Genomic DNA, 57,671 nt, shown 5'->3' with positions numbered 1-57,671 from the left:
AGCGGGAAACTCAAGAATCATGAGAAGCTTTCTAGTGGGTTCTGAATATTTCATTATAATAAATATTTTCTTAGGTTTTTTGTCAAACTTTTATCTATTAGTCTATTCATTAGTAATGATGGAAGGACGAAAGCACGTCGTATTCTCACGCTAAGCCCATATATGGTAAATAAACTTTAACCGAAGTAAATTGCTAAGAACAAAATGCTGCCACTCCCCTACTTAACTATATGGATTTAAGCCATTTTTACAGTATTAAAAAAGGATACCATCGTATCCTTTTTTTGTTTTCGTAATAATTAAGAATAAACCTATCTTAGTGATGCTCACCAGGGAGAATTCTGGCAAAGGCACGCTGAGCAAAGTTAGGCTTGCTATCAGTCGTTTGCGCTGCCGTCGAACTTGGGAAGATACGATAACCAATTGATTGAATACCGACGTTAAATGCTGGCACCAACGAATAAGTGGCTGAGGCGAATTTGCCCATATTACTGGCAATACTGTTTGGCTTATGGACAATCGCTTTTGCGACCATTAATGCAGCTTCATCAGGCATCAAAGCTGGCATATAACGGTATAGCTTGGTGGGGGCGATCATAGGGGTACGTACCAAAGGCATAAAGATATTGGTGACCTTGATATTATCGCCTTTGACTTCCGCGGCTAAGCAACGACTAAACGCATCTAGTGCAGATTTTGACGCCACATACGCGGCAAAACGAGGGCTGTTGGCCAATACCCCAATCGAAGAGATATTGACGACTTGACCTGTTTGGCGGCTAATCATCGTCGGCAAGAAACCCAAAATAATTTTGACCGCGCCAAAATAATTGATTTCCATGGTGCGCTCAAAGTCATGAAAACGGTTGACCGACTCATGGACTGAACGGCGAATCGAACGACCAGCATTATTGACCAATACATCCACATGTTTAAAATCAGCAAGAATTTGTTCGCTGATTTTCTCAATCTCATCCATATTGGTGAGGTCACATGGATAATAACTGGCCCTGCCACCCAATATTTCAATATTTTCTTTGACGGTTTTTAGTTTGTCTTCAGTACGCGCCAACAAAATAACATGCGCCCCGCACTCACTTAATAAAAAAGCCGTACGCTCGCCAATACCACTTGATGCACCCGTAATGATAATATTCTTGCCTTTTACTGCTTTTGTTATTGCTTTTTTCGAGGGATTAGCCATAAAAAGTCCTTTTTGTCTGTCCTATGCCAATGAATATTCGTTTACAGCATAGCAAAAAAATATCGCATACAGTGAACAAAACACCAATAGCTGATAGTTAACTTGACGGTTTTAGAGGTTTATAGTGATATATCATCATATAATAGTGACGATATTTAGCACCATACTTTTTGCTGACTGATACAGAGGAGACATTATTTTGATCGGAAACCTAACCCATTATATTGACTTGATTGCCAAGATAGTCGAAGTCATTGGTGTCTTGATTATGTTCTTTGGACTCCTCTTTGCCTTTTACAAAGCATTTCGGATATCGGGCGGCCTGAACCATAATACCTATGTAGAGAGCAGGCAGACCGTTGGCAAATCCATTCTTTTGGGACTTGAGGTACTGATTGCCGCAGACATTATGGCAACGGTGGTGACAGAGCCGACATTACGCAGAGTCTTAGTATTGGGTATTATCGTGCTTATTCGTACGTTTTTGAGTTTATCACTACAAGTTGAGCTAGAAGGCCGATTCCCTTGGCAAAAAGAAAAGCCAACATCTGAGAAAAACCCTGATGCTATGCCTTTTAACGAAGCCGCTCCTGTTGATAAAATATAGCTTTAATCAATAGAGCTGAAAGAGGTATCAGTGATTTATGCTTATGATAAGCGTGATGAAACTGTACAGATCATTACTACTCATGCGTCTGCAAAAAACGCTCAACCACGCGGAACTGCCCTGCTGTACTCTCCTCGCCATACATCGCTTGACGGAAAGCGTTGGAGTTGGGGATGCCTGTCGTATACCACGCAATATGCTTGCGGGCGATACGGCAGCCGGAGTACTCGCCGTAAAAGTCATACAGCTCTTGCAAATGCGCCAGTACAACTTCCTTAATCTCGCTCACACTTGGGGCATCAAGCACGTCACCTGTGCGTAAAAAATGCTCAATATCACGAAATATCCACGGCTGCCCTTGCGCGGCTCGCCCAATCATCACCGCATCACAGCCTGTCATCTCATAAACATGCTGCGCTTTTTGCGCGCTATCGATATCGCCATTCGCAATGACAGGAATGCTAATGCTGTCTTTGACTTCGCGTATTAACTCATAACGCGCCTCGCCCGTATACATATCCTCGCGCGTACGCCCATGAATCGCAATCGCGGCAATACCTGCTTGCTCTGCCCGCTTAGCGACTCGCAGGATGTTTTCACGACCGTTTTCAAACCCCAATCGTGTTTTTAATGTCACAGGCGCATCAACGGCATTGACTGCAGCGTCAAGCAATTTTGCTACTAAATCTTCATCTTGCAGCAGCGCTGAGCCTGCCAGCTTACGGCAGACTTTTTTGGCCGGACAGCCCATATTGATATCGATAATCTGCGCGCCATTATAGATTTGATAACGAGCCGCTTCAGCCAATTTGTCTGGCTCTGCGCCTGCTATCTGTGCAGAAATAGGCGCAATCTCATTGTCGAAATTGGCACGATACAGGGATTTTTTGCGTGCATAAAGTGCCGTATCAGCGATGATCATCTCGCTGACCGCATGACCTGCGCCAAATGACTTACACAATCGGCGAAAAGGATTGTCCGTCACGCCCGCCATCGGCGCAACCATCAAACGGTTTTCAATCGTCAGACCACCTATATTTAAGGGTTGCAACAATGGATGGTCGGACGAAGTCGAGGATGAAGGTAACACAGGAGAATCAATAGACATAAAAAAACGGCTTGATTTGTAAGGAAAACAAGCCGTTATTCTAAGGATTCTTACATTTATTGCAAGCGATTAACGTGAATAGCTTGCATAAGCATTACTCATTTTTGATACATTCTATTCATTATTTATCAAGCACACTGCCCTGCTCTAGCGTGATAGCATCATCATGCGCTTGCATACGCCACGGTAGGCTATCAGGTGACACATTCAAGAAGTGCAAATACTTCTCAAACTGATCGATGATATCATTGATCACCGATTCAGACTTATAACCGTATAAGTCATAGGTCTGACCACCACGGCGCAGATACACCTCAGCGCGATGATAGTGTTCTTGCGGCAAGGTGTCGGCGCTGCTTTCAGTATAATAATCAGGCGCTTCATGTTCAGACAAGCGCACTTCATACCAAAACTCGACATCGTCACCACGTTGCAACTCAAGCACGGCACGGTTATTGGCTGCATCATAATTCACCTCAGTCGTCCAACCTGTTTCTGCAAATTTAGACGACACTTCCATCATCGAGGGCATCACCACTTCTTTGATGTAGTTTAGCACCTTGTCACGTGTGGGCTTATCAGCCATATAGTCGATGCGCTCACGCCATGCAGACGGTTTAAGCAAGTGCGGCGGTAGTTTGTTATTTTGATCGAGACTTTGATTACGATGTCCCTCGATACGCAATGCGCGCCACATACCGAACATGGAGATCAGAATGATAATCGCAAATGGTAGTGCACTAACGATTGCCGCCGTTTGTAGCGCTGTGAGACCGCCAGCAATCAAAAGCACCGCGGCAACGGCCCCTTCAGTCACTACCCAAAAGCTGCGCTGCCACCATGGCGTATCACTACGCCCGCCAGCCGCTAGCGAATCGATCACCAATGAGCCAGAATCTGATGACGTCACAAAAAACGTAATAATCAACAAAATAGTCAATGACGACACAAATTCGGTAAACGGTAACCGCTCTAATAATTTAAATAAAGCAATCGCTTGGTTGTTTTGTACCTCGCTGATGAGTGAGTTATAGCCATCGACCATAATCATATGTAGGGCAGTATCACCAAACACCGAAAACCAAAAGAACGTAAAGAACGTTGGCACCAACATCACACCGAGTACAAACTCACGGATGGTACGGCCACGGCTAATCTTGGCGATAAACAGACCGACAAAAGGCGCCCATGCAATCGTCCATGCAAAGATAAATAAGGTCCAGCTACCGATCCAATCGCTATTCTCGTACGCTTGTAAGCTAAAGGTACGCTCAATGATATTACCCAAATAACTACCCGTATTTTCCATAAAGGCATTTAGGATAAAGATCGTCGGCCCTACTACAAATACAAACACCATCAACGCGGTTGCCAATACCATATTTAGAATAGACAAGCGTTTTACCCCTTTGTCCATCCCTGCCAATACGGACACCAGTGCTGCCGATGTCACTAATGCAATCGCCACGACCTGTATGGTAGTATTCACGGGGATAATATCAGGTAATAAGTAGTTTAGACCTGCATTGATTTGCGATACTGACAGACCAAGACTGGTGGCAATACCAAACATCGTACCCAATATCGCAAACACATCGACCGTATGACCGATAGGGCCATGAATCCTGTCACCAATAATCGGATACAGTGTCGAACGTATTGATAATGGTAGACCATGACGAAAGGCAAAATATGCCAGTGATAAACCAACGACACCATAAATCGCCCAAATATGAAAACCCCAGTGAAAATAAGCAATCTGCATCGCCTCTTTTGCCGCCGCAATGGTCTGCGGATCAGACATTGGCGGACTAGAAAAATGCATCACTGGTTCCGCTACTCCATAAAATAGTAGCGCAATCCCGTAGCCTGCCGAAAACAGCATGGCAAACCATTCAAGGAATCCGTATTCCGCCTCCCCATGATCAGGGCCCAGCTTGATACTGCCATAAGACGAAAACGCCAACACAATGATGAATAACAAAAATAGCGCCACTGCCAGCATATAAAACCAGCCGAAGGTCTCGGTCGTAAAGCTAAGCACATCGCTAAACAGCGCCCCCGCTGCATCAGGATTGATGGCGGTACCGATGACCAACAGCAGCATAATCACAGCTGCGGGTATAAAGACTGGTAGTAAAATGGTAGAGCGTGAACCGTTACTCATAAGCAGTGGTATCCTCAAATCCGTAAAAATAAGTGATAAAGAATCCTATCCCTGATACTCATCAACATAGTAGATATCAATTTACAAACAATAGATGTCATCAATATTAAAACAGCACGTTAGCAATAATACCGACGCATTCTGTGTAGATGGGAATACTATGTAACATAAACTTTAGCCAAATCCCAAGATAAACGCGTGTTTACAACAATAACTTAACGTTTATTACACAATGATTACTGGGCAATAAAAAAGGCAACTTGTTAGTTGCCCTTCAATCTTATATACCTATCATCCTAGCAATTTATGCCTCGATATCAGGCAGCACTAATAGCTGTAGCAAGTCGCTTGGCAATATCCGCAAGCTCACCTTGATCAGCCTGCGTTACTGCATGACGTCCTAACTCATGAATACTCGATGGAATCAAATGCACATGATAATGAAAAACCGTTTGACCGGCTTGTGAGCCATTCAACTGCATCTGAATAACACCTTCACGATCAAACACTTGACGCTGTGCTTGCATGACTTTTTTAGCCGTCATTAATACCGCAGCGGCATACTCTGGCTCAAGATCTACCAAGTCCACTGCCTTTTGCTTAGGTATCACCAATACATGACCTTTGGCTTGCGGCATGATATCCATAAAAGCAAGGGTTTTGTCGTCTTCATAGACTTTATGACAAGGAATATCACCATCTAACATTTTGGCAAAGATATTATTGTCGTCATAAGCAGTCTTTTGATTTACTTCAGTCATTATTTTTTCCTTTGATTATTTGATTGTTGGATGCTTAACAGCTTTTAAAATGGTTTAGAGCGCTTGTCATATAGTGGACGAAATATAAGTTTAGTACAAGTTGCTATCATTTCCGTCGTTGATAAAATCAAGCTGTACACTCCCTAGCTTATCCTACTAATTTATTGGCGGGCCATGCCTTTTAAATGTTATATTAACCCTCTATTTTAATAACGCTATGTTTATGGATTCGTCTACTTTGCCAACTCAAACAGATATGGATAATACTGCTATAACCCTTGATAATAAGGAAGAACACTCTGATATTGAGAGTGAAAGCGGTACTAAAACTATCGATCCAAACGCTATCATCTTAGCAGAAGCTTTGACTGACAAGGCGATTGGCTGGCAGATACACAACTGTAAAATCATCAAAAAGACCGTCACGCAAGACTTGCCACTGCCTTTTCTATATCATTATGATAGCTTAGACGATGCCGTCAAGCAGTCGTATCCGCTTACACCTGAATTACTGCTTCAATTCAATACACCTATGTCAGCTCGTGAAGCGGCTCAGTTAATTGGCATTGACGAGGAGCTGCTGACCAGTCCTTGGCATGTAAAAATTATGGGCTCATTGGTGGTATTTAGTGAGGCATTGCAGTTAGCCGTTCGTCTGCATTGGACCAATACAGGCAAAAAGACGCAGCAAATCTATACTAAGGATGCCGCCGACGCTATTATTGCCGCTTTTGAAGACTGGCAGTTTTTTGGTCGTGTAGACGTCCTTTATAAAAATAATAAGCAGATATTAATCAGTATTGACGAGCAAAACTCTAATACGCAAGAGCTACCTGCCGAATCGCTATTGACGATTGAGGCAAGTGGTGACTATCAACAACTACTGGCCACCCATGCGCTGGCAGTTATTATGAAGCTAGAAGCCGATAAAGCTGAACTACCTTGGTTTGAAAAAGCCATCTTAGCGCGTCTTGAATAGTCCATTTTTACCCATCTTTTATGGTTATAACTTCATTATTATTGGCACATGATTTTTTATTATTCATATCTAATGGTATGGTAACGAATTAGTATTATTCACTAGTCCTCACCCTCTATAAAAAGCACACTATCCTTATCAGAACTGAGGGTGCAGATTTTAACAACCCCGCCTATTTGTAAGGAATATCACATGGATTATCGCTCAAAAACCTCTACCGGCGGTCGTAATATGGCAGGCGCGCGCGCATTATGGCGTGCCACTGGCATGACTGACGGCGACTTTGACAAGCCAATCATTGCGATTGCCAACTCTTTTACCCAGTTTGTACCCGGCCATGTGCATCTAAAAGATCTTGGGCAGCTGGTCGCACGCGAGATTGAGCAAGCTGGCGGCGTTGCAAAAGAGTTCAACACCATTGCGGTCGATGATGGTATCGCCATGGGTCATAGCGGTATGCTGTATTCTCTGCCAAGTCGTGATTTGATCGCTGATTCGGTCGAGTACATGGTCAATGCGCATTGTGCAGATGCGCTAGTGTGTATCTCTAACTGCGATAAGATCACACCGGGTATGCTAATGGCGGCAATGCGTCTTAATATACCTGTGGTATTTATTTCAGGTGGCCCAATGGAAGCGGGCAAAATCCTAGCCAGCACCGTTGGTAAGAGCCACAATACCGATAGTAATGACAGCAGTGCCATTCGTAAACTTGACCTCGTCGATGCAATGATGGACGCGGCTGATGACAGCATCAGTGATGAAGATGTCGCTGCTATCGAAGCCTCAGCTTGCCCGACTTGCGGCTCGTGCTCTGGGATGTTCACTGCCAACTCGATGAACTGCTTGACCGAAGCGTTAGGCTTGGCCCTACCGGGTAATGGCTCGCTACTCGCTACTCATTCACTACGCCGTGAGCTGTTTTTGGAAGCGGGACGCACTATTGTCTCGCTTGCGAAACGTCGCTACGAGCAAGATGATGATTCAGTATTACCACGCTCAATCGCGACCAAAGCCGCTTTTGAGAACGCGATGAGCTTAGATATTGCCATGGGGGGTTCAACCAATACGATCTTGCATCTACTTGCTGCGGCCAATGAAGCTGAGATTGATTTTAAAATGGCTGATATTGACCGTCTAAGCCGCGGTGTGCCATGCCTAGCAAAAGTAGCCCCTGCCTCACAAAAATTCCATATGGAAGACGTGCATCGTGCGGGCGGTGTCTTTGCCTTGTTGGCTGAACTTGATCGTGCGGGATTGTTGAAAACTGACGTACCGACTATCCATAGTACGACAATGAAAGAAGCGATTGATAAATGGGATATCATGAATCGTGATAACCATGAGGCACGCGCGCGCTTCCTTGCTGCACCGGGTGGCGTTCGCACCACCGAGGCGTTTTCACAATCAAAAGAGTGGTCAAACCTTGACGTCAACCGTGAGTCAGGTTGTATCCGTAGTGCCGAACACGCCTACTCTGCAGATGGTGGATTGGCTGTACTGTATGGCAATATTGCCGAGCGTGGCTGCGTGGTCAAAACCGCTGGTGTCGATGAGAGTATCTTAACCTTTACCGGTCGCGCACGTATTTTTGAATCACAAGATGCAGCTGTCGCGGCAGTTTTAGACGACAAAATCGTTGCAGGCGATGTGGTCATCATCCGCTATGAAGGCCCTAAAGGTGGCCCTGGTATGCAAGAGATGCTCTATCCAACGACGTATCTGAAGTCAAAAGGTTTGGGTAAAGAATGCGCCCTACTCACTGATGGTCGTTTTTCTGGTGGCACATCCGGTCTATCAATCGGTCATGCTAGCCCAGAAGCTGCTGAAGGCGGTGCCATTGGTCTGGTTGAAGAAGGTGATAGCATTCACATCGACATTCCAAATCGTACTATCAACATGCAAGTCAGTGATGCAGACTTGGCCGCACGCCGAGAAGCTATGGAAGCACGCGGTCGCGACGCATGGAAACCCGTCAGTCGTGATCGTCATGTCTCGCCGGCATTACGTGCTTATGCTGCAATGACGACCAGTGCGGACACTGGCGCTGTGCGCGACGTAAGCCAAGTTGAGCGCTAAGAACTCTATCTAAACCCTTCGTTTTCATAACTTATTTATAAAAATCTATCAAGCCTGCGCCATGCAGGCTTTTTTTTCACCAAAAAACAACGCATCTGTCGTTCTGATAACTATTTCTTTCGGTAATAATTCTTTTTTATCGTTATGATAAGTCATATTGCAGGCTAGATATTAAACATCTATACCAACCATTATCAATATCGAAAGCAAACCTCTCAAAACAATTCCTTAAAATATAACAACGTGCGAAAACCTTATGATTGAGAACTACAATTTATTTTTATTAATCTGCGGTATCGCCTTTTTATTAGGGGCATTGTTTCCTGTTATCTTTAAACGCACCTCGATATCATTGCCTATGCTACAAGTGAGTTTTGGCTTGATGATGGGTTACTGGTGGACGTCTCTATCGTTTTTGGACCCTATCAATAATGGAATAATCATCGAAAAACTGACTGAAATTGTCATTTTAGTCTCATTGGTTGGTGCGGGTATCAAAATTGATACTGATTTCTCTTGGCAGCTGTGGCGACCGACGGTTAGGCTCTTACTCATTACGATGCCCATCGGTATTTTTGCGATGGCAGGGTTAGGCTATTATGCCTTTGGCTTGAGCCTTGGCGCTGCTATTTTGCTGGGTGCGGTATTAGCACCTACCGATCCTGTTCTGGCATCTAGTATTCAGGTGGGCCCCCCTAATACAGGAAGAGAAGACACACCTCGCTTTACGTTGACTTCAGAAGCAGGGTTAAACGACGGATTGGCTTTTCCTTTTGTTTACTTGGCGATTAAAATTGCGGAAGCTTTTAGTGAAGGAAACGCTTTTACCAGTGAGATGCTGTGGTCATGGTTCACCCATGATGTTTTGTGGAAGATTGGCGCAGGGGTATTGGTTGGTGTGCTGGTTGGTAAGGCGATGGCCAAAGTAGTATTTTCTAAACACACCCGTGAGACCACGATATCGCAAGGATATGTAGTTATTGCTCTGACTTTGGTGGCATATGGTGTCGCAGAGTATGTGCACAGCTATGGTTTTATCGCTGTCTTCGTCGCTGCATTTGCATTTAGGCGTTCAGAATGTGAGCACTCCTACCATCAAAAACTACACGATTTTGCTGAGCAATCAGAAGGTTTGTTGATGTCGTTAGTACTGGTTATTTTTGGTATGTTCTTGGGTCAAGGTTTGCAAGCTGGTGTTGAGCTAACATGGCGTGTGTATATCGTCAGTTTTACTTTCCTACTACTCATACGCCCAATTGGCGGATTTATCGCGTTATCAGGACTTCATTTACCCCGTACTGAAAAATACGCAATTTCAGCACTAGGTATACGCGGTATTGGTACTTTGTACTATCTGTCTTATGCGCTCAACACAGATTTCTTTGCTGAGGATGATGCGCTCAAACTATGGATTGTCTGCTCGATTGTGATTCTGACCTCCATCTTCATCCATGGTCTGAGCGCAACAAGGCTACTTAAAATGACACCAAAAGAGCATCATTAACCACTCATGCTGTTATTATCATTGATAAAGTGGATTCATTTATAGAATTGCCTTTATCAGCGTACTTCATCAACCCAGCCCAGAACCGCTTCTGTCAATGCAAACTGACGAATATCGTTGAGCATGGTGGTATCAAAATTATGGATAAAGGCAAATGACAGTTGACGCGTAGGATCACACCAAGCGACTGAGCCGTTATATCCCATGTGCCCAAACCCTGATAGTGCTGGATCAATGCTATTATCGATAGTGTCGTTACCACTGCATATACTGAATAATCTGTGGTAGCCCAGTCGCCACTGCATAGGCGCTGGCATGACAGCATCTAGGCCTGTGACTTGTATTGCGGAGAGCTGCTTAAACGTAGCACTATCAATTAGCGTCTGCCCTTGCCAAACCCCACCATTGGCCAACATAGCATAGATAGTGGCTAGCGCATCCGCTGAAGCGACGCCATTAGCAGCGGGAATGATTGCCTGTAGTGTCTTGCGATTGTGATAATCAAGTGCTTGTTTTCCGGCAGGAATGAGCGCTGCTTTATAGTTTTTAAGATTGAGCTGACTGGTATTAAAATATAGGCTATTAATACGCGCAGTATTTAATACAGGTTGTATGTTATCAATATTTTTATCGTCCAGATCGTCGTTAAGGCTACTTTGCGTTTCAGCTGTACGCTCATCATTGAGCATTTTCTGTTGCCAGCAATAATAGCTAGGCAGACTTGCATAAGTATGTAAGGTGCTTGGTGAGTCGGATTTTAGGGTTGGTTTTTGGCGCTTGTTACGCAGTTGTACGCTATCCTCATTTGATGACTCAAAGTCTTTGGCAAGCTTTGCTACTTGATCTACTTTGCTATCTGGTACACCAAAATAGCAACTGTCTGCAATACCTAAAGGCTCGGTTAGATACTGACGTAAAGCTTCGGCTAATGACATATGCGTTACGGCTTCTATCACACCGCCAAGTACCCAACCATAGACCAACGCGCTATAAGCGCTGTCATATACAGCGGCGTCCTCAGGTGCTGTGATAGGCATTTCTTCAATATGATTCAGCATAACGCGCCAATCGAGCATCGTGTCACTATCGACATCGATACTGGTGATCGAAAACAAATCCGCCTGATGTGACATCACCTGTCGCAAGGTAATTTTGTCTTTACCTGTTGCGGCAAACTCTGGCCAATAGTGAGCAATAGGCACATCATAACCAAGCAGCTGCTGCGAAACCAATACATGCAGTAGCGTCGCTAAGATGCCTTTACCGGTAGAAAAATTGATGGCAAGCGTATCAGACTGCCATGATGCATCCAAACGCGCCATACCTGTACTTGCCTGTGCAATACACTCGCCTGCCTGATACACAACCACAGCACCACCAGCTGGCGCGTCATCTAGCTGTAAGTCTGTAAATAACTGCTGTAAGCGGCGTTGTAAATCTATGCTCATAGATGTATCGATATTTTTATCATTATTTTGCTTGTTGTCGTCCATCATTGCTACCTTGCTCCAGTATTGTGAACTGACCTCGTATTAAAATCAGTTGGGTACATGCGTTATAGAGATATTGGAGATCAGTATAAATGCATTGATAACCAATAAAAAAGGCCACCTATCGGTCGCCTTTTTATGCTTCAATTATTATGATAATTTAGCGCGGTACTAGCAAGCGATTATGGACTTCTTGTTCAAGCTTGGTCAAGCCGTGACTACGTCCACGCTCCATAGCCGTATCCATCTTGCGACCACGCAACCAGCCTGCGCGTAGTGCAATGGCAGCCCCTACCCTGTTGCCTGAACCACAGTGTATGGCCATCTTTTTACCATGATACTGACGCAATATATTATCAAAAGCCAATATCTTAAGCTGCTTTAGCTCTTCAGCGCCATTAATAGGCAGGTGCTCATAGCTCATTCCTGCACGCTCAACGGCCGCTGATTCATTAAAACTCAACTCATCCTCTGACTGCAAATTAATCACCAACTCAACGCCAGCTTTTGCTAGAGCGGCGACTTTTTCCTCATTTAACGCGCCGCACACAATAGTATTGGCATCCGGACGAAAATAAGGCTCAAAGACAGCGGACAAATCAACACCATTGTCAGAATCGCTATGGTCATTAATTGAGATATTAGTGACAGCGTTGTCATTAGCAGCTACTGTATCAATAGTCATTGATCTGTCAGCTTGATCCGTACTTGTCGCGCTATTTTGTGAATTCATGTTTTGTGCAGTCATAATGATAAACGTGTTGGTTAAATATGGCTATTAAGATATCGGTTTGAATACGTCGTACAATGCTTGCTACTTGCTATTTAACGTCACGACACCCGCCAAATGTGGCTTACTGTTTTTGGAGCTATATAAGCCAAAATCACAGGTATCGCCGACACTTTCAAGCTGAGCGATTGGCTGCGCAATAAGCTCCACTTCTGCTGGCAAAAAGATCGGTAACTTGAAAGAAACATCAACGGTATAAGCATCAGGCAGCTCATCCATTAGAGCAAGACACTTAGCTTTTGACCACATGCCGTGTGCAATCGCTTTAGGGAAGCCAAACGCGCGCGCTGATAGTGGGTGCAAATGAATCAGGTTAAAGTCACCTGAAACAAAAGCATAACGGCGACCGATATCTTCTGGCACTTCAAAAATACTGTGTACGTCTTTTTTACCTACTTCTGGCTTCACAGCAACTGGACGCGGTGTGCTTTTTTTATCTTTGCTGCTGGCCGTTTTTTTGCTGCGTGATAGGTAAGTTGACGTTCCTTCCCAGATCACTTTGTCCTCTGCTTTGACCGTGGTGACAAAGTCAAATTGCTGACCTTGAGCATGGTCACGCAAGTTATCAAAAGTGACCGACATGGACACCGTTTCGCGCTCACCGATAGGACGATGCTGCGTGACGCTATTGTCTACGTGTACCAGACCCAACATCGCAAACGGAAACGGCTCTTTGACCATCATATTCATCTGTAGAGTCTGTGATAGTACTGAAAAGTACGTCGCTGGAACTTTACTATTATCAGCAAAGCCACAAATTTTACGATAGTCGTTTAGATTATCATGATCGATATGCAAATCATCGACGTAATAGGTGGCCTGTGGCAATTGATCTTTACTGACTTTGCCGCTGTTACCAATCGGTAGTAAGCTTTTGACAATATTGGCATAGGTAGTGTGCGCTTTTGGCAACGCGTCATAATGGGTGTCTGGCATAAGTAAATCCTAAATGTGGCTTGAACAAGATTTTTAACGTATCTAAAGACATTAAGCAGTCATTGACTGATACCTATTATCAATGAGTACTATATTCAATCAATTTTGCAAGTATCTTTAATAGCAAAAAATAGTTTGGCTGATGGCTCTTGTGTTTTTATCATAAAAAAGCCACCCGTGGGCAGCTTTATTACAAATTATCAGCAAATATTTCGTAAGCATATGTGAGGCAAATCAAAAACAAGGGATAATACCATCACGCTACTTTCTCCTCATTTGCCACACAGTCTCACCAACAAATCAGTATTATGCGCCAAGTAAGCTTTGACCACAAACACGAACTGTGTTGCCATTTAGGCCACCCGAAGCAGGTGAAGCCAACCATGCGATGGTCTCAGCCACGTCAACTGGTAAACCGCCTTGGCTCATTGAATTCATACGACGACCCGCTTCGCGAATAGCAAACGGAATCGCTTCCGTCATTTGTGTTTCGATAAACCCTGGTGCTACTGCATTGATGGTCATGCCTTTTGCGTTGTCTTCTAACTGCTTAGCAGTCGCATTAACCAAGCCAATAACACCCGCTTTAGAAGTGGCATAATTGGTCTGACCCATGTTGCCAGCGATACCTGAAATAGATGACACACAGACGATACGGGCGTTTTCTTTTAGCACGTCATTATCAAGCAAGTAGCGATTCAGCTTAGCAATGCTGCCCAAGTTAATATCGATGACCATATCCCACTTTTTCTCATCCATTCTGGCCAATGTCTTATCACGTGTCACGCCAGCATTATGAATGACTGAATCCAGACCACCACGCTTTTGCGCCGCATCTGCGATTTCTGCACCAGCGTCATCGCTAGTGATGTCTACTGTCAATACAGAGCCACTGATTTCGCTAGCAACTTTTTGTAGGTCAGCTTGCTGCTGCGGTACATCAAGACAGATTACATGCGCGCCCTCGCGAGCCAAGACGCGAGCAATTGCTTCGCCAATACCGCGACTTGCGCCCGTCACTAGCATCGTTTTACCGCCTAGAGGCTGATTCCAATCGACATCAACTGAGTCGCCCTTGCTCACGCGTACCACTTGTCCTGAGACATAAGCTGAACGTGCTGAAGTGAAAAAGCGTAAGGTCGAGTCTAGGTTTTGCTCAGCGCCTGTTTCTACATAGATAAGCTGAGCTGTAATGCCGCGCTTGAACTCTTTGCCTACTGATTTTACAAAGCCCTCAAGTGCCCGTTGTGCCATGGCAGTTTCGATATCAGTGATGTCCTCTGGCGTACGACCAATAACGATCACACGGCCTGATTTTTCAACGCGGCGCGCAACGCTATGAAAAAACTCGTACACTTCTTTTAGCTGATCTGCATTGCTGATATTACTTGCATCAAAAAGCAATACTTTGAACTGATCGTCACCACCTGTATTGGCTTTTGCTTCAACGCCTGCATCAGCAAGGGCGTCTTTAACATCATCACTGCTGTTTACATATACATCAGCATGCACATCTAACAAAATACGTGCAACAGATTCACTAATGCTTTTGTCCTCACCATTAGCACGGCCAACTAGTACACTGCCACGAACCAAACGCTCACCGCTTTCAAAACGATCAAGCGTCGCTGGCATTGGCAAACCTAAGTTCTTTGCGACTTTTTTACCAATAGAAGATTGAACAAAATCACCATAACGGTCTGACATAATATATTCCCTATAAATAATGAATGGTTGAAATAATAATAAACACTAAATGTAATACGCCTATTATATAGACTCATCAACATTGTAATTATTGATATTTGGTAAATCATTTTAAAACTGGCCAAACTATACACTGCCATTAAAAACATGTCCAAAAACAGACAATGTCTACAACAATCTGTAAACAAGTCAGTATACAAGCTGACGACTTTTTACCCACTTACTGACCATCATAACATGTTAAAATCTGACGTATAAGTTATGGCAAACATAATTATTGATAACAATATATTATCAAACATATCATTATGCAATGCTACTATCTGATATTCGTTGGTACTCGTCAGTCTATCAGCGCCTTAACCAGTACGCTTAAAGCTGTCATTGAACTTATACAAGCGACACATCGTTTGCTAAAGACATACATTAAACGAGCACAAAACGACTTATCATACACAGCGACACTAGGCGATAAATGATAATATTTGATTTTTGCTTAACATGACTTTGCCACTTTTTTTATTTTTACCCTTCAAATTTTCTGCCCATACTTTTTAAGGATAATATTATGAGTAATAAAAATAACCACCCTGATAGTCCAGTTGTCGAAAGCACTGTTGTTAAAGCCAGCGATGCAAAACCACAAGAAATTGCTGAAAACAATGAACCTGCTAAAACTGCTGACGTTAAAGCTGATACTAAGGCCAACGATACCAAGGCTGATAGCACACAAGCTGACAACACAAAAAAAGAAGCGCCAGCTACTAAAAAATCTGACGCTAAAGGAACTGATACCAACGACTCAGAGACTAAAAATACCACTAGCAAACAACCAGATGATGAAAAAGTAGAAACCACAGCAGCTAAAAAACCAGCGACTGCAACTAAAAAAGCGAGTACAACCAAACCTGCTACAAACCAGAATCGTGTGGCAATCTTAGGTGGTAACCGTATTCCATTTGCTCGCTCAAATGGCTCATACGCTGACGTCAGCAATACAGATATGTTGACTGCGGCTCTAGACGGCTTGGTTGAGCGCTACAACTTACAAGACGAAGTCATCGGCGAAGTGGTCGCTGGTGCCGTTATGAAGCTAAGCCGCGATATCAACCTGACTCGCGAAGCAACATTGAACACAGCGCTGAACCCACACACACCAGCCTATGATATCTCACAAGCGTGCGGAACTGGCCTACAAGCGACCTTTGCTTCTGCGAACAAAATCGCACTGGGTATTATCGATTCAGCCATTACAGGCGGCGTAGATACTACCTCAGATGCGCCTATCGCTATTGGTGATGGTCTGCGTAAAGTACTGATCAAGCTTGGTGCCGCCAAAGACAACAAGCAACGCCTAAAGGCATTGATGGGTCTAAATCCAAAAGACTTGATTGACTCACCGCAAAATGGCGAGCCGCGCACTGGTCTATCGATGGGCGAGCACCAAGCCATCACCACGCTTGAGTGGAACATCACTCGTGAAGCTCAAGACGAGCTTGCCTTTAACAGTCACAAAAACCTAGCACGCGCTTATGACGAAGGTTTCTTTGATGACTTGATCACCCCATACAAAGGTCTGACTCGTGATAACAACTTACGTCCAGACACCACGCTAGAGAAACTGGGTAAGCTAAAGCCAGTATTTGGCAAAAAGAACGCCAATCCAACGATGACTGCTGCTAACTCAACGCCACTGACTGATGGCGCATCTTGTGTCCTATTGGGTACTGATGAATGGGCAAAAGAGCATGGTCTAAAACCACTGGCTTATATCGTGCACCAAGAGACAGCAGCGGTAGACTTTATCGGTAAATCTGGTACTACCGAAGGCTTACTCATGGCACCCGCTTATGCGGTACCGCGTATGCTTGAGCGCGCTGGCCTCACGCTACAAGACTTTGATTTCTATGAGATTCATGAAGCGTTTGCCTCACAAGTGCTATCGACACTCGCCGCTTGGGAAGATGAGACATTCTGTGAAGAGCGCCTAGGTCTTGATGCGCCACTAGGCTCGATCGATCGCAGCAAGCTAAACGTGAATGGCTCATCGCTAGCAGCAGGCCATCCATTTGCCGCGACCGGTGGTCGTATCCTAGCCACCGCCGCAAAACTACTTGACCAAAAAGGCTCAGGCCGTGCGCTAATCTCTATCTGCGCAGCCGGTGGTCAAGGCGTGACTTGCATCTTAGAAAAATAAGTTCGGTAAGTAACGAATGAAAATGAGTACTTGATTCATCATTTTTATCAGCTCATCTATTCTCATAAAAAATGCCCTTTAAATAGTTAAAGGGCATTTTTTATTGTCTGTACTTTGCTATGATAGAACCGACCTAGATAGTAGCCTCTTAAAAAAGCTGACACGCCAAACAAAGGTAATATTTATGGGTAAGACAGAATTTCTACTTAAAAAAAAGTTTCTATTAAGAAAAATGAGACAAATCATTTTTGGCTCTGATAAATTGGTAATGACAAAACCCGTTACAACCACTGACTTTCAATCACTCACCACCCAGGAGCAATTAGATCAATACAACCGAGAACAAGCCATCTTGGCTGAGCGCATCGAAAAAGACATTCTTGATGATGAGCTACGTCGAAAAATGCATCAAGACCTTATCGATACCTACGATGAAGAGCTAGAAAACGAAATAGATGACTATGCACGTGACTTTCGCTTCAATGGTCGTGAGATGAGTGAGCAAGAAAAACTGGATCGGCGTACCTATTTCCATGAGTTGGTACGATTGCAGCGAGAACTTATTAAGCTGCAAGACTGGGTGGTCGCAAATGGTGAGCGTATCGTCGTTATCTTTGAAGGGCGAGACTCTGCTGGCAAAGGTGGGGCCATTAAACGTATCACTCAGCGGCTAAATCCACGCGTGTGCCGTGTTGCCGCCTTACCTGCTCCTACTGAACGCGAGCAAACCCAGTGGTATTTTCAGCGCTATGTCGCGCATCTACCAGCCGCAGGTGAGATCGTTTTGTTTGATCGTAGTTGGTACAATCGCGGCGGTGTCGAGCGCGTCATGGGCTTTTGTACTGATGAGCAATATGAGGAATTTTTCCAGTCAGTGCCAGAGTTTGAACGCATGCTTGTGCGATCAGGCATTCGCTTGGTGAAATACTGGTTTTCTATTACTGACGATGAGCAGCATGCACGCTTTATGAGCCGAATATACGATCCGCTAAAACAGTGGAAACTCTCGCCGATGGACTTACAATCCCGTAGGCGCTGGGAGGATTATACCAAAGCAAAAGAGACCATGTTTGAGCGCACTCATATCCCTGAGGCCCCATGGTGGGTGGTTGAAGGCAACAATAAGAAGCGCGCTAGGCTCAACTGTATTGCACATCTGCTCGACCAGATTCCTTATAAAGAGATACCTCGTGAGGAAGTTGAATTGCCCAGTCGCAAACGTGATGACGAATACTACCGCGAGCCTATTCCTGATGATATGTACGTACCGTCGCGCTACTAGCACTCATGGATATATATCCTAAAAAAAGCCTTATACAGTTATAAGGCTTTTTTATTAATCATACAATATAGCCATGATGACCATCGATAAAGACGCCTAGGTTTTTGGGTTAAGTGGTATGGGCTACATGGTATAAGTGGATTGCAGGCTATCTATTTTACCAGCCAATAAACGCTCAACTTCGTTCTTGATTCGTTGTCCTGCGATATCACTACCAATTTGCACAGCAAAGCCTGCTGGTCGACCGCTCTGCGTTTTGGAGTTGATCCAAACAACCTTACCATTCATTGGCAAACGCTCACTAGAGTTGGGCAGTGTAACAGCAATAAAAACTTCATTACCCAATTGCTGCGGCTGATCAGAGGGCACAAACAAAGCGCCATTGTTCACAAAAGACAGATAGCTGGCATACAACGTTTCGATAGTCTCAATATGGCAGGTTAAAATCCCGCCGCGTCCTGGCATTGCCATAATCAGCTTCCTTTATCAATTGGGTCAAATATATTTTTATAAATGATTGTGAGATATAAACAAAAGCAATTTATATCAATAAGTTTCAATAGCTCACAAAGGCTATGTCACCACTCCTACAAGCAGGCCAATTCTTGCATTAGCTTATCATAGGCAAATTTTTCTTGCACATTTTGTTGCAGTGCAACTTTGGTTTGCTGCAAACTATCGCCGAATACTTCTAGATTGAGAGCATCGGGTTGATAAGAGGCTAATGCTTCTGATAGGTTGATATCTGTTTGTAATTCATTCAGTCCTAGGCAGATGCGCTTTATGTCTAGGAGCATCCGTTCAGACAGTTGAATAAACTCTTTAATACTCAGCTGTTTTTGCCAATAATCACTTGCCGCTACGCTACTACGTTTACCACTTCGCAGTGCCTGCCATGTGGTCAGCCACAGTGCACGTTTGCTGTACCACGGTGCCTGTGCCAATGCTACCGCAGCGAGAGGTGCGCCGTTTGCTAATTGTATCAACTGCTCAATCGCCATCTTACTGACGGCTTCACGATTGATGGTATGACCGAGCGCTTTTGTCACATAATCGATAGCAACAGCGGGCTCAATAGTCTGTAATGCCAGCTGTTGTACACGGCTCTTGATGGTCGGAAGCAGCTGAGCAGGCGTGTCACTGATTAAAAATAGATGAACTTGCGCTTGCGGCTCCTCCAAGGTTTTGAGTAACGCATTGGCAGCGGCGACGGTCATTTGCTCAGCATGATCTAACACACAGATGCGCATCCCTTGCCCGCCTTGATAAATAAAAGGCTGCAAGGCACGAATGTCATCCACTTTGATTTTAATCGCGCTGTTGCTGGTGCTCTTAGTGGCTTTTTTGTCTTTTGCGCTGCTTGATTTGTCTTGGAGGGTGTCGCTATCCGCATTGATTGGCATACTCACGATTGGCAGCACTTGCAAGCTTGGGTGAGTACCCGACTTGAGCCATTGACAACTTTCACACGTGCCGCATGCGCCTAGTGGATTCGTATCATGCTCGCGGCATAATAACCAAGCCACCAACCGCCATACAAAGGCGTGTTTACCCATTCCCTGCATACCAGCAGCGAGCAATGCATGCGGCAAGGACTGCTGAGTCAATACTCGCTGCGTCAATTGCGACCACAATGTCTGTTGCCACGGCAATAAGGGCGCAAAATAGATACTATCTGAACGCTCTTGCGCGCCTACATTTGCTGTCAGATCATTCATAACAATAGCTCTATCACGTTTTTAGATATTTAGGATGCGGCACGCTAATGATACTCTGGATAATGTGCGAGCGCTTGCTCAGATCATTATTTAGTGGGGTTTTGAAAATCAGCCAAGCGCATGGCATTTAAACGGTTTAGATCCTCTTGGGTATCGACACCAGCCGGCAGTTGACAGGCGGCCTCTGCAATGGCGATAAGCTTACCGTTTTCTAGCACTCGTAGCTGCTCTAGGCTTTCAAGCTGCTCAAGCGGCGTCTGTGGCCATGCAACAAACTGCTGTAATAGACTAACGCGGTAAGCATATAAACCCAAATGACGATATGCGTTCTTCGGTGGCTGTCTTTGATTGTCATCCGCCAATACGATATCACGATCACAAGGAATCGGTGCTCGACTAAAATAAAGCGCGCGCTGCAAATTATTCGTATGTTGGCTGACCACTTTTACCACAGAAGGTCGCTGGAATGTATCGTAATCATCGATAGGCTCACAGAGTGTCGCCATGACGCTGGCCTCATCCGCTACCAAAAGCGCCTGTACCTGCTCGAGCAGTAAGGGCGGCACAAGAGGCTCATCACCCTGCATATTGACCACAATATCATGATCAGCCCAGCCTTTGATAGCCGCCACTTCCGCCAAGCGGTCAGTGCCTGAAGCATGCTCGCTACTTGTCATCACGACATCAAAACCGGCATCGATACAGACCTTTGCAATTTGCTCATCATCAGTCGCAATACACATATCGTCAGCAAAGGTTGCTGTTTTTGCCTTTTCAGCCACCCAAAGTATCATCGCTTTGCCATGAATGCTCAATAATGGCTTACCGGGTAACCGTGTGCTCTTAAAGCGTGCAGGAATCACAATATGGGTTTTGGCAGGTGTGGTGACAAGCGACATGGTTTATTCCTAAAAATTGTGTCAGTTTGACGTATTGACTATTATCTATGATGGCGTTTTTGTACCAACATCAGAGTCAGCCTCAATACCCAAAGCTTTTAATTGCTGGTTTAGATTATCATAACAGTTATCGGATAATACGGCCGTCACAGGCAAAACCCACAACCTGCTAACGAGCTGTGCATACTCATCACTTGATGCTTGCTCCGCCGTATAGTCTGACAGCAATGCTTTTATTTTTACCGCATCTTTACTGGTAACGACGATAGGATAATCGCTGTATTGTAAAAGCTCAGCCAAACTAAAGTCATAGTGATCAGGATAAGGATGCCCTATCACGTCAAAACCAAGAGACTCCAACGTATCAAAAAAACGCTGTGGGTAGCCGATACCACTGACTGCGTGTACTCTACTATTGCTGGCAGGAACGACATTATCTATTTGCTTAATAGGTGATTGAGGACTCCATAGATGTTGCAATTCATCAGCTTGCAAATGCATGCTCAAGCGCTCAGGAGGGTGTGAATTTTTACTGCTTTCATGATAATGCGACAAGTCTGTTTTTGGCTTGTCATGATAAATCACATGAGCACCTTCTAGTCGTGACATTGGCTCACGCAAAAATCCGGTTGGTAATAATTGCTCATTACCAAACCCTCGCGCGGCATCTACCACAATCCACTCTATATCCCGCTTGAGCGCATAATGTTGCAAACCATCGTCAGCGATAATCAATTGCAAATCAGGTTCAGCATCCAACAAGGTAGTAATTGCTTGCTGACGATTCGGGCATACTGCCATGGCAACGCCTGTCATATGAACAATCAAACATGGCTCGTCGCCTACTACGTTAGGCAAACTGGTGGCATTGACCAATGCTGGCATTTGGCTCGTATCGCCACCATAACCGCGGCTGATGACGCCGACTTTTATGCCTCGTTTTTGCAAGTGATTGACCAAGGCGATAATTAACGGTGTTTTGCCGCTACCACCCACACTGATATTACCAATGACCATGACGGGTATAGGTGCGCGATAACTTGATAGCAGCCCAACTTTATAAGCGTGACGACGAAGCAAGGTGATCAGTCCATAAAGCCAGCTAATAGGTAGCAACAGCCATAACCAAGCGGCCTTACGTTGCCATGCATTAGTAATTATCGTCTCAATACTCATAAATAATTGCCATGTATCCTATCGATTCGCTGCTTAGGCGTTGACGCTTTATCAAATAAATCTATTCTACTCAAAGTCTCGAGCATACATTTGCGCATAATGGCCTTGCAGCTGCATCAGCTCATTATGGGTACCAAGCTCAACTATCTGACCACCATCCATCACAGCAATACGATCCGCAGATTCAATAGTCGTTAAGCGGTGCGCAATCACTAGCGTCGTACGGTTTTTCATGACGTTATCGAGCGCTTGCTGAATATAATACTCTGACTCATTATCAAGCGCACTGGTGGCTTCATCCAAAATCAGAATCGGCGCATCTTTTAACAACGCGCGAGCAATAGATAGTCGTTGACGCTGGCCGCCAGACAGCTGGAGCCCTTCGGCCCCAATCTCGCTTTGATAGCCGTTTGGCATTTTCATGATAAAGTCATGCGCGAAAGCCGCTTTTGCAGCCTCCTCGACCTCAGCTTGGCTCTTGTTGGCCAATCCCCCATAAGCAATGTTATTAAATACTGTGGTATTAAATAGTACAACCTGCTGATTCACCATCGCAATTTGTGCGCGCAAGCTCTCTAGCTTAATCTGGTCTATCGGCACACCATCTAAGGTAATTTGTCCTGAAGAGGTTTCTAAAGTACGCGTTAAGAGATTAACCAAGGAGGACTTGCCTGCTCCGCTTCGTCCTACCAATGCAACCGTCTCGCCTGCTTTTATATTTAACGTAAAATCACGTAGAGCAACTGTCGAATCTGGATATACCAAACTGATATTATCCAAAGACATCTGACCAGATAACGCCTTGCTGATAGTGCCTGTGTCTTCCTCTTCTGGCTCATCAAGTAATGCAAAAATCGACTCACCAGCAGCAATGCCTTTTTGCAGTTTTTGATTGACATCAGTCAATGAACGGACGGGCTTACTGAGCAGACCAGCTGCCGCAATATAAGAGATAAACTCTCCTGCTGAAATACCGCTAATAACTGAAGGTCTCAATGCAAGCCATACCACCACCGACATCGCTATCGCCATCAGCAGCTGTACTGCTGGGGTATTGATGCTATTGGTGACGACCACCTTCATGCCTTGACGTAAGTTCTTTTTTGAAGTCTTATCAAAGCGCTCGGCTTCATATGCTTGTCCGCCATAATTCTTTACCACCTGATAGCCACTGATGACCTCATTGGTAATATGACTGACACTACCCATCGTTTTTTGGATACCTTTAGAGAGCTTAAGATAACGCTTGGAGGCAATGCGAATGAGCCATAGTATTGGTGGCAATACGACAAATAGGATTAGAGTCAAGCGCCAGTTGCTATAAAGCAAAAACCCTATCAATGCCACAACCGTCAAACCATCACGCAGCAAGGTCTTCATTGAGTCTGTACTGGCAGCAGTGACTTGCTCAACATCAAATATCAACTTGGATGAGATCGTACCAGCAGGATTGGCCAAATAGAATGAACTTGGCAAGCGCAGTAGTTTATTAAAAACCTCGACCCGCAGCTCATAAACCAAATTACGTGAGACCAAAGCCGAGTAATAGTTACCCAAAAAACTGCCCAAACCGCGTACGAAAAATAGCGCAATGATGAGTAATGGAAATAATGCCTGTTTGCTTCGATCACTTTGGTTAATGGCATCAGTAATGTATTGCAACAGCTTGGCAATCCAAATCTCAGTTCCTGCGTTGATAGCAAAGCCCAAAACAGTCAGTAGCAAAGCCCACCAATACGGTTTTAGATATTTTAATAGACGCAGTAAAGTTTTACTTTTTGGCGGATTAGACGGGGCTGCTGAAGGTTTTTTAGCAGAAGGTTTTGTAGAGTCAGGTGTATAAGCTTGGCTCATAAAAGCCTCAATGTAGGTGTCATGACATGAATGGGCTGTGCTTGATACACAGTTTATAGTAATGATGCGGCAAATATTATTGCGGCAAAGTTTGACCAAGTGGGACAACGGTGCTGATATTTAAGTTCAAAAATCCGAGTTTACCAGCAACATCCATCACCCGTACGACAGATTGATGGGTAGCGTTGGCATCCGCTGCGATGACAAATAGCATATCGCGATTGCTTCCTGCTTCTTGCTGCAACATGCTGGTCAGTTCAGCCTCGTTACTACTAGCAAGCGTAATACCATTCACCAAATAACTGCCATCTTCTTGTACAGCTACTTCTATACTATTTTTTTGCTCTGTCTGCGCCACACCTTCTGCTTCAGGAAGGATAATATTTAAACGACTAAAATGATTAAAAGAAGTAGCCAGTAGTAAAAAGACGATTAAAAACAATAAGCAATCAATCATGGGCGTCAGATTAATTTCAAGCGGCTCAACAGTCGGTTTTCTAAAGCGCATATGAATCTCTTCTACTTACCTGCTATTACGAACGTACTTTGAGCATCAAACTCAGGATCAAAACTATGACAATTATATTGTCGCCATATTGCTTTTATCTACATCTAATCGATCAGTAGCACGCTCATCAATAGTAGTCATACTATTAGCAGGTGCCGCTACGTAAGTATTGTCGAGCAATTGGTAGTCGTATAGCTCTTGAATCATCAGCCCTGCTTGAGTCTCGAACTGTGCATTGATGTCGATGATACGCCGCTGAAAGTATCGATACGCGACAAGCGCTGGGATGGCGACGATCATACCAGCAGCCGTGGTAATTAGTGCTTGTGAGACACCAGCAGCAAGCATTGTTGGATCTTGCATCGCACCATCAGTAATCGCTAAGAATGAAGAAATAATACCTAATACCGTACCTAATAATCCAAGCAATGGCGCAATGGCACCAATTGTACCCAACATATTGATATTTTTTTCTAGCTGGTGGACTTGTACGCTAGCACGATTTTGCATATGCATGGTCATAGACTCTAGGCCGTACTGACGATAGAGCAGCCCCGTTGCCAAAATATCACCAAGCGCTGTCTTCTCTTTGACATTCATCAATTGTGTACGGCCGATATCGCCATTTTCGCGTAGGCGAGTGATGAGCTGCTCACGCAGTCTGCTAGGCACAGTCTTGCTAAATTGCAATGTATGACTACGCTCAATAATGATAACCAATGCCAATATAGAGCAGACGACAATAGGTGTCATTAGCCAGCCGCCTGCCTTTACTAACTCCCACATATTTGCTCTCTTCCATATTTTTAAAAACAGTTATTACGTAGATGGATTTATACGTAAATAGTCGTTACTAATAAATCAGTCCTACTAGCTTGCGTATTGTCTTAAGCCTGTGCTTCTATGTGTTTAATCAAAGCAGCTAACTGGTCTTGACTGTGAAAAAAGATCTCAACACTACCCTGCCCGTCTTTTTTGTGCTTAAGCTTGACTTCAGCACCCAACATATCTGTCAATCTTTGCGTGAGACGCTCTTCGTCACGAGACTGTGCTTGTTCGACACGGTTAGCCTTGGGTACAGGGTTCAAAATGGATTTGACCAGCTTTTCAGCTTCTCGCACCGTCATACCGCCATCGATGATTTTTTGTGCAATGATTGGCTGCTGCTCAGAAGACAATGCTAAAAGCGTTCGAGCGTGACCCATGTCTAGTGCGCTATTTGCCAAATGATCTTTTACCGTATCATGCAATTGATTTAGACGTAGTAAATTCGATACCGTTGTACGCGCCTTGCCTACCACTTCAGCAATCATGGCGTGACTCATACCAAACTCTGTATGAAAGCGCTGCAACGCGGCTGCCTGCTCGATCACCGATAGATCTTCACGCTGGATATTTTCAATTAAGGCCAATGCAATAGCAAGCTCATCAGATAACGCACGCTCAATCGCTGGAATAACCGACTTACCCGCCATTTTTGCCGCGCGCCAGCGACGTTCGCCAGCGATAATTTCATGAGTGACAAATACTTCACTCTTATCTTCATTGGCGAGCAATGGGCGGATAACGATGGGCTGCATCACGCCATGCTGCTCAATAGAAGATGCCAATTCTGCCAGTGCCGTTTCACTCATGTCACGGCGCGGTTGATACTTACCTGCTTGTAGACGCGTGACATCGATCTGCACGAGGCTGATTTGATCCTCTGAAGCGTTTACGTCTGTGCTATTACCACGCGTTTTGTTGATAGCCGTCTTGCTTGTCACACGTGATGAACGAGTACTATTACTGACAGTAGTGTCATTATCAGTGGATTTTGCAGCCGATTTTTTACTGGCTTTGGGCGCAGCCGCATCGACGGGGGCAGTTTTCACAGGCATGTTGGTGTCTAGCGTTTCAGCTGGCACGGCCACATCGCGTGCAGCCATATCATCTTGCAAGGCAGAGGCGGTGATTTGCTTTTCTTTCTTGATTGACCCTAATAAGGCATCTAAGCCTCGATTGGCAGCCAACCCTCTTTTCTTCGCCATGATTACCTATCCTCTAACGCTAAAATAAAAGCCAATTGATTACTGCTGCGGCTTACTAAATACAATGTTAAGTGCTTTATTGTTCGAAAGCTTTTATAGAAAAACTAGCTACTTTGCTTTATCACTTCAGCGGCCAATTTTTGATAGGCGCGCGCGCCTTTTGACCATCTCTCATAAGCAATCACTGGTAGACCATGCGCGGGTGCTTCTGCTAGGCGAATGTTTCTTGGAATATGAGTCTTATACATAATATCGCCAAAGTGCGCTTCTAATTCAGCAGACACATCACGGGCAAGCGTGTTACGCGCATCAAACAGCGTTCTCACAACACCGCGAATATATAACTTAGGGTTTAATTCAGTAAGACGCTCAATCGTCTGTGATAAATCCGCTAATCCCTCTAATGCATAATATTCACACTGCATTGGGATAATCACACTATCAGTTGCAACCAAGGCATTAATCGTCAGTAGGTTCAAACTGGGTGCACAGTCTATAATCACGTAATCGTATGGCGGCTGTTGCGAGGATGTCTGCGCATCAACCAGATTTTTCATCGCCGTTTTGAACAGCTCGTGACTGTCCGTTTTACTCATCAATGTGATGTCCATACCAGCCAAATCACGATTGGCACCGATCACATCAAACCCTGCCGGACTGGTCACAATCGCTTCTGAAAGCGCTACACCATCCAGTAAAACATCGGCTATGGTAAGCGTCAGCTCGTTTTTGTCGACACCCGTACCGCTGGTTGCATTGCCCTGTGGGTCTAAGTCAATCAGTAGTACGTGCTTGCGCTTAGCAGCTAAACTGGCGGTCAAGTTTACCGCCGTCGTGGTTTTGCCCACGCCGCCTTTTTGATTCGCAATTGCTATGATTTCCATACACTCACTCAATTTTATTAAGGTCTGTTACTGACTTTTTCTTTTAATTTATTTGCCGCTCAATCTTATATGCTTATGCAGTGCTACTAAATCAGCGCTTCATGAAAGTCAGCCATTTATAAAAAAATTCTTTTATAAATCACCCAATTTTCGTTTGTATATTTTCAGTGCCTTTTAAATACTATGCCATTTAGGTACAAACGTAAACTGCGTTTCACAAAAAACGACTGCTGTTTCATGACTGAGAAGTATCTACCTTTCAGGCATTTTTAGCAGACATTTCAATCAAATGACGACTATCATGCAGACGCGGCACTGTCAGCTTAATCGTCTTAATGTGCCAATCACTATCAAGCGCTTGTAGCTCTTCATCGCTTGGCACTTTGCCTTTCATAGCACACAAATAACCGCCATCTGCCAATCTCGGCTGCGCTACTTCAACAAAATCTATCAAACTGGCAAACGCTCTAGAAGTCACCACATCATAGCTGGCTTCGTGCGCTTCAATACGCGAAGCGATCGGTTGCATATTACGTAAGCCAAGCTCACTGCTGATCTGCTTAATAAAGCGAATCTTTTTTTGATTACTATCAAGGGCTGTACACGAGCGCTCAGGCTGACAAATCGCAATAATCACTGCAGGCAACCCTGCACCTGTACCGATATCAAGCAGCGACCCTGTCGGCAAATGCGTTATAATAGACAAGCAATCAATCACATGTTTGATCAGCGCTTCTTCTGGATCGGTGATGGCGGTCAGATTATACGCTTTATTCCACAACAAAAGCTGGTCTAAGTATAATAATAACGTGCGCTGCTGTTTCTCACTTAGTGATAGACTTAGCTCATTTACGGCTTGGGCTAAGATACTGGCCAGCTTTGGCAATTGTGAGCCAAGCTTCACAAAGCCAGTCGGATCAATATTGATATTACCCGTGCTAGTAGACGACGAAGAGGTTTTAGCGGAAGCTGACATACAACGAGTTATCCAGTTTTGACATGTGAACCGCCTATTTTATCATGCAGTCTGCTCATTGAATAGTTGCAGATTGCGCCAATGTGGGACATCTTATACTATCTGCACGGTTTGTGAGGCGTTATTCTACTTTAATAGCGCAAAACTTCCGCTTAATTTATGCTCCAGTCGCCTATTGCTACATAGTTATCTCACCATGATACAAAAGTATGCTCAATGATTTCGCTAAATTGTGGCCATATCTTGTAAGATATTCTGCTTGATTATAAAAATCTAAGAAGCGCTTTTTTATAATACCGTACTGCTTCTTTAACTCTGTTACTATTGCTAAGATGATCTCTTAAACGCCTATGACCGAACGACCCTACCCCCTTATGTCTCAAATATCAAAAGACGCTAATAATATGGTACCACCTACCGCTGACTCACAAGACGATAAACCAGTAATATCTAACGCCCCAAATCCTATTTTTACTGAGGTTCAAAAAAGCTGCCGTATTTCAGCTGAGCAACTAAAACGCTATAGCGACCCTGATGAGCTGCCTACAGACACACGTACTGCGCCTGACTTAGATGTTGGCTTCGGTCAACAACGTGCGTTCAAAGCCTTGCATACAGCGCTAGACATCAATGCAAGTGGCTATCATGTGTTTGCTGCTGGTGAGAACGGCTTGGGTAAGCGTACTGTCATCAGTCGCCTGTTGGCCCGTATTGCCGCCGACGCACCCACGCCTGATGATTGGGTTTATGTGCACAATTTTACCGATCCACGTACGCCACTGGCTCTGCGTCTACCTGCAGGACAAGCCGCCTTGCTACAACAGCAGGTCAATAACTTGTGGCAACAGGCAAAAAAGCGACTAAGCCAACGCTTTCGTAGCGACCAATACCAAAGTAAAATCGAAGCGATTAAAAACAATACACATCAAAAAGAGAGTCATGCTTACGACGCGCTAAACGCTGAGGGCAAACAGTATGACCTCGCCTTGACGTTTCGCTCGTTTGATAACAAGGCAGTTTTCGTCCATCCCAGTCAGTTGACGACAGACAGTAGTAGCGACCCTGTAAAGGCTTCAGAATCATCTAGCAACAGTGCAAATTCGTCGCCAAGAAATGATAACGAAAAAGCCAACATATTGAGCAACGATAAGACTAACCATGATGAAGATCAAAACAACGCTCAAAATTCTGAGTATGGTAACAGTGAGTACGAGGCTGAGTTAAATAACTTCGTACAGAAAAACCATATGCAAAAGCGCCTCAGTCAGCTAACCATTGCGTTAGAGCAGTTAGAAGACGAAGCCAACGATGCGATAGAATCACTGCATCGCAGTATCGCACGCCGTGCACTACAGCCTTTGTTCGCGCCTGTTTATGAGCAATTTGCCACGCACCCACTTGTGGTTGACTATCTCAAAGCCATATTTGCCGATATGGTTACTCATGTAGAGCGTATCGTTAACGGCGATGACGAAGAGTTTGTGACGGCTGTATTGACCACAACACCCAGCCGTTACGCGGTCAATGTCATTGTCAGTCACGCACCAGACAGTGGCGCGCCTGTTGTCTTTGAAGACTTACCAACCCATCTAAACTTATTGGGTCATGTTGAGCAAATCACTCAATTAGGGACAGTAACGACTGATGTCAGTATGATTCGCGCAGGTGCCCTACACCGTGCCAATGGCGGCTATCTGCTGCTAGAAGCCAGCCATTTACTTGAGCATCCTTATGCATGGCAAGGTCTAAAGCGCGCGCTACAGTCACGCAAAATTAAGCTCTCAAGCCTTGAGCAAATGCTAACGCTAACAGGTAGCTTGTCTTTATCACCAGCGCCCATTGATCTTGATATCAAAGTGATCTTATTAGGTGAAGCAGACTTATATTATGAGCTGCTTGAGCTTGAGCCTGAGTTTGATGCAGTGTTTAAAGTTCGCGCGGACTTTCATGATGATGTGACGCGCACCAGCGAGCATGAATTGGCACTGGTAGCGAAAATGGCAGACATCATCGATTATGCTGATCTCTATCCATTCGATAGTAGCGCGCAAGCCACGTTGCTTGAGCATTTAAGCTTGCAAGCTGAAGAGCAGGATCGTTTAAGCCTACACAGTGATTTGTTGATTAAACTGTTGCATGAATCAAACCGTCACGCTCGTTTAAATGATGAGACAATGGTGACAGCAGATCATGTCACTCAGGCAATTGACGACATGGATGAGCGCTCAGGATATTTGCGCGATCTATACTGGGACGAACTCAAAAACGGCCAGCAGCTGATTCAAACCCAAGGCAGTGCAGTTGGGCAAGTCAACGCCCTGACCGTCGTCAGCTATGCTGATAGTGAGTTTGGCATGCCAGCGCGCCTCACTGCCGTTATTCAGCCCAATATTGGCGCAGGTGAAATCCTTGATATCGAGCGTGATGTAGACTTGGGTGGTAGCTTGCACGCTAAAGGGATGCTAATCATGACCAGTTATTTGCGTGCGTTATTTAGCCAACACCATGCACTAAATTTTAGTGCTTCGCTCGCGTTTGAACAAAGCTACGCCCATATCGATGGTGATAGTGCCACCGTTAGCGAAGGTTGTGCGCTACTATCCGCTTTAGCAAATGTCCCTATTGATCAATCCTTTGCCATTACTGGTTCTATGAATCAGCTAGGCGAAGTACAAGCGGTTGGTGGTATCAATGCCAAAATCGCCGGCTTTTTTGATGCGTGCCGTGAGCAAGAGTTGACGGGCGCTCAAGGCGTGGTCATTCCAATGGCCAATGTCAAACAACTCATGCTACGCGACGATATCATTGCTGCGGTAAAAGACGGCGACTTCCATATTTATGGCGTTTATACCTTGAGTGAAGCATTGACCTTGATGACAGGCCTACCCATCGATACCATGAATAAAAAAGGTCGCTACCGCAAAGACACCCTATTTGGCAAAGTCCTAAATCGTCTGATGTTATGGGATGAGAACCAAGACGGCGACGATGAGGTAGATGATAAAAAGTCAAAAAAGAAAGAGAAGAAAAAACGCAAAGCTAAGCGCCAAAAAAAAGAGGACAAAATAGAAAAAGAAAAACGTAAAGGCGAAAATAACGATAGTGACGTCACTGATAACCATGAGCAAAGTGAAGCTTAAAGTGTCAATGACAACACACCAAAATGATAACTAGAACGTATCTAGACCATGTTTAGACGGCGCTTAGACGGCGCCTAAACGATGTCTAAATGTATACGAACGTCCCTAGACGCTTTGATACTTTTCTGAGATGATAAACAACCAGCCAAAATCTGTAGAACAATAACCTGTGACTTTATAAAGGGTATTTTTTGATGACTGTACATTCTACTAATGCCAATAACCTTCAAGCTCAATCAGATTCTGATGAGCAAGCAGTTGCAATAGAGGCGGCAGAAAATGATGTGTTAAAAGAGACCCAGGATAATCGTTATGGGGCAGCGACAACGGCTCGTCAATGGCAAGTACTGTCACAGCTACAGCGCAACCGCTGGGTAGGTACGACTCATATTTATGAACAGCTCATGATGGCCGGTTTTGACATCAGCCTGCGTACCGTGCAACGTGATTTGAACGCATTGGCCAAACGCTTTCCTATCGAAAAAAACAACGCCAATCCACAAGGTTGGCGCTGGAAGGAAGATGCACCGCTGCAAAGCTTGCCGCATATGAATCTATCGCAGGCAGTTGCTTTTAATATGGTCGAGGCCAATCTCACTCAGCTATTGCCGCCTGTGATTTTAGATGAGCTATTTCCGTGGTTTGATCTAGCAAGACGACAGCTCAAAAACAGTAAAGTCACGCATTCATGGATAGACCGTGTACGTATCGAGCCTGCGACCCAGCCACTTATTGCCCCAGATATAGATTTAGATAGCAAAGACAACATTTACCATGCATTGTTTTATCAGCTGCAAATTAATGCTTGCTACACTCGCAGCAATAAATCAGAGGCCAGCGAATATACGCTAAACCCTATTGCTATCATTCAGCGTGGCGTGATTATTTATCTACTGGCGACTCGTACCGATGACCCCGATGCCACCATTCGTACCTTTGCGCTACATCGATTTGATAGAGTCGAGATTTTAGAGAGCGCAGCAAAGACACCAGATAACTTTCAGCTCGATACGTATTTGGATGAAGGCAGTATGGGCTTTAGTCATCCATTATTTGGTGAGTTGGCTGAGCGTGGTAAAAACACAGCCGTTGAGCTAAAATTTACCCAAAAAGCAGGCCGAAGCCTCACTGAGAGCAAGCTGAGTGATGATCAAATCGTCACATCAAACGACGACGACACCCTAACAATAAAAGCGACCGTTAATTTGACCTCACAGCTGGTCTGGTGGTTACGTGGTTTTGGCAGTGGACTGTTAGACGCCAAGCCTGCACTCCTTTATCAAGCGGTATTGGACCAACCTGCAATGACAAACAACGAATAACACTCGAATGACACTAATCGTTAACCACTAAAAATTAAAAAAGGAATATTATGCCAACCGCTGCCCCATCACCGCTGCTTTCCGACAGTTTAAGAGGACTGGGCTTGGATACGGGAACGTTATTTTTTGCGCTCAACTATGAATTTACTAAGATCGAGCCAAAAGGGTTGTTTAAACGTTTTAAAAAGGACAAAAGCGCGGTAGATATCGACTTGGCTTGTGTATTATATGATGACAATTGCATCATTAGTGATATTGTCTGGTTCAAACAATTACGTGACAAAGCTGAATCCGTCAAGCACCAAGGAGACAGTCTAAATGGCAAGGATCGCGGAGAGCAAGCCATGTATTTGGCTCCGCTTGATCAAGAACAAATCAGACTAGAGCTAGCAGAAATTCCCTTACATATCACTCATATCGCTTTGATTGCCAACTCCTATCACGGGCACTCACTCTCTAGGGTTAAAAAAGGTGAGATTCATTTGAGTGATGATGAGGGTAACCGCTGTTTTGAAGTCAACCTAAAGCAGCTCCCACGTGATTGTAAAACGCTTTGGGTGGCTCATTTGCGCCGATCCGTTGATGACTGGCATTTAACCCTACAAAATTTACCACTGAGCGCAGAAGATCTCTCAAAAGCGGCGCAAGAAGTTGCGCATGAATTGGCACGGGCGCTACCGATTCCTCAAGGAATATAGCGTCAGTCGATCATAAAATCTAAAAAGGGTACTGCATCTCAACCACACAGTACCCTTTTATGTTTCCTGACAAATATACTTGTTTCTAGAAATCTTAAGCATAAATTTCTATGATTGCCTGATAGATACTAAGCTATAAAACCTCACCGCAATGCGGGCAAAAATTCTTTTGACGCACCTCCACTTCTTTTTCGCGCCGCTCAAGCTCTTGCTCACGTAGCACTTGCAGTACAATATTTTGTGCTTGTTCTTTATCCAGTCCCAGCTCTCGGCGAATCTTGTCAATCATCATCTGATTTTGTACCAAATCAAAATCGCTATCGATCAGCTGCTCACGAAAATGCTGCTCCAGCTCTTCACGGCGCTGCGCCAATTCATTTGCCAGACCCGTTGCCAAAATACCTGCAGGCAGTGCCGCCAAACCCACACCCAATATCGTAATAATAGCACCCAATATCTTGCCAGCATTAGTGATTGGTGTGACATCCCCATAACCCACGGTCGTGAGCGTTACTACAGCCCACCACATCGCCTTGGGTATTGACTCAAACTCTTCTGGCTGCGCATGATTTTCGACCAAATAAATGCCACTCGAGGCAGTCACAATCATAATAATCAATATAAAAATAACCGCTTGGAACGAACCGCGCTCTTTACTGATGACCACTAGCAGGATACGCATGGACGCAAAATAGCGGGTCAGTTTGAGAATACGGAACAAACGCAAAATACGTAAGAAACGCAAATCGATATTGACGAAGAAGTTTAAGAAGGCTGGAACAATGGCTACCAAATCAATGAGTGCGGAAGGACTTCTGATCCATTCCCAACGCTGTTTCCACGTTGTATTGTCCGGTTTGGCTTCAGCAACACTCCATAGTCGCAGCAAATATTCAATAGAAAAGATCACAATAGAGAAGTTTTCAAACCAAGTAAAATAATTTTGATAAGGGTAGTACCAGCTGTCAACTGACTCAGCAATCACAGCTGCCACATTGGTCATAATCAAAAATATGAGAAAATAATCAATATAGCGGCTAAATAAAGTGTCATGTTCATCATTTTGCAACGTATCATAAACAAAATGACGTAAGCGCCTTATAGATTGGATTAGCATGCCGTCCCTATTCGGTGAAATACCGGTATTATATAAATAAAATAAATTAACTGCCTTGCAAGGTGTTCAAGCGCTCTATCATCAAGAGCGCACGCTTTATTCAATGTGCTTTCATCAATGCACTTTGATCAATACAAAAATATCAACTATTTGACATGACCCAGCATGGCATTGGCTTATCGCCTGTTCATCAGCAGCCGCTATAGTCAATCAATATTAAAAGTGGTACAAGGCAGACGAGTGCAAGTACTACAGTAGTAGGCTAAACGAGTCTAACGCTGTAACACTTTAATAGTGGTTCGACTATATTATGTCCCATGTAGATAATAAAGATAGACTGCTATTAATAGCACCAATGCGGTGCCTACTACTGATAATCGTAAAAACCGCTCATCAGCGGGCAATTGCTGGCTGATGTCTTGAGCAGGTACTAAAAATAAATGGCACTCAGGGCAACAAGAATCTACCTGATTCAATATGTTGGTAGAACGGGCGTTCTTACAACGTAGTGGGGAGTTGCTACAATAACCAAGCATAATACGTACGCCTTTTATCAAATCATGAATATCAATTCAGTAAGCCGTCACCATTTATTTCCAATTCTACCGTTTAGACATTAGCAATAATCAATATATAGTTGATCCAATTTAAGAGTGGTACAAGGCAACCGAGTGCAGATGTATACGTCATACTTCAAGCGAGGTTAACGCTGTAACGCTTTTTTAATGGATTGACTATAATTCTTATCTACCTATTTTCAGAGTATCACAACAGGCTTATACCCTACCTCACAATAATCAATTTTTTTAAATAATCAAAATAATTATACCGTTATCGCCTTTACTATAAATAATTAAATAAAACTTAGTAAAGCACAATTAAAACCTTACAGTAATTGTGGTTTTATACTATAATGGAGTCATAATGTTACCGCTTTATCATCCATTATAACATTATGTATCAGTGTGCAATGTCATCCCTCATTAGCACTGATAACCTTTTAATATATTAAGGAACCAAATCATGAAACTACAATCCCTAGTTTTAGCCGCTGCCACTGCCCTTACCATGACCACTGCTTTTGCCGTACCTTCTGGCACTTGGTCTATTGCGGCTGGTGCACATTATGTTGACCCTAAAAGTGATAATGGCACTCTAGATAATGGTTTGTCTGTTGATGTTGACGGCGATATACAGCCAACTATTAGTGGTGAGTATTTCATTGCCAACAATGTCGGTGTTGAGCTACTCGCAGCACTTCCATTTCATCATGATTTTGATCTAAACAGTGCGGATGGCACACAAGTTTTAACAGGTAAAACCCAACATTTACCACCAACTCTTTCTGTGCAATATCACTTTGACTCTGACAACATGCCAATGAATATCAAGCCATTCGTTGGTGTTGGCGTGAACTATACGACCTTTTTTAAAGAAAGAATCTCTACTGGTGGTGATTTAGATCTTGATGATAGTGTTGGTGTGGCTGGTCATGTCGGTTTAGACATTCCTTTCGCTCCAACTGAAGCTTTCCGTATCGATGCACGCTATATGGACATCAAAACAGATGCTACTTTAGATGGCGGTGACATCGGTGAAATCGATATCAGCCCTTGGGCATATGGCATTGCATTTGTTAAACAGTTTTAATCACAAATCGTATTAAACTCGATGATCTAAGTATAAAAAGCCAGCGCTGATGCTGGCTTTTTTTTGGCTGATAGTTACTCATATCTAATACAGTACTGCTCAAAAAAAAGACCACCCTTAGGCAGTCTTTTTTTGGTTTTAGTTTTTAAAGTAGCGTATCAGCTATAGCAAAATACGGCGTGGATCAGCAAGCAATGTAGCAACATAGCGAGTGAATACCGCTGCATCCGCACCATTGATGACGCGGTGATCATAAGACAACGACAGCGGCAGCATCAAACGCGGCTCAAACGTCTGCTTGGTTTCGTTCCAGCGCGGCTGCATACTGGCCTCAGAGACCCCTAAGATACCCACTTGTGGCCAGTTGACCAGCGGCGTAAATGCCGTACCGCCTAAATTCCCTTGGCTCGAAATCGTAAAGCTCGCGCCTTGCAAGTCTTTAGCGCCAAGCTTCTTATCACGAGCCTTACCTGCCAGCTCGCCTATTTCGATAGCGATCTGCTTAAGGCCTTTGTCTTGAACGTTTTTGATAACGGGTACGATAAGCCCATCATCCGTCGCCACAGCGATACCCATGTTGACGCTTTTGCGTACGATAATCTGAGTATTGTCATCACTCAAATGACTGTTAAAGCGTGGGTGCTGGGTCAAGGCATGAGCAGTTGCTTTTACTACAAAAGCTAGAATAGTAAAGCCAATACCTTCAGCTTTCATACCGCCTTTGAGCTCGCTACGCAGTTTTTCTGTCTCAGTAATATCAGACAAATCAAACTGTGTCACTTGCGGTAGATAGGTATTGTAGTTAAGCTGCGGGATTGACACTTTTTGCAAGCGGCTTAAATCTTGGGTTTCTGTTTCGCCCCAGATTTCAACATTGCTCATATCAGGTAGTTTTGGCAGACCTGAGCGAACAGCACCCTGAGCAGCTGGTGCGCCTTGTTGGGTGGTCAAACGGTTTTTAACATGCGCAAACAGATCTTCTTTTAGAATGCGATCGTTTAGTGCTGAACCCTTTACCTGTGTGATATCGACGCCAAGCTGACGAGCCAATTTACGTACAGCAGGACCTGCATATACATCAACCAACTTTTCATTGACTTCCGCTTCGCTCAATTTTTTACCTGCAGGTGCAGCAGTTGAGGTCGGTGCAGGCGCTTGCTTTGGCTCGCCTGTTGGGGCTGGCTGTGACTTGCTTTCAGTTTTCGATGCAGGCTTGTCCGCTTTATCTTCAGTTTTAGCAGTATCTGCTTTCGGTTTTGCCTTAGGAGTACCTGCCGCTTTAATAACGATAAAGTCTTGGCCGTTGGCAACAGTGTCACCAGCATTAACCAAGATTTTTTCGACTACGCCTGCTTCTGGTGCAGGCACTTCGACTGAGGCTTTGTCTGACTCAATCAGTAGGATAGACTCATCGGCACTGACCGTGTCGCCTACACTCACCATAATCTCAGCCACTTGCGCTTCATCAACGCCTATATCTGGCAGTGCATGGGTAGTCGATGCGCCTTCGCCAGCATCATCAGTCGCTTCTTCTGCATCTGCATCATCTTCAACAGGTGCGTCTTCATTATTATCGTCTGCTTGTTCTGAATCAGTTACTTCTTCGGCAGTATCGTCATTATCATCGCTTGCGTCAGCACTCTCTACTTCGATCAATACCATGCCTTCGCTGACTTGATCGCCGATGGCGACATTGATTTTGGTGACTTTACCAGCAGCAGAGCTTGGTACTTCAACTGACGCTTTGTCAGACTCTAACAAAACGATGTTGTCATCTTTTGCGATGACATCACCCACTGCTACCATAATTTCGCTGACTTCAGCACTATCGACACCCAAATCGGGGGCTTTAATGTCCATGTTTTATCTCCTAGTCTTATGATTATTATTCTTTGACATCACCGTCATTGAGCAAGGGCGCATCTGCTTGATCTTCGGCGCGGCCTTCATTGCTGATATCTTCATCGTCTTCAGCAACGAACTCAGGCACAGGACTTGGGTTGACTTTGCCTGGTGCAGGTGCATCTGGAGAATGATCATAATAAGACTGTTGGTGCCATGCAGGTGGCTGATCCGCATCGATGCCTAAGCTTGAAATCGCATCTTTTACCAAACGCATCTCGACTTCACCCTCATCCGCTAAGCGCTTAAGCGTGGCGACAACGATATGAGCCGCATCAACGTTAAAGAAGCTGCGTAGGTTCTCGCGAGTATCAGAGCGGCCATAACCATCTGTGCCAAGCGTGGTATAAGGACGGTTGTCTGGTAACCAAGCACGAATTTGCTCTGAGTAGTTACGCATGTAGTCAGTGGCTGCAACTACGATGCCTTCGTGCGGTGCTAATTGCTCAGTAACCCATGGCACTTTTTCTTCATTCATTGGATGTAGACGGTTGTAGTCGTCACAAACCATACCATCACGAGTCAACTCGTTGAAGCTGGTGACACTCCAAACGTTTGATGTGATATTGAACTCATCTTTTAGGATCTGAGCCGCTTTTTGTACTTCACGTAGAATCACGCCTGAACCCAATAGCTGTACCTGAGTTGAGCCGTTGTCTTCAAGCAAATACATACCGCGCTTGATACCTTCCTCGCTTCCTTCTGGCATGGCAGGCTGGTCGTAGTTTTCGTTCATTAGCGTTAGGTAATAATAAACGCGCTCGCCTTCTCCGTACATCCGACGTAGGCCATCATGCATGATGACCGCCAACTCATAACCATAGCAAGGGTCATAGCTCACGCAGTTCGGTACGGTGTTAAACAAAATCTGCGAATGGCCATCTTGATGCTGCAAGCCTTCACCATTCAAAGTCGTACGACCCGCAGTAGCCCCTAATAAGAAGCCTTGTGCCTGACAGTCACCTGCTGCCCACGCCAAGTCACCTATGCGCTGGAAGCCAAACATCGAGTAATAGATGTACATCGGAATCATTGGTAGCGCGTTCACAGAGTAACTGGTTGCCAAGGCAATCCATGTACTCATCGCACCCGCTTCGTTGATACCTTCTTCTAACATATGGCCATCGATGGCTTCTTTATAGCCCATCAATGCTTCGCTATCTTCTGGCGTATATTTTTGTCCGACCGCAGAGTAAATACCCAATTGACGGAACATACCTTCTAAACCAAAGGTACGCGCTTCGTCTGGTACGATTGGTACCACGCGATCTTGAATGTCTTTGTTTTTCAGCATGGCTGATAACAGACGTACAAATACCATCGTCGTTGATTGTTCTTTGCCGTTACTACCCTTTAATACGCGATCAAATATCGACAGCTCAGGGATGTTCAGCGGAATATGGCCACTACGGCGGTTTGGCAGATGACCACCCAATGCTTCACGGCGACCTTTTAGATACTTCATCTCTGCCGAACCTTCTTCAGGACGGTAGAATGGTAGAGTCTCTAATTGCTCATCGGTAAATGGCAAATCAAAGCGATCACGGAAATAAACAAGCGCCTCTTGATCAAGCTTCTTGATTTGATGCGATTTATTGACCGCTTGTGTTGTGCTTGACAAACCATAGCCTTTGACAGTTTTGACCAGTACGACCGTTGGCTGACCTTTGGTTTTCATCGCTTCGCTAAACGCAGCGTACACTTTTTGTGGATCATGACCACCACGGTTTAGGCGTGCAATGTCTTTATCAGTCAATGCATCTGCCATTTCTTTTAATTCAGGATATTTACCAAAGAATTCTTTGCGAGTAAATTCAGGCGTACGCGCTTCATATAGCTGGTATTCACCATCGACCACTTCTTCCATACGATGTTTGAGAACACCAGTATCATCATTGGCAAGCAGGCTATCCCATTTACCACCCCAGATAACTTTAATCACACGCCAGCCAGCACCGCGGAATACCGACTCTAGCTCTTGAATAATCTTGCCATTACCACGAACTGGGCCATCAAGACGCTGTAGATTACAGTTAACAACCCAAATTAGATTGTCCAACTTCTCACGACCAGCAAGAGAGATTGCGCCCAAGCTTTCTGGCTCATCCGTCTCACCATCACCTAAGAATGCCCAAATTTTACGGCCTTCTTTTTCGAGCAAGCCACGGTTTTCCATGTAACGATGCACGTGAGCATGATAGATCGACATGATCGGACCTAAGCCCATTGATACCGTTGGGAACTGCCAATAGTCAGGCATCAAATATGGATGAGGATAGCTTGATAAGCCTTTACCACCCACTTCACGGCGGAAGTTATCAAGCTGATCTTCGGTTAGACGACCTTCTAAATAAGAACGTGCATAGATACCTGGCGCTGAGTGACCTTGATAATAAATCATGTCCCCACCGAAGTGATCGCTTGCCGCACGGAAAAAATGGTTGAATCCTGTCTCATACAGCGTGGCACTAGAGGCAAATGTCGCCAAATGGCCACCTAGATCATCATCGTTTTTGTTGGCACGCATCACCATCGCCAGCGCGTTGTAACGAATCAACGCACGAATTTTACGCTCCATACCAAGATCGCCTGGATACATTGGCTCGTCCTCGACTGCGATGGTATTGATATAAGCAGTATCAAGGCGGTTGAATGGCAGGCCTTCTTGCACCGCCATATTGTATAAGGCTTTTAGTAAAAACTGCGCGCGATCCTTATCTGCATGTTTGAGAACAGACTCAAAGGCTTGTAGCCACTCTTTGGTCTCGGTGCTATCAGCATCCTTGTAATAATTCATTGTTGTCGATCCTTTTATATCAGTCATACCTACCTATCTAGAAGGTAAGGCTTTGTTAAATACTGGTGTGAAGTGAGATATCGGTTTACTTATAATTTCCTTGATATGTCCAAGCATTCCCTTGTTTCATACGGTGAGATACAGCTAGATTATACAAAATAGTGCCACTGAGAATTGACATATGCGTCAAATGGACGAAACTACAAAACAGATCATACTGTTGTCTCTGTATATTCAGTCATGGATGATTTTGACACTCTATTATAAGCGTTTGCGAGGCAATTGTTTATGGCTGTAGAGAAATGGATAAATAACAAGTATTTTCTAAATAAATAATGATTAGTTTTTTTAAAAATGACAATATTGTAATTTATTTGTGTGTAATTTTATGAATATAATTTACTTTTCATCATACCAAATCGACCACTGGTAACTTTATACTGGATTTATGACAAATTGCTTATTAGTATCCTATACTTGTATATTTGTATAAATATGGTTAACCATCATATTAATTGAGCAACCTTGATTCTTAGGAATAGTGACATGTATAAGGCTAAAAAATCCTTAAATATAGCGAATGCTTTTTCGTTCAATAAGTATCAATCTCAAATACTGAATTTGATGGGGTTTGTAATATTGTCATTGATGAGCATCTCATCTCATGCGCTTGCACCAAATCCTGGAGCAGTTTGTAGTACTGGTGCTTCTCAAAGCAGCCTGACAAACGCAGACTACACTAACCTAGTCTCAGCAGTGAATACTGATAATTATGTCAACATCGCAGGCAACGCATCAGGCAGTATTCCCTTGCAGATTAAAATGAATACTACAGAGTCGAGCTCGAACACCATATTGGGTAACTTTGGTGTTACTGAGGCTCAAGGAGTCAGAGCCATCAATGTCAGAAGAACGTTCCCTAACACCACGGCCTTTACAGATATCCGTCTAGATTTTCGTAATAGCATTACCATGCAACCAATCTACTTGACCAACGTTGCGTTAAGTGCGTTTGATATTGATTATGCAAATAATAGCGGTAATAGCTTTGATGACTTTATACAAATTACTGGAGTAAATGAAGCGGGTGCTACCATTGCTGGTACCTTTCAATCTATCACTAACTCCAACATTATTTTCAGCCAAAACTTGCAAGGTTTATTAACCAGAACAACCAATGATCCTAACTGTCCAGCTAAGAATCTAGGTACTCAATGCCAAGGCTCTGTTCAGTTTTCTGAACCCGTAAAATCTGTGAATGTCCGTTACTCGAATACAGGATATTTGGCTACAGCCACTAACCAAGAAATTGACTTTCGAGTAGATAACTACTGTTATGTTCCTCAATATATATTTTCTGGTACGGTATTTGACGATAATGGTGGTATCACAGCAGCGCAAGCGAGCGCTACTAATGCCAACTTCACTTCTGGGACTTATAATAATACCAACTACTTCAATGGTGTTTTTAATCCGCCCCAAGAGACGGGGATCAGCGGTAGTACTGTCAGACTAGCTAGTTGCGATAGTAACAACCCTCTCACTTATGCTACACAAACTGTTAATAGTAGCGGCGCGACTATCGGTCAGTTTCAATTTAGTGTCCCTCTCTCAACCTTTGGTAGTAATAGAAGCATATGCCTTATAGAGAGTAGAACAGGCAACTCTTACCCTATCCGAACCACGACAGACAATATCAATACTGGGTTTACCACTACCACTTATCATTATCCCAACAGAAACTTTGGTCGCGTCATTACCGAAAACGCCGCCTTAGTCCTTAGAAAAGCTCAATATGTTAATAACTGTCCTTCTACCATCCTTTATACCGATCCTACTCTCAATCGTGTAGGTGAAACAGACCTTAGAAATGGCTTTAGCGAAAGTGCTAATAATGGAAATGCCCTTACCCCTGGTCAGTGTATTGCTTATCGCATTACCGCCACCAATCGCGCTAATGTCCCCATTAATAACTTTGTGATGCAGGATAAACTGCAAAGCAAAAGTGATGGCGCAGCGGTTACCTCAACCTTAGCCAATCCAGTAGCCAGTACAACCGACTATGCTTCTAATAGTGTGGCTATCGGTAATAACGGTACAGTAATAACCAATCCCTTTACCCTAAACGCCAGATCAAACCGCAACTTTTATTTTAATACCAAATATGGCACTACAGCGAACACTCAGTAGCTATTATCTATTGCAACTCTAGATTCTTACTATTTCCTTTTCTAATACAAAAAAGCCCTGTCTTTTTAGACAGGGCTTTTACCGTTTGGTCATCTCGAAATACCATTTGTCATCTTTATAATTGATACTTGTATCGATTACGTTACAATAGCTTAAAGGGGAATGTGTGCTTTTTACAGACGACCCTGATAGCAGATGATAGATAGTTTCACGGTAGCCCAAAGCATCAGTATCCCAATGATAGTAACGGTATAGGAAAGGATTTTATATGAAACGTTTCAAGACTCTACGTAATATTCTATTAGCCACTATAGCTTCTAGCTCTTTACTAAATGTAGCACATGCTGATGATGCTCTAAAAATGGAACTAACAGCTAATCAAGTCATAAAGAATGCGGAAGGTAAAACAGTCTATAAGCCAGTACGCACCGCACCGGCAGGTACTGTGATTCAGTATAAGGCGAATTATACCAATACCATCAATAAAGATATTAACGATCTAATGGTGACGCTACCTATTCCTGCCAACATGACATTTACTGGCGATGCGATGCCTGCAAGTGCACAAGCCAGTATCGATGGTGAGAATTACGCTGATATACCACTTATGCGTAAAGTCGATGGCAAAATGGTCAAGATTCCATATTCTGAATACCGCACTCTGCGTTGGAATATTAAGTTATTGCCAGCTAAAAAGTCAGCAGCTGTTGCTCTCAATACCACCGTTAATTAATTCAATAGACATTAAACCTTCACGCTTTTAACGTTTTAATTTTTAATCTTAACTCTGGAGCATTATATGAAATCAAACACTTTTAACTATAGCCTGCTAGCTGTCGGCGTCGCCGCAGTAATGGGTGTGTCTACTGGCGCTAATGCAGCGACCCCAGCTAACGCTGTAACAGCAGGCGCTGCGCCAATTAATAACGTAGCAACTGCAAGCTACAGTATTGCTGGCGTCAGTCAGCCATCTGTAACCTCTAACACAGTAACCGTTAACGTTAGCGAAACGGCTAACTTTGCACTCACATCGACTGTTGATGATGGTAGTATTGGTGACGATACTGCTATCAATCAGACTGCTACGCCAGGTGGTACAACTACCTTTACTCATAATTTAACCAACACGGGTAACGTGACGGATACTTATACCATTAACACCACAGGTAATGACTCATCACTAGTAACGGCTACTCCAGACTACCCTTTAGGTACTGCGCCTGTTACGTTTACTATTGTACAAGCAGATGGTACTCCTTTAACTACTGCTCAAGTCACCGCTTTAGGGACTCAAGCACAGACAGGTACCCTAACTAATGGCGGTACTATTAGACTACAGCCAGGTACTAGAGCTAACTTAAGCTACGAAGCAGCTACGCCAGACGATCGTAACGGTAATGACAAAGGTGTAGGCACATTAACAGCGACCAGTACTTTCTTTACTGCTAATAATGCACCTGGTGCGACATTGGTAAACGAAAACCAAACTATCGTGAGATTGCCTACCTTTAAAATTGTAAAAACAGCGACCAGTACTGTCGATTTGACAGTCGCCAACCCACAGATTGCTTATAGTATCGTAGTCACTAACGCGACTACTGACTATAGTGCTGCTGCGACTGATATTGTTATCAGAGATGTCCTTCCTGTAGGTTTGAGTTTACCTAATGGCACAGCATCAGACGTGACCGTAACTGGTGGTGCTGGTACCGCTACGATTTCCACTATCGGTGGTCGACAAGCTATTAATGTTGCCGTAGCAAACTTAGCCGTTGGCGCAAGTCGCACGATTACTTTCACGGTTAACGTCGATAGAGATCAGTTTACATCTGCTAATAGTTCAGTAACCAACAACGCAGAAGTCTACGATAAGTTTGTCGGTCCGGTTAGCCCGCTACCTGCTAATCCTGTACTTGGTACTGACTATGATATTTTGGATAGTACAGATAGCACTATAGGTGTTACTAGAGTACCTGATGATGCGGGTGAAGGTAACGGCGCTGGTATAGATAGTCCTGGTGTGACTAACTTTACCAGACGAGCGGTTGTGGTGAGCAATCCAACGACTAGAGAAATTCCCCCTGCCTCAGGTACTGCTAGTCAAGCGACTCATTCAACTCTCATTACTAACAGCGGTCAAGATGGCGAAGGTACCAATGCTAACCCATTGACTTTCACTATTGCTGATGGTGGCAATAATGGGGCTGTCAGACCTGTTACTGGTCCTGTTAGTGCTACTTATACGCCGCCTGGTAATGGCGCTCCGGTTACTATAACGCTGCAACCTACCGTTGCTGGTGGTAATACATATACTCTTGATGGCACTACACTACCAACCGCTCAATTTCCAAATGGTATTGCACCTGGTGGCACATTAGCAATCAACTACAAAGTGTCGTCGGGCAATGTAGCTGCTCCTGCAACTGTTGCTGATGCTGCAGCTGTTGGTAGCACTGAAACTTCTGTTGTAACGCTAACACCTGCTGGTATTAATGCACCTGCTGCTACTACAGTGACTGATACGACTAACGTTAGAGGCTTAACTTTAGTGAAGTCTCAAGCATTAGATGCGACTTGTTCAAGTACGGTTGCTGCAAGTACCTTTATTCAGACTGCGATCGATGCGAAACCTGATCAGTGTGTTATCTATCGTATTCAGGCGACTAATACTTCTTCAGCAGGGTTAGGTTTTAATCTTAACGATTTAACCATTTCGGATTTGTTGTCTAACTTTTCATCTGGTGCGGATTTAGTAGCTGGTTCACCTGCTACTTCTGCGACTGCCTCATCTACTGCAGGCATAGCTAGTACTACCAGTACTGCAGTTCTTGGTACTAACTATACCCTAGTTCCTCAGGGCGTTGGCACCTTGACTTTTAAAATCAAAATTAAAAACGCTCGTTAATTGATATTTAACATTTCAAAGTCTATAAGCTTCACAAGACGCTTATAGACTAACGCTCCAGCTTGACCTAATTGATTTTGATGAGCCAAGCTGGAGAATTACTATCCGACCCTTTTATATTTTATTGGATAAGCGACATATGACTAAATCTTTAATGACACCGTCTAATCGTATTACGTTGCATACAGCGAAGATCTCTGCGCTGACGGCTGCAATGTTGCTTATGCAATCAAATATGGCGTTTGCTGCGCCCACCACTCTCGTACAAACTATCAACAATATCGCTAATGCTTCTTATGACGTCAATTCTATTAAACAAAATAGCATTTCAAACCAAGTTCAAATCAAAGCCTCTGCCTTATCTGAATATGGTATTAACTTAACTCAGCAACCTGTGCGTACTGTTGCACCCAATACACTGGTGAATTGGGTTAATGTTCTTAGTAATACTAGCTATAGTGATCAGACTGTTGAGCTGACGCTTGATGTATCGCCAACTCTATCTAATTTGAAAGTTTATCAAGACTTGAATAAAAACGGCATTGTCGATAGTGGTGATACACAACTGATTCTTGATAACATGAGTGCCCAAATCAAGCTTGGTCAGAGTGAAAACATTCAGTTTATTGTACAAGCTCTATCAGATGCTAATGGTAAGGATGGAGATACGGCTGACATTAAGATTGGTGCAGTTGTCTTAGAAGACCCGTCAGTGACCAGCGTGAGTGCGACCGATAGTTTAGTCATTATCGAATCTGGTATCAAATTCACCACTCCTAAATTTGATGAAAGCAAAACGATTTCACAAATTAATGATGACGTTTATGTCAGTGCCAGCTATGCGCAATGTAATGTACAAACTGACAAGCCTGATCAAGTATGGGTAACCATCAAATCAGCTAACCCACCCATTGGTAGTGGTGATAGCTATTCACTTAAAGCTATAGAAACCGGTAATAACACAGGTAAATATCAGCTATCAGCAGCCACTCAAAATAACGCTAACGCTATTGACGATAAGCTTATCCAAACGTTGAACAACGACACATTGACTGCCAGTTTAGATGCTTGTATCGCCCCTTCGGTTGGTACTGGTGCTGATGAACTGCCGAACGCGTCTGACTTCACCGTGCGTATCAGTGACCTGAGCTCACAAATTAATATCGTCGATGACAACCCAGCTTTAGTTGTCACAAAGGAAAGTGACGTAAAAAGTGCTGAACTCGGCGATTATGTCAGCTACACCATCAATATCACGAACAATGGTAACGCTACTGCTTACGATGTACAGCTAAAAGATGCCTTACCACGTGGTTTTGACTACGTTGAGAATAGTGTACGTGTTAGTCCAACGACTGATATTGATATCAATCAAGCACAGACCACCGAGTTTAAAGCTGATGGTAAATATCAGGTATTGAACTTAGGCAATATGGCAAATGGCGAAAGTAAAAAAATTACTTATCGTGTGCTTGTTGGTGCTTCATCACTAGGTGGTGATGGTATCAACCGCGCAATCGCAGTTGCTAACAATGAGCAAGGCCAAAGCTTAGTATCAAGAGAAGCACAGTGGAAAATCGACGTAGAACGCGGCGTCATGAATACTGACGGTATCATCATTGGTAAGGTCTATCACGATATCAACCGTGATGGTATTCAGCAAAAAGAAGACGGCGAGCTTGGGGTTGCTGGTGTCCGTATATACATGGAGAACGGCAACTTCATCGTGACCGACCCTGAAGGTAAATACAACTTTTATGGGGTCAGTGCCAAAACACACGTACTAAAAGTAGATAGCACGACGATCCCTAGAGAAACAGAGCTGCTCACCCAAAGCAACCGTAATGCGGGTGATGCTGGCAGCCGTTTTGTCGACCTAAAATATGGCGAGCTACATCGTGCAGATTTTGCGATTGTGGGCGGCATGGGCGATAGTACTGAGCGTCTGAACGCCGAGCTAATCGCTCGTAGCAAATCAGTGAGTGCTAAGAATGATACGCTAGAGCAAGCGGTAAAAACAGTGCTAACATTAGAGCCAAACTACGATGCCGACACGACTGATAATGTCGATGCAAGTGGCTGCAATATCAATGGCGACCTAGACCTTGGTAACAACTGTGATTCTGCTATTGTCAACGATATGATTGGGGATGCGACCAATCGTGTAGACATGGCCGTGACAACGGTTGCACCTCCAGTAGAAAAAGAGCTCGAAGAATATCTAAAAGAAGTGGCTAACAATAATGTCACCTTCATTAACCTAAATGAAGGTCAACAGCTCAGTACTTACAAGCAGATGGTACAGGTACAAGCACCACTTGGTTCAATATTTACTCTATACGCCAATGGCAAAGCGATATCAGAGCAGCAAATCGGTAAAACTGCTGAGCAAGAAAAGCAAAATGTAATGGCTTTTGACTATTATGCGGTTGACCTAAAACGCGGAAGCAATACATTACGTGGTGTGGCAACTGACATCAATGGCAAAACTATTTCCGAGCAGACCATCACCGTATTGACACCTGATAGTCTGCAAGCGATTGATTATCGTACGCAAGCACAACTAGTCCCAGCAGATGGTATCAGCGAATATCAGGTTGTTATTAGTCTAAAAGATCGCGACAATCGCCCCTATATCGGTACTACTTCTCTTACACTTGATACTAATATCGGTCGTATCAATCTGAAAGACAGCAGCCAAGATCAAGCCGGTACCCAAGTTACTGTATCAGGGGGTGAGCTATTAATACCAGTCATCGCGCCAAGCGCACCAGGTAAAGGCGAGCTGGTCATCGATACCGGTAGCAGAAAACAAGTGATTCCGCTACAGTTTACCGCGCAGCTACGTCCGCTGATCGCGGTCGGTATCGTCGAAGGTGCTATCTCGCTCAAAGACTTTGACGGTAGCAGTATTACGGATGCTCAAGGTGCCTTTGAACAAGAGCTGAATGATTTTGCCGGTAACGATGACTATACGGCATCTGGTCGTGCGGCAATGTTTTTGAAAGGCAAAGTGCGCGGAGATTACTTGCTGACGCTCGCTTATGACAGTGACAAAAAAGGCGAGCGATTATTCCGTGATATCGAGCCTGGCGAATACTATCCTGTCTATGGTGACTCATCGGCCAAAGGCTTTGATGCGCAATCAACCAGTAAGCTCTATGTGCGTCTAGACAAAGGCCGCTCGTTTGCTATGTATGGTGATCTAAAAACACAAATTGACAATGATGAAGGCATTGAGCTTGGTCAGTACAACCGTACATTGACTGGTCTAAAGGCGCAATTTGAAGATAATAATACTCGCGTGACTGCGTTTTTGGCAGAGACCAGTACTAGCCAGCGTGTTAATGAGACTCGCGGTTTAGGTATCTCAGGTCCCTACCCATTAGCTGAAGACTTCGATGCCGTGTTAGAGAACTCGGAAACTATCGAAGTGATCACTCGCGACCGTAATAACCCTGGCTTAATCGTCAACCGTGAGACGCTAACTCGTTTTGCTGATTATGAGATAGACCCGATTAGCCGCAGTTTATATCTAAAATCACCGATTGCGAGTCAAGATCTCGAAGGCAATCCTATCTACATTCGTGTCACAGTAGAAGTGGATGAAGGTGGTGAGGACTATTTGGTTGGTGGTATCGCTGCCAAACAGCAACTGACTAATAAAGTCGCTATCGGTGGTAGCTATATCAATAGCGACGACCCATTGAACAAAGAAGAGCTGGCTAGTGTCAATAGCGTTATCAAGTTCAACGATAAGCTAAAGCTGGTCGCTGAATACGCAATGAACAAAGCTGAGAACCCTAATTTTCAGCCAAGTAATCAGATCAACACCACAGAATTAGACGATAATAATGTTGAGGGCAATGCCTTACGTGTCGAGCTTGACTTTGATAATAAGAAAGACACGCGTGCCAAGGCTTATTACAATGATGCAGATGAAGGATTTGTCACTGGTGCATCACCACTGACTGCTGGACGTACGGAGTCTGGCGTAGAAGTCATCCATACATTCAACGACAAAAAAACAGCGTTGAAATTAGAAGGTGTGCGTACCAAGGATCATACTACTGACGCGAGTCGTGAAGGCGTACAAGCCAGTATCGAGCAACGCTTGAGTGAAAATGTCGTTGGTGAAATCGGTGTGCGTTACTACAAACAAGATGCCACTGCCGCTTCACGCAACAACCAAGCAGCCACAGATGTGGTAGATGTTACTGATGACACGCTGTTCAATGATGACATTATCAACCAGTCAGCATTGAATAGCGTTAGTGATGCGGACAAAGACATCGAAGGCACAACGGTTCGTGCCCGTATCACTTCTCGTCTACCCAAGCTAAATAATAGCTTGGTGTTTGCAGAGTATGAGCAAGATATCGAAAATAGCTCACGTAACGCGACGTCCATCGGTGGTGAGATGCCAATCGGTGGCTTGGGTCGTCTGTATGCACGTCATGATTTGATCAATAGCTTGTCTGGTAGCTATGGTCTTGATGATACTGATGAGCGTCAACGTACCGTTGTTGGCTTTGACGCCAATTATATGAAAGACGGTAAAGTGTATAGCGAATACCGCATGCGTGATGCAATCAGTGCGCGTGAAGCGGAGGCCGCTATCGGTCTAAAAAACAAATGGTACGTGCAAGAAGGCTTGACCCTTAATACACTGTTTGAGCGCGTTGAGTCATTAGAAGGCGAAGATAACAACACCGCCACGGCGGCAGGTTTTGGCGTTGAGTATCTTGCCAAAGAAAACTACAAAGCATCAGGACGTGTTGAGAAACGTTGGGGCGAGACAAGCGACACCTTACTTGGTAGCGCAGGTATTGCCTATCGTTATACCGATGAGATTACCTTATTGGCCAAAGATACCTATTCGCGCATCGACTATAATGATGGTGATCGCACGATTAATCGTTTCCAACTTGGTGCCGCTTATCGTGATTACGACAGCAATCAACTAGACATGCTTGCAAAGCTTGAGTATCGTTTAGATGACAACAACACGGGTGATGATACCTATCGAAAAGACACCACTGTCTGGTCATGGAATGGTAACTACCATCCAACGCGTGCCTTAACCTTGTCTGGTCGCTATGCGGGTAAGTATACAGAATATGAAGCAGACAATATTACCAGTGACAATACTGCTCATGCCGTTTATGGTCGCGGTCTGTACGATATTAGCGAACATTGGGATGTTGGTTTGCAAGCGGGTACTTACTGGAATAAGCAGGCAGATGATTTGTCTTATATGTTAGGTGCTGAAGTGGGCTATAGCCCAATGACCAACCTTTGGTTGTCACTTGGCTACAATTTTATGGGCTTTGAAGATGAAGACATCGCCTATGACGACAGTACTCAAGAAGGGGCTTACTTTAGATTGCGCTTTAAGTTTGATGAAAATCTATTCAAGCGTGAAGACCCACGTAAGAACAAGCGTTTAAACAGTGACTCTACGCAAGTTAACACGACTACCTTTTAAGCTAATGATAGCGTCTTAACTCCTGTCTAATGGCAATATAATAAGCGATTAGACAGGAGTCGCAGAGTCAGCCCTAATAATGGTAAATACCCACACTTATTACCTTCAGATAAGGTTTGCATCATGTTTAAAGCTGCCATTAAAACCACTGCTTATAAACAACCAGTACATACTGCACTTTCGGCACTGTTACTTTTGAGTGTCGTATCCCTTGCTTCAGCACAAGATAGCATCGCTAACAACACGGCTCAAATCGTTGATGCGAATAGTGCTGTAGACTGTCGTGATGATATTCAGGCTCAAGCCCCTTCTTATAAATATCAAAGCACGCAGCAACGTGTACTCAACTGTATGGTAGAGCAACTACAGCCCTATCAGCAAAAAGACAAAACCGCTCATCAGCAGTACCTCGCTTACAAAGCACAAGCATGGCTTACTTATGCGATCCATCAAGACAGTATGAATAACCGCTCAGCTGCGGGCATAGTTGCGGCAGAAACGGCAGAGTCTATCTTACAATCGCTAAAGAACGATACAGCGCAAAGCATCAAACTACAGCAAGATATCCCTACTACCTCTGCTCTAATGCGACCTGATCTGTGGGCGACGCTGAGTGCGCTAAAAGACAGTGGCGGTATAGAGTCAGCGCCACGTGAGATGGCATTTAGTGAAGTGGCATTAATTTGGGCGGCGACCAATCAATGTAAGCGAGGGTGGCGTGAGTCAGGCATACATTTTCGTATGGCGGACCGCTGGCTTGAGCAAGCACGCGAAGCCTATATTAATGCCCATGATGCGCAGACCAATGTGGCTTTAGAGCAATCTATCGTCAGCTACTATAAGCAGTATGCGCCTTTAGATGCCAGTGATGATATCTGCCGCGGACAAGATCTAACGCCTAATAATTAAAGCGCCTTACTAAATAACAGAGGTAAAAAAGCCGACAGAGTTGTCGGCTTTTTTGTGTCTACTATAGATAAAATTAGCGGTTTTTACGTGGTAGTTTTTCTGGTAGATAGCAGCGTAAGTACGCGATAAATGCGGTATTTGCTTCTTGAATATAGTCATCCGTAATGGTCTGATGACGACGATAAGACAAGGTAAATATCGCATTAACAATACTATAAGCAATCAATAGCGTGTTTTGGATATCCTCAAAATTTGGCATCTCATAACGCTCTGATAAACGCTTATAGACCAAGTCAACAATTTGATGGTCCATATCTTCGCCAAATTCATCACCTTCAAAATCAGGCGTATTGGTGTCATAAATGAGTTTGGCTTTGGTCTCATCGTTATGGAAGATCGTCACGCATTGATCAATCAGCGCGGTTAGATATCCTTGCCATCTATCGTAGTTGCCGATATCAACGGTTTCTACCATCTCTAATATTTCAATCGCATTCAAAAAGCGCAATGCTAAAAATATTGCTTCAATGTTAGGGAAGAAATGATAAGCAGAAGCTCTTGGTATTCCTGCTTCTTCACACACAGCTGCTAGAGTAATATCATTAATAGCTTGTGTTTCACTCAACTTTTTGGCACCAGCCAAAAGTTTTTGACGACGTGCGCGGCCCTGTTGGCTGGTAAATTTAAACTTGTTTGGTACAAGTTTTTTTGCCAACTCCGAATCTACTAACACATCTTCAATTTTTTCGTCTTTGTTATCACTCATTGTAAATCTCTTAATGTTACGTCCTATTTCATAAATTCAATCTTCATTGAGTAGCATTCGTCCTAAATCACTGGAGAATCAACGAGTGGCTCAAATGTAGAGCCAACGTTATCGCTACTAACCTCAATGAGGAGGCATCATAAACGCTTGTACACTATCAAGCAAGGGACATGAATGGGTTAAAAGTTAATGTATCGATTAACACTCTACTAGAGTTAACTATCTAATTTTATGAAGTTAATCATTCAGTTTAATTTTCGCTCTTATAATACCATGATCAGTCACCCTATCTGAATAATCCCACTTAAGATGGTCATTGAAATAATCAACTCTTTCAACCTGACCGAGCGAAAACTTGCTATCAGGTAAGAACTCTTCTGAAACAAATAATTGATCGATCACTTCTGGCATACCTTGATGAATATGGGTGTAAGCCACATCTTTCATCCAACCATAGCGAGCTTGAATACGAGCGGCGTCAAAAAGTGCGACATCACGCATACTTTTATCATAATTAACCTCGCCAGTCTCCGTCATCAGCTGGGTTGTTACGCTACCAGTCACATCATTCATGTCGCCAAGCAGTATCAATGGCTCACGCGTGTGATGCAAACGTTCCATGATCGACATACGAATAGATGCCGCCTCTGCAGCACGCATGCACAAACTACGAAGCTTGGCACGAATACGGATATTTGGATCATCCATGTCTTCTAATAGGTTACCATTTTCGTCACGTAAGAAAAACGCACGTTTACTTTTTAGATGCGCCGTGATGATCGTTATTGGTTGACCATATGCGTCAACACGCAATATCAAAGGTGGACGATTAAAATGCTGATGAGGCCCGATATCGGGGATATCAATCACAGCTTTTGGTGCAATCTCTTCTAATAAGGTCGTCTCTAATTGCTCAAATCGACTAATAATACCAACGGCTGGTGTATGCTGTGCGCCTCTACCTTGAGTATATGGACTTGCAGTGTCATTGCTTGCAAGCGGAATAACCACCTGCTCTGGTTTGAATCCTAGTGCGACAGCTAGTGCTTCTAGTGCATTACTATCCCATACTTCTTGTACGGCAATGATATCAGCGTGTGCTTTAGCCAGCAGATCTGTCAGACCACGTCGCTTATGCTCATAGGCTTTATTATCATAAGCTGGGGCATTCTCATAATAAATGCGATTAGGGTTAGCAAAGTTCAATAAATTAGCTGTGGCAATATAAAACTGTTTACTACCGTCATTATTAGTCATAAGTCCCCTGTTTTTCTTATATTATATTCATACATATGGATTCATAGCAAATTTTATGCCAAAAAAAACTCCCAAAGGTTGACTTTGGAAGTTTTAAAATAACATACATACTGCTGGTCAAAGTCATTAATAGAACCAATCGTACAATCAATCTATTTTCAGCAACGAAATAGTAATCTATTGTCAGCGTTTTTAAGAGACAGCTCGTCTGCTAAGTTAGCTATCTATTAAAGTCATTGAGTAAACAGTAGTCATATTCATAAGTCTTTTTAACATCTGACTTTCTTGTAAAACACGTACTACGATACACGATGCCATGCGTCACGTGATGCTAGACGCGCTTCATCCCACGCCAAACGAGAATCGCCTTTCACTTCATTCCATGAACGCTCTAAGTCGGCTTCATGATCTTCAAAACGTGCATCTACTGGATAGCGAGCGCGATTTGCATAGCCTACCGCATACGCTGGGTGTAGGTCGCGATCAAACTCGTAACCTTCTTTGTAATAATCAGCATTGGCATACTCTGCGCGCCAGTAAGCTTCCTCATGGGTTGGATCAATGGCTTCAGCTGCTGCATGACCTGCGCCGCCACCAACAACTGCACCGATTGCACCACCAATGAGCGTACCTAATGGGCCTGCCATAGTACCGATGGCTGCACCTGCTGCTGCACCGCCTACACCGCCAATACCTGTACCTACTGGATGTGAGCCTGGCTCACCTGTAATAATGTCTGCATTCAAATCTTCTTTTGTCTCTTTAGACATGTTTTTTACTTCACTGCGATCGATAGCGTCATGGTTACTCATAGTATTGTCCCTAAATTATTTATTATTTGTTGAATTATTTATTTGCTAAAAGATTAGCGATATTGCTAAATCCAACTGAAGTATAGAAACTTATAGGTAGAGACAGATAGCCTGATTATGTAAACTGTGTCCGTATTGCGATTACATTGCGTTACAGCCTGTATCTTTATGACGTCTATGTACGGTGCGCTCATACTTTGGGTAATCATAAGAGATTAGCATTGATAAATTTACTATAGAAATCAACCCTATATCTGCATTAATGACCTTGCGATGGCACGTTGCCATTTATCAAGGTGTTGCTCACGAGCATCAATCGACATACTTGGCTCAAAAATACGATCTACTTGCCATGATGCTTTCATGGTTGACTCATCGTAAAGCCCAGTCTTTAAACCAGCGAGTAGTGCTGCACCCTTTGCCGTAATCTCTGTGTCTCTTGGACGTAGCACCGGAACATCTAGCAAATCTGCCTGAAACTGCATCAGCAAATCATTATTTGCCGCGCCGCCATCTACTCTCAGCTCAGTCAAGGGATGAGGGCTGTCTTTTTGCATGGCGATGAGTACATCATAAGTCTGGTAGGCAACTGCTTCCAACGCAGCACGGGCAATATGGGCTTTAGTAGTACCGCGGCTCATACCAGTGATGCTAGCACTGATATCAGAACGCCAGTAAGGCGCACCCAATCCGGTAAAAGCAGGTAATAGCACCACACCTTCGCTACTGTCTACTTGGCGAGCTAAATCTTCAACATCGCTACTTTGTTGAATCATACCCAAATTGTCACGTAGCCATTGGATGATAGCTCCTGCCATAAAAACACTACCCTCCAAGGCATAGGTAACTTCTTTTTTGGGTGGCTGTAGCATTCGCTTACCTGACTGTAAGATTTGATCAAATGATAAATTGTCTGGACGAGTTGGCGATATTTTTCGCTGCCATGCGATGGTGGTTAGCAGCTTGTGCTCGCTCAGTTTTGGCTGCTGACCAATGTTCATCAGCATAAAGCACCCTGTGCCATAAGTATTTTTGGCCATGCCAGCATCGAGACAGCCTTGCCCAAAAAGCGCGGCCTGCTGATCGCCGAGCACGGCTTGAATGGGTATTTGCTTTGCAAATAGGCCTTTTTTGGTTTTGCCAAAATCACCGTCAGATGGCAGTACCTTAGGCAATATAGTCATAGGAATGGCAAACCGATCGCAAAGCGTCTCTGACCAAGCCAATTTATGAATATCAAATAGCAAAGTACGAGAAGCATTGGTCACGTCGATGACATGCTCGCCGCCAGTTAGCTTGTAAATCAGCCAGCTATCGATGGTGCCAACTGCTATCTCACCTTTACTCGCACGTACGCTGAGTTTGGGATTATTTTCGAGCAGCCAAGCAATTTTACTGGCACTGAAGTACGGATCTAAGCGCAGACCTGTGATGCGCTGAACCTCATCGGCCATATTGGCGCTATCAGCACCCTGATGAACGCTATCATCCATACTATTGGTAGCGCTTTCAGCAGCGAGTGTCTTGCAATAGTTTGCCGTGCGCCTGTCTTGCCAAATGATAGCGGGTGCGAGCGGTTTCCCTGTTTGCTTGTCCCACATGACAATAGACTCGCGTTGATTGGTAATCGCGATACTGGTGACATCAGTAGCAAGCAACCCTGCCTGATTGATAACATCATGCGCACAGCTAATCTGAGTTTGCCAGATTTGCTGTGCGTCTTGCTCAACAAATCCCGCTTTTGGCGTTTGCAGCGTCGTTGGCTGTTGTGCCATCTTAATAGGCCGTGCATGATCATCGTATAATATCGCTCGACTCGACGTTGTCCCTTGATCTAACGCCAAAATATATCCTGCCATTAC

Annotated in this window: 42 protein-coding genes (1 of these 42 cut by a window edge); 16 read left to right on the top strand and 26 right to left on the bottom strand. The window is 44.1% G+C overall.

Going from position 1 to position 57,671, the window contains the following annotated elements; genetic code table 11:
* Positions 1–154, top strand: partial view of a hypothetical protein gene (locus AOT82_RS00685; protein WP_071001369.1) — the end only. The gene continues 431 nt to the left of window position 1, outside the view; 154 of the gene's 585 nt are visible here — the last part of the coding sequence; its start codon lies off the left edge, out of view; it ends in the stop codon at positions 152–154.
* 162 nt (positions 155–316) lie between these two features.
* On the opposite strand, the gene AOT82_RS00680 is transcribed toward AOT82_RS00685, so the two are convergent.
* Positions 317–1,204 carry an SDR family NAD(P)-dependent oxidoreductase gene (locus AOT82_RS00680; RefSeq protein WP_071001368.1) on the bottom strand — a complete coding sequence of 296 codons (888 nt, stop codon included), beginning with the start codon at positions 1,202–1,204 and terminating at the stop codon, positions 317–319.
* A gap of 199 nt (positions 1,205–1,403) precedes the next feature.
* Here AOT82_RS00680 and AOT82_RS00675 point away from each other — a divergent pair, with 199 nt between their 5' ends.
* Positions 1,404–1,811, top strand: coding sequence for a DUF1622 domain-containing protein (locus AOT82_RS00675; protein WP_071001367.1), 408 nt, complete (start codon positions 1,404–1,406; stop codon positions 1,809–1,811).
* Positions 1,812–1,887: 76 nt separating this feature from the next.
* Here AOT82_RS00675 and dusB read toward each other — a convergent pair whose 3' ends face one another.
* From dusB to AOT82_RS00660, 3 genes are all read right to left on the bottom strand, one after another.
* Positions 1,888–2,919, bottom strand: a complete 1,032-nt coding sequence (dusB, locus tag AOT82_RS00670) for a tRNA dihydrouridine synthase DusB (protein WP_083328792.1) — start codon at positions 2,917–2,919, stop codon at positions 1,888–1,890.
* Between the two features lie 121 nt (positions 2,920–3,040).
* A complete protein-coding gene (locus AOT82_RS00665; protein ID WP_071001365.1) occupies positions 3,041–5,086 on the bottom strand; it encodes a BCCT family transporter in 2,046 nt (681 codons plus the stop codon).
* Positions 5,087–5,403: 317 nt separating this feature from the next.
* Positions 5,404–5,847, bottom strand: a complete 444-nt coding sequence (locus tag AOT82_RS00660) for an HIT family protein (RefSeq protein WP_071001364.1) — start codon at positions 5,845–5,847, stop codon at positions 5,404–5,406.
* A gap of 223 nt (positions 5,848–6,070) precedes the next feature.
* On the opposite strand from AOT82_RS00660, the gene AOT82_RS00655 reads away from it, so the two are divergent.
* The 3 genes from AOT82_RS00655 (at position 6,071) to AOT82_RS00645 (ending at position 10,409) form a co-directional block, all read left to right on the top strand.
* On the top strand, positions 6,071–6,826 hold the full coding sequence (locus AOT82_RS00655) for a hypothetical protein (protein WP_227517163.1): 756 nt from the start codon (positions 6,071–6,073) through the stop codon (positions 6,824–6,826).
* A gap of 192 nt (positions 6,827–7,018) precedes the next feature.
* Positions 7,019–8,905 carry a dihydroxy-acid dehydratase gene (ilvD, locus tag AOT82_RS00650; RefSeq protein WP_071001362.1) on the top strand — a complete coding sequence of 629 codons (1,887 nt, stop codon included), beginning with the start codon at positions 7,019–7,021 and terminating at the stop codon, positions 8,903–8,905.
* Positions 8,906–9,161: 256 nt separating this feature from the next.
* Complete coding sequence (locus AOT82_RS00645; RefSeq protein ID WP_071001361.1) at positions 9,162–10,409, top strand: cation:proton antiporter; 1,248 nt, start codon at positions 9,162–9,164, stop codon at positions 10,407–10,409.
* A 56-nt stretch (positions 10,410–10,465) separates the two neighbouring features.
* Here the strand turns inward: AOT82_RS00645 and AOT82_RS00640 are convergent, their stop codons facing one another.
* The 4 genes from AOT82_RS00640 to AOT82_RS00625 form a co-directional block, all read right to left on the bottom strand.
* The gene (locus AOT82_RS00640; RefSeq protein ID WP_083328791.1) at positions 10,466–11,902 is read right to left on the bottom strand and encodes a serine hydrolase domain-containing protein; all 1,437 of its coding nucleotides are present in this window, start codon (positions 11,900–11,902) and stop codon (positions 10,466–10,468) included.
* A gap of 157 nt (positions 11,903–12,059) precedes the next feature.
* Positions 12,060–12,632, bottom strand: a complete 573-nt coding sequence (locus AOT82_RS00635; protein ID WP_227517162.1) for a phosphatase domain-containing protein — start codon at positions 12,630–12,632, stop codon at positions 12,060–12,062.
* 81 nt (positions 12,633–12,713) lie between these two features.
* Positions 12,714–13,625 (bottom strand): MaoC family dehydratase, encoded by a 912-nt coding sequence (locus AOT82_RS00630; RefSeq protein ID WP_071001360.1) that lies wholly within the window; start codon positions 13,623–13,625, stop codon positions 12,714–12,716.
* A 306-nt stretch (positions 13,626–13,931) separates the two neighbouring features.
* On the bottom strand, positions 13,932–15,332 hold the full coding sequence (locus tag AOT82_RS00625; RefSeq protein WP_058024956.1) for a 3-oxoacyl-ACP reductase: 1,401 nt from the start codon (positions 15,330–15,332) through the stop codon (positions 13,932–13,934).
* A gap of 568 nt (positions 15,333–15,900) precedes the next feature.
* On the opposite strand from AOT82_RS00625, the gene AOT82_RS00620 reads away from it, so the two are divergent.
* The gene (locus AOT82_RS00620; RefSeq protein ID WP_071001359.1) at positions 15,901–17,529 is read left to right on the top strand and encodes an acetyl-CoA C-acetyltransferase; all 1,629 of its coding nucleotides are present in this window, start codon (positions 15,901–15,903) and stop codon (positions 17,527–17,529) included.
* Between the two features lie 232 nt (positions 17,530–17,761).
* On the top strand, positions 17,762–18,811 hold the full coding sequence (ppk2, locus tag AOT82_RS00615) for a polyphosphate kinase 2 (RefSeq protein ID WP_237182783.1): 1,050 nt from the start codon (positions 17,762–17,764) through the stop codon (positions 18,809–18,811).
* Positions 18,812–18,934: 123 nt separating this feature from the next.
* Here ppk2 and AOT82_RS00610 read toward each other — a convergent pair whose 3' ends face one another.
* The 10 genes from AOT82_RS00610 to rsmG all read right to left on the bottom strand — a co-directional run bounded on the left by AOT82_RS00610 (position 18,935) and on the right by rsmG (position 28,856).
* Positions 18,935–19,282: a PilZ domain-containing protein gene (locus AOT82_RS00610; protein WP_058024954.1), complete on the bottom strand. Its 348-nt coding sequence runs from the start codon at positions 19,280–19,282 to the stop codon at positions 18,935–18,937.
* A gap of 116 nt (positions 19,283–19,398) precedes the next feature.
* Positions 19,399–20,529, bottom strand: a complete 1,131-nt coding sequence (locus AOT82_RS00605) for a DNA polymerase III subunit delta' (protein WP_071001358.1) — start codon at positions 20,527–20,529, stop codon at positions 19,399–19,401.
* An 86-nt stretch (positions 20,530–20,615) separates the two neighbouring features.
* Positions 20,616–21,428: a 3-deoxy-manno-octulosonate cytidylyltransferase gene (gene kdsB, locus AOT82_RS00600; RefSeq protein WP_071001357.1), complete on the bottom strand. Its 813-nt coding sequence runs from the start codon at positions 21,426–21,428 to the stop codon at positions 20,616–20,618.
* A gap of 45 nt (positions 21,429–21,473) precedes the next feature.
* Complete coding sequence (gene lpxK, locus AOT82_RS00595; RefSeq protein WP_071001356.1) at positions 21,474–22,604, bottom strand: tetraacyldisaccharide 4'-kinase; 1,131 nt, start codon at positions 22,602–22,604, stop codon at positions 21,474–21,476.
* A 66-nt stretch (positions 22,605–22,670) separates the two neighbouring features.
* Positions 22,671–24,458, bottom strand: a complete 1,788-nt coding sequence (msbA, locus tag AOT82_RS00590; protein WP_071001355.1) for a lipid A export permease/ATP-binding protein MsbA — start codon at positions 24,456–24,458, stop codon at positions 22,671–22,673.
* A gap of 76 nt (positions 24,459–24,534) precedes the next feature.
* Positions 24,535–24,966, bottom strand: coding sequence for an ExbD/TolR family protein (locus AOT82_RS00585; RefSeq protein WP_058024949.1), 432 nt, complete (start codon positions 24,964–24,966; stop codon positions 24,535–24,537).
* A gap of 72 nt (positions 24,967–25,038) precedes the next feature.
* Positions 25,039–25,752 carry a MotA/TolQ/ExbB proton channel family protein gene (locus AOT82_RS00580; RefSeq protein ID WP_071001354.1) on the bottom strand — a complete coding sequence of 238 codons (714 nt, stop codon included), beginning with the start codon at positions 25,750–25,752 and terminating at the stop codon, positions 25,039–25,041.
* A 101-nt stretch (positions 25,753–25,853) separates the two neighbouring features.
* Positions 25,854–26,996, bottom strand: a complete 1,143-nt coding sequence (locus AOT82_RS00575) for a ParB/RepB/Spo0J family partition protein (protein ID WP_071001353.1) — start codon at positions 26,994–26,996, stop codon at positions 25,854–25,856.
* A 104-nt stretch (positions 26,997–27,100) separates the two neighbouring features.
* Positions 27,101–27,880 carry a ParA family protein gene (locus AOT82_RS00570; RefSeq protein ID WP_071001352.1) on the bottom strand — a complete coding sequence of 260 codons (780 nt, stop codon included), beginning with the start codon at positions 27,878–27,880 and terminating at the stop codon, positions 27,101–27,103.
* A gap of 259 nt (positions 27,881–28,139) precedes the next feature.
* Positions 28,140–28,856 carry a 16S rRNA (guanine(527)-N(7))-methyltransferase RsmG gene (rsmG, locus tag AOT82_RS00565; RefSeq protein WP_071001351.1) on the bottom strand — a complete coding sequence of 239 codons (717 nt, stop codon included), beginning with the start codon at positions 28,854–28,856 and terminating at the stop codon, positions 28,140–28,142.
* Between the two features lie 374 nt (positions 28,857–29,230).
* Here rsmG and AOT82_RS00560 point away from each other — a divergent pair, with 374 nt between their 5' ends.
* The 3 genes from AOT82_RS00560 (at position 29,231) to AOT82_RS00550 (ending at position 34,016) form a co-directional block, all read left to right on the top strand.
* Positions 29,231–31,996 carry an ATP-binding protein gene (locus AOT82_RS00560; RefSeq protein ID WP_442965705.1) on the top strand — a complete coding sequence of 922 codons (2,766 nt, stop codon included), beginning with the start codon at positions 29,231–29,233 and terminating at the stop codon, positions 31,994–31,996.
* A 194-nt stretch (positions 31,997–32,190) separates the two neighbouring features.
* Complete coding sequence (locus AOT82_RS00555; protein ID WP_071001349.1) at positions 32,191–33,318, top strand: helix-turn-helix transcriptional regulator; 1,128 nt, start codon at positions 32,191–32,193, stop codon at positions 33,316–33,318.
* Positions 33,319–33,368: 50 nt separating this feature from the next.
* Positions 33,369–34,016, top strand: a complete 648-nt coding sequence (locus tag AOT82_RS00550; protein ID WP_071001348.1) for a TerD family protein — start codon at positions 33,369–33,371, stop codon at positions 34,014–34,016.
* 133 nt (positions 34,017–34,149) lie between these two features.
* Here the strand turns inward: AOT82_RS00550 and AOT82_RS00545 are convergent, their stop codons facing one another.
* Entirely contained in the window at positions 34,150–35,133 is a 984-nt protein-coding gene (locus AOT82_RS00545; RefSeq protein ID WP_071001347.1) for an ion transporter, read from the bottom strand.
* A gap of 308 nt (positions 35,134–35,441) precedes the next feature.
* Positions 35,442–35,669: a hypothetical protein gene (locus AOT82_RS13730; RefSeq protein ID WP_156770943.1), complete on the bottom strand. Its 228-nt coding sequence runs from the start codon at positions 35,667–35,669 to the stop codon at positions 35,442–35,444.
* 487 nt (positions 35,670–36,156) lie between these two features.
* Between AOT82_RS13730 and AOT82_RS00540 the strand changes: the two genes are divergently transcribed.
* Complete coding sequence (locus AOT82_RS00540) at positions 36,157–36,783, top strand: OmpW/AlkL family protein (protein ID WP_071001346.1); 627 nt, start codon at positions 36,157–36,159, stop codon at positions 36,781–36,783.
* Positions 36,784–36,945: 162 nt separating this feature from the next.
* Here the strand turns inward: AOT82_RS00540 and AOT82_RS00535 are convergent, their stop codons facing one another.
* Both AOT82_RS00535 and aceE read right to left on the bottom strand, forming a co-directional pair.
* Complete coding sequence (locus AOT82_RS00535; protein WP_071001345.1) at positions 36,946–38,643, bottom strand: 2-oxo acid dehydrogenase subunit E2; 1,698 nt, start codon at positions 38,641–38,643, stop codon at positions 36,946–36,948.
* A 25-nt stretch (positions 38,644–38,668) separates the two neighbouring features.
* The gene (aceE, locus tag AOT82_RS00530; RefSeq protein ID WP_071001344.1) at positions 38,669–41,482 is read right to left on the bottom strand and encodes a pyruvate dehydrogenase (acetyl-transferring), homodimeric type; all 2,814 of its coding nucleotides are present in this window, start codon (positions 41,480–41,482) and stop codon (positions 38,669–38,671) included.
* A 546-nt stretch (positions 41,483–42,028) separates the two neighbouring features.
* On the opposite strand from aceE, the gene AOT82_RS00525 reads away from it, so the two are divergent.
* The 5 genes from AOT82_RS00525 to AOT82_RS00505 all read left to right on the top strand — a co-directional run bounded on the left by AOT82_RS00525 (position 42,029) and on the right by AOT82_RS00505 (position 52,974).
* On the top strand, positions 42,029–43,672 hold the full coding sequence (locus AOT82_RS00525) for a hypothetical protein (RefSeq protein WP_071001343.1): 1,644 nt from the start codon (positions 42,029–42,031) through the stop codon (positions 43,670–43,672).
* 268 nt (positions 43,673–43,940) lie between these two features.
* Positions 43,941–44,405, top strand: a complete 465-nt coding sequence (locus tag AOT82_RS00520; protein WP_071001342.1) for a hypothetical protein — start codon at positions 43,941–43,943, stop codon at positions 44,403–44,405.
* A gap of 66 nt (positions 44,406–44,471) precedes the next feature.
* Positions 44,472–46,577, top strand: coding sequence for a beta strand repeat-containing protein (locus tag AOT82_RS00515; protein ID WP_071001341.1), 2,106 nt, complete (start codon positions 44,472–44,474; stop codon positions 46,575–46,577).
* Positions 46,578–46,716: 139 nt separating this feature from the next.
* The gene (locus tag AOT82_RS00510) at positions 46,717–52,065 is read left to right on the top strand and encodes a DUF11 domain-containing protein (RefSeq protein WP_071001340.1); all 5,349 of its coding nucleotides are present in this window, start codon (positions 46,717–46,719) and stop codon (positions 52,063–52,065) included.
* 123 nt (positions 52,066–52,188) lie between these two features.
* Positions 52,189–52,974 (top strand): hypothetical protein, encoded by a 786-nt coding sequence (locus AOT82_RS00505; RefSeq protein WP_071001339.1) that lies wholly within the window; start codon positions 52,189–52,191, stop codon positions 52,972–52,974.
* Between the two features lie 73 nt (positions 52,975–53,047).
* Here AOT82_RS00505 and AOT82_RS00500 read toward each other — a convergent pair whose 3' ends face one another.
* The 4 genes from AOT82_RS00500 to glpK all read right to left on the bottom strand — a co-directional run bounded on the left by AOT82_RS00500 (position 53,048) and on the right by glpK (position 57,668).
* Positions 53,048–53,740 carry a TetR/AcrR family transcriptional regulator gene (locus tag AOT82_RS00500; RefSeq protein WP_071001337.1) on the bottom strand — a complete coding sequence of 231 codons (693 nt, stop codon included), beginning with the start codon at positions 53,738–53,740 and terminating at the stop codon, positions 53,048–53,050.
* Between the two features lie 237 nt (positions 53,741–53,977).
* On the bottom strand, positions 53,978–54,997 hold the full coding sequence (locus tag AOT82_RS00495; RefSeq protein WP_071001335.1) for an endonuclease/exonuclease/phosphatase family protein: 1,020 nt from the start codon (positions 54,995–54,997) through the stop codon (positions 53,978–53,980).
* Positions 54,998–55,296: 299 nt separating this feature from the next.
* Positions 55,297–55,809: a hypothetical protein gene (locus tag AOT82_RS00490; protein ID WP_071001334.1), complete on the bottom strand. Its 513-nt coding sequence runs from the start codon at positions 55,807–55,809 to the stop codon at positions 55,297–55,299.
* A gap of 248 nt (positions 55,810–56,057) precedes the next feature.
* A complete protein-coding gene (glpK, locus tag AOT82_RS00485) occupies positions 56,058–57,668 on the bottom strand; it encodes a glycerol kinase GlpK (RefSeq protein WP_071001332.1) in 1,611 nt (536 codons plus the stop codon).
* Between the last annotated feature and the right edge of the window lie 3 nt (positions 57,669–57,671).

The organism is Psychrobacter sp. AntiMn-1 (genome assembly GCF_001854065.1).
Taxonomy (GTDB): Bacteria; Pseudomonadota; Gammaproteobacteria; order Pseudomonadales; family Moraxellaceae; genus Psychrobacter; species Psychrobacter pacificensis.
The sequence above is the reverse complement of the archived record's forward strand: the minus strand, read 5'-3'. Positions and strand labels throughout refer to the sequence as shown.

Bases quoted from the DNA above. Each gene is read 5' to 3' on its own strand.
- AOT82_RS00680 (WP_071001368.1), bottom strand. From the start codon at position 1,204: ATGGCTAATCCCTCGAAAAAAGCAATAACAAAAGCAGTAAAAGGCAAG.
- dusB (WP_083328792.1), bottom strand. From the start codon at position 2,919: ATGTCTATTGATTCTCCTGTGTTACCTTCATCCTCGACTTCGTCCGAC.
- AOT82_RS00665 (WP_071001365.1), bottom strand. From the start codon at position 5,086: ATGAGTAACGGTTCACGCTCTACCATTTTACTACCAGTCTTTATACCC.
- AOT82_RS00660 (WP_071001364.1), bottom strand. From the start codon at position 5,847: ATGACTGAAGTAAATCAAAAGACTGCTTATGACGACAATAATATCTTT.
- AOT82_RS00655 (WP_227517163.1), top strand. From the start codon at position 6,071: ATGGATTCGTCTACTTTGCCAACTCAAACAGATATGGATAATACTGCT.
- ilvD (WP_071001362.1), top strand. From the start codon at position 7,019: ATGGATTATCGCTCAAAAACCTCTACCGGCGGTCGTAATATGGCAGGC.
- AOT82_RS00645 (WP_071001361.1), top strand. From the start codon at position 9,162: ATGATTGAGAACTACAATTTATTTTTATTAATCTGCGGTATCGCCTTT.
- AOT82_RS00640 (WP_083328791.1), bottom strand. From the start codon at position 11,902: ATGGACGACAACAAGCAAAATAATGATAAAAATATCGATACATCTATG.
- AOT82_RS00635 (WP_227517162.1), bottom strand. From the start codon at position 12,632: ATGAATTCACAAAATAGCGCGACAAGTACGGATCAAGCTGACAGATCA.
- AOT82_RS00630 (WP_071001360.1), bottom strand. From the start codon at position 13,625: ATGCCAGACACCCATTATGACGCGTTGCCAAAAGCGCACACTACCTAT.
- AOT82_RS00625 (WP_058024956.1), bottom strand. From the start codon at position 15,332: ATGTCAGACCGTTATGGTGATTTTGTTCAATCTTCTATTGGTAAAAAA.
- AOT82_RS00620 (WP_071001359.1), top strand. From the start codon at position 15,901: ATGAGTAATAAAAATAACCACCCTGATAGTCCAGTTGTCGAAAGCACT.
- ppk2 (WP_237182783.1), top strand. From the start codon at position 17,762: ATGAGACAAATCATTTTTGGCTCTGATAAATTGGTAATGACAAAACCC.
- AOT82_RS00610 (WP_058024954.1), bottom strand. From the start codon at position 19,282: ATGGCAATGCCAGGACGCGGCGGGATTTTAACCTGCCATATTGAGACT.
- AOT82_RS00605 (WP_071001358.1), bottom strand. From the start codon at position 20,529: ATGAATGATCTGACAGCAAATGTAGGCGCGCAAGAGCGTTCAGATAGT.
- kdsB (WP_071001357.1), bottom strand. From the start codon at position 21,428: ATGTCGCTTGTCACCACACCTGCCAAAACCCATATTGTGATTCCTGCA.
- lpxK (WP_071001356.1), bottom strand. From the start codon at position 22,604: ATGAGTATTGAGACGATAATTACTAATGCATGGCAACGTAAGGCCGCT.
- msbA (WP_071001355.1), bottom strand. From the start codon at position 24,458: ATGAGCCAAGCTTATACACCTGACTCTACAAAACCTTCTGCTAAAAAA.
- AOT82_RS00585 (WP_058024949.1), bottom strand. From the start codon at position 24,966: ATGCGCTTTAGAAAACCGACTGTTGAGCCGCTTGAAATTAATCTGACG.
- AOT82_RS00580 (WP_071001354.1), bottom strand. From the start codon at position 25,752: ATGTGGGAGTTAGTAAAGGCAGGCGGCTGGCTAATGACACCTATTGTC.
- AOT82_RS00575 (WP_071001353.1), bottom strand. From the start codon at position 26,996: ATGGCGAAGAAAAGAGGGTTGGCTGCCAATCGAGGCTTAGATGCCTTA.
- AOT82_RS00570 (WP_071001352.1), bottom strand. From the start codon at position 27,880: ATGGAAATCATAGCAATTGCGAATCAAAAAGGCGGCGTGGGCAAAACC.
- rsmG (WP_071001351.1), bottom strand. From the start codon at position 28,856: ATGTCAGCTTCCGCTAAAACCTCTTCGTCGTCTACTAGCACGGGTAAT.
- AOT82_RS00560 (WP_442965705.1), top strand. From the start codon at position 29,231: ATGTCTCAAATATCAAAAGACGCTAATAATATGGTACCACCTACCGCT.
- AOT82_RS00555 (WP_071001349.1), top strand. From the start codon at position 32,191: ATGACTGTACATTCTACTAATGCCAATAACCTTCAAGCTCAATCAGAT.
- AOT82_RS00550 (WP_071001348.1), top strand. From the start codon at position 33,369: ATGCCAACCGCTGCCCCATCACCGCTGCTTTCCGACAGTTTAAGAGGA.
- AOT82_RS00545 (WP_071001347.1), bottom strand. From the start codon at position 35,133: ATGCTAATCCAATCTATAAGGCGCTTACGTCATTTTGTTTATGATACG.
- AOT82_RS13730 (WP_156770943.1), bottom strand. From the start codon at position 35,669: ATGCTTGGTTATTGTAGCAACTCCCCACTACGTTGTAAGAACGCCCGT.
- AOT82_RS00540 (WP_071001346.1), top strand. From the start codon at position 36,157: ATGAAACTACAATCCCTAGTTTTAGCCGCTGCCACTGCCCTTACCATG.
- AOT82_RS00535 (WP_071001345.1), bottom strand. From the start codon at position 38,643: ATGGACATTAAAGCCCCCGATTTGGGTGTCGATAGTGCTGAAGTCAGC.
- aceE (WP_071001344.1), bottom strand. From the start codon at position 41,482: ATGAATTATTACAAGGATGCTGATAGCACCGAGACCAAAGAGTGGCTA.
- AOT82_RS00525 (WP_071001343.1), top strand. From the start codon at position 42,029: ATGTATAAGGCTAAAAAATCCTTAAATATAGCGAATGCTTTTTCGTTC.
- AOT82_RS00520 (WP_071001342.1), top strand. From the start codon at position 43,941: ATGAAACGTTTCAAGACTCTACGTAATATTCTATTAGCCACTATAGCT.
- AOT82_RS00515 (WP_071001341.1), top strand. From the start codon at position 44,472: ATGAAATCAAACACTTTTAACTATAGCCTGCTAGCTGTCGGCGTCGCC.
- AOT82_RS00510 (WP_071001340.1), top strand. From the start codon at position 46,717: ATGACTAAATCTTTAATGACACCGTCTAATCGTATTACGTTGCATACA.
- AOT82_RS00505 (WP_071001339.1), top strand. From the start codon at position 52,189: ATGTTTAAAGCTGCCATTAAAACCACTGCTTATAAACAACCAGTACAT.
- AOT82_RS00500 (WP_071001337.1), bottom strand. From the start codon at position 53,740: ATGAGTGATAACAAAGACGAAAAAATTGAAGATGTGTTAGTAGATTCG.
- AOT82_RS00495 (WP_071001335.1), bottom strand. From the start codon at position 54,997: ATGACTAATAATGACGGTAGTAAACAGTTTTATATTGCCACAGCTAAT.
- AOT82_RS00490 (WP_071001334.1), bottom strand. From the start codon at position 55,809: ATGAGTAACCATGACGCTATCGATCGCAGTGAAGTAAAAAACATGTCT.
- glpK (WP_071001332.1), bottom strand. From the start codon at position 57,668: ATGGCAGGATATATTTTGGCGTTAGATCAAGGGACAACGTCGAGTCGA.